The sequence below is a fragment of the Streptomyces sp. NPDC043680 genome, assembly GCF_056436685.1.
In genome coordinates this window covers 1-57,671 of record NZ_JBWKCE010000020.1, presented here as the reverse complement: position 1 = coordinate 57,671, position 57,671 = coordinate 1, and the positions used below count along the sequence as shown (strand labels likewise).

At 71.0% G+C, this 57,671-nt stretch carries 47 protein-coding genes and 2 pseudogenes (1 of these 49 running past the window's edge); 32 read left to right on the top strand and 17 right to left on the bottom strand.

What is annotated here, in order from left to right; all coding sequences use genetic code 11:
• The 3 genes in view from egtC to AC0666_RS28805 are tightly spaced (each overlapping or abutting the next) and all read right to left on the bottom strand, a layout consistent with a single transcriptional unit that may run on beyond the window.
• Positions 1 to 500, bottom strand: partial view of an ergothioneine biosynthesis protein EgtC gene (gene egtC, locus AC0666_RS28815; protein WP_478708631.1) — the 5' portion only. It extends 259 nt beyond the left edge of the window; the window shows 500 of its 759 coding nt (coding positions 1-500); the start codon lies at positions 498 to 500; its stop codon lies off the left edge, out of view.
• Complete coding sequence (gene egtB / locus AC0666_RS28810; RefSeq protein WP_468969462.1) at positions 500 to 1,822, bottom strand: ergothioneine biosynthesis protein EgtB; 1,323 nt, start codon at positions 1,820 to 1,822, stop codon at positions 500 to 502. The genes egtC and egtB overlap by 1 nt, the downstream gene beginning before the upstream one ends.
• Complete coding sequence (locus tag AC0666_RS28805) at positions 1,819 to 3,219, bottom strand: glutamate-cysteine ligase family protein (RefSeq protein ID WP_468969465.1); 1,401 nt, start codon at positions 3,217 to 3,219, stop codon at positions 1,819 to 1,821. Before AC0666_RS28805 ends, egtB begins: the two co-directional genes overlap by 4 nt.
• 131 nt (positions 3,220 to 3,350) lie before the next feature.
• On the opposite strand from AC0666_RS28805, the gene AC0666_RS28800 reads away from it, so the two are divergent.
• Entirely contained in the window at positions 3,351 to 4,181 is an 831-nt protein-coding gene (locus AC0666_RS28800; RefSeq protein WP_478708630.1) for a TIGR02452 family protein, read from the top strand.
• A 21-nt stretch (positions 4,182 to 4,202) separates the two neighbouring features.
• Here AC0666_RS28800 and AC0666_RS28795 read toward each other — a convergent pair whose 3' ends face one another.
• Positions 4,203 to 4,667, bottom strand: a complete 465-nt coding sequence (locus AC0666_RS28795) for a type II toxin-antitoxin system PemK/MazF family toxin (RefSeq protein ID WP_478708629.1) — start codon at positions 4,665 to 4,667, stop codon at positions 4,203 to 4,205.
• A gap of 118 nt (positions 4,668 to 4,785) precedes the next feature.
• Here AC0666_RS28795 and AC0666_RS28790 point away from each other — a divergent pair, with 118 nt between their 5' ends.
• Positions 4,786 to 6,558: a hypothetical protein gene (locus tag AC0666_RS28790; RefSeq protein WP_478708628.1), complete on the top strand. Its 1,773-nt coding sequence runs from the start codon at positions 4,786 to 4,788 to the stop codon at positions 6,556 to 6,558.
• 729 nt (positions 6,559 to 7,287) lie between these two features.
• On the top strand, positions 7,288 to 8,457 hold the full coding sequence (locus tag AC0666_RS28785; protein WP_468969474.1) for an acyltransferase family protein: 1,170 nt from the start codon (positions 7,288 to 7,290) through the stop codon (positions 8,455 to 8,457).
• A 658-nt stretch (positions 8,458 to 9,115) separates the two neighbouring features.
• Here AC0666_RS28785 and AC0666_RS28780 read toward each other — a convergent pair.
• The gene (locus AC0666_RS28780) at positions 9,116 to 10,612 is read right to left on the bottom strand and encodes an amidase (RefSeq protein ID WP_468969476.1); all 1,497 of its coding nucleotides are present in this window, start codon (positions 10,610 to 10,612) and stop codon (positions 9,116 to 9,118) included.
• A gap of 1,228 nt (positions 10,613 to 11,840) precedes the next feature.
• On the opposite strand from AC0666_RS28780, the gene AC0666_RS28775 reads away from it, so the two are divergent.
• The 6 genes from AC0666_RS28775 (at position 11,841) to AC0666_RS28750 (ending at position 19,061) form a co-directional block, all read left to right on the top strand.
• Positions 11,841 to 12,899: a LacI family DNA-binding transcriptional regulator gene (locus AC0666_RS28775; RefSeq protein ID WP_478708627.1), complete on the top strand. Its 1,059-nt coding sequence runs from the start codon at positions 11,841 to 11,843 to the stop codon at positions 12,897 to 12,899.
• A 257-nt stretch (positions 12,900 to 13,156) separates the two neighbouring features.
• Positions 13,157 to 14,356, top strand: coding sequence for a thiolase family protein (locus AC0666_RS28770; protein ID WP_478708626.1), 1,200 nt, complete (start codon positions 13,157 to 13,159; stop codon positions 14,354 to 14,356).
• Between the two features lie 233 nt (positions 14,357 to 14,589).
• Positions 14,590 to 16,029: an aldehyde dehydrogenase family protein gene (locus AC0666_RS28765; RefSeq protein ID WP_478708625.1), complete on the top strand. Its 1,440-nt coding sequence runs from the start codon at positions 14,590 to 14,592 to the stop codon at positions 16,027 to 16,029.
• A gap of 227 nt (positions 16,030 to 16,256) precedes the next feature.
• Positions 16,257 to 16,661, top strand: a complete 405-nt coding sequence (locus AC0666_RS28760; protein WP_468969487.1) for a thioredoxin family protein — start codon at positions 16,257 to 16,259, stop codon at positions 16,659 to 16,661.
• Positions 16,662 to 16,742: 81 nt separating this feature from the next.
• A complete protein-coding gene (locus AC0666_RS28755; protein WP_468969490.1) occupies positions 16,743 to 18,173 on the top strand; it encodes a dihydrolipoyl dehydrogenase family protein in 1,431 nt (476 codons plus the stop codon).
• 120 nt (positions 18,174 to 18,293) lie between these two features.
• Positions 18,294 to 19,061: a metallophosphoesterase gene (locus AC0666_RS28750; RefSeq protein WP_468969493.1), complete on the top strand. Its 768-nt coding sequence runs from the start codon at positions 18,294 to 18,296 to the stop codon at positions 19,059 to 19,061.
• Here AC0666_RS28750 and AC0666_RS28745 read toward each other — a convergent pair.
• From AC0666_RS28745 to AC0666_RS28715, 7 genes are all read right to left on the bottom strand, one after another.
• Positions 19,031 to 19,330, bottom strand: coding sequence for a DUF2087 domain-containing protein (locus AC0666_RS28745; protein WP_468580592.1), 300 nt, complete (start codon positions 19,328 to 19,330; stop codon positions 19,031 to 19,033). The two genes, AC0666_RS28750 and AC0666_RS28745, sit on opposite strands and share 31 nt — an antisense overlap.
• Positions 19,331 to 19,538: 208 nt before the next feature.
• Positions 19,539 to 20,198: a hypothetical protein gene (locus tag AC0666_RS28740; RefSeq protein WP_468580590.1), complete on the bottom strand. Its 660-nt coding sequence runs from the start codon at positions 20,196 to 20,198 to the stop codon at positions 19,539 to 19,541.
• Positions 20,195 to 20,710, bottom strand: a complete 516-nt coding sequence (locus AC0666_RS28735; RefSeq protein WP_468969497.1) for a DUF6114 domain-containing protein — start codon at positions 20,708 to 20,710, stop codon at positions 20,195 to 20,197. The genes AC0666_RS28740 and AC0666_RS28735 overlap by 4 nt, the downstream gene beginning before the upstream one ends.
• Positions 20,701 to 21,258, bottom strand: a complete 558-nt coding sequence (locus tag AC0666_RS28730; protein WP_468969621.1) for a DUF6230 family protein — start codon at positions 21,256 to 21,258, stop codon at positions 20,701 to 20,703. Before AC0666_RS28730 ends, AC0666_RS28735 begins: the two co-directional genes overlap by 10 nt.
• 226 nt (positions 21,259 to 21,484) lie before the next feature.
• Complete coding sequence (locus AC0666_RS28725) at positions 21,485 to 22,252, bottom strand: MerR family transcriptional regulator (RefSeq protein ID WP_468580587.1); 768 nt, start codon at positions 22,250 to 22,252, stop codon at positions 21,485 to 21,487.
• Positions 22,253 to 22,280: 28 nt separating this feature from the next.
• Positions 22,281 to 23,531: a methyltransferase gene (locus AC0666_RS28720; RefSeq protein WP_478708654.1), complete on the bottom strand. Its 1,251-nt coding sequence runs from the start codon at positions 23,529 to 23,531 to the stop codon at positions 22,281 to 22,283.
• 58 nt (positions 23,532 to 23,589) lie between these two features.
• Positions 23,590 to 23,940, bottom strand: a complete 351-nt coding sequence (locus AC0666_RS28715) for a tetratricopeptide repeat protein (RefSeq protein ID WP_478708624.1) — start codon at positions 23,938 to 23,940, stop codon at positions 23,590 to 23,592.
• A gap of 106 nt (positions 23,941 to 24,046) precedes the next feature.
• Here AC0666_RS28715 and AC0666_RS28710 point away from each other — a divergent pair, with 106 nt between their 5' ends.
• The 3 genes and pseudogenes from AC0666_RS28710 to AC0666_RS28700 all read left to right on the top strand — a co-directional run.
• Entirely contained in the window at positions 24,047 to 25,012 is a 966-nt protein-coding gene (locus tag AC0666_RS28710) for a pirin family protein (RefSeq protein ID WP_468969505.1), read from the top strand.
• Between the two features lie 1,822 nt (positions 25,013 to 26,834).
• A complete protein-coding gene (locus AC0666_RS28705; RefSeq protein ID WP_478708623.1) occupies positions 26,835 to 29,573 on the top strand; it encodes a WD40 repeat domain-containing protein in 2,739 nt (912 codons plus the stop codon).
• Positions 29,574 to 29,719: 146 nt separating this feature from the next.
• A pseudogene (locus tag AC0666_RS28700) lies at positions 29,720 to 29,857 on the top strand (IS5/IS1182 family transposase); the annotation flags it as partial.
• Positions 29,858 to 30,198: 341 nt separating this feature from the next.
• On the opposite strand, the gene AC0666_RS28695 reads toward AC0666_RS28700, so the two are convergent.
• Positions 30,199 to 31,161, bottom strand: a complete 963-nt coding sequence (locus AC0666_RS28695) for a WD40 repeat domain-containing protein (protein WP_478708622.1) — start codon at positions 31,159 to 31,161, stop codon at positions 30,199 to 30,201.
• A 1,034-nt stretch (positions 31,162 to 32,195) separates the two neighbouring features.
• On the opposite strand from AC0666_RS28695, the gene AC0666_RS28690 reads away from it, so the two are divergent.
• Complete coding sequence (locus tag AC0666_RS28690; protein ID WP_478708621.1) at positions 32,196 to 33,983, top strand: WD40 repeat domain-containing protein; 1,788 nt, start codon at positions 32,196 to 32,198, stop codon at positions 33,981 to 33,983.
• 516 nt (positions 33,984 to 34,499) lie between these two features.
• On the opposite strand, the pseudogene AC0666_RS28685 reads toward AC0666_RS28690, so the two are convergent.
• A pseudogene (locus tag AC0666_RS28685) lies at positions 34,500 to 34,972 on the bottom strand (transposase); the annotation flags it as partial.
• A 364-nt stretch (positions 34,973 to 35,336) separates the two neighbouring features.
• On the opposite strand from AC0666_RS28685, the gene AC0666_RS28680 reads away from it, so the two are divergent.
• The 3 genes from AC0666_RS28680 (at position 35,337) to AC0666_RS28670 (ending at position 37,123) form a co-directional block, all read left to right on the top strand.
• Positions 35,337 to 36,167, top strand: a complete 831-nt coding sequence (locus AC0666_RS28680) for a hypothetical protein (protein WP_468969516.1) — start codon at positions 35,337 to 35,339, stop codon at positions 36,165 to 36,167.
• A gap of 213 nt (positions 36,168 to 36,380) precedes the next feature.
• Positions 36,381 to 36,653: a LysR substrate-binding domain-containing protein gene (locus AC0666_RS28675; protein ID WP_478708620.1), complete on the top strand. Its 273-nt coding sequence runs from the start codon at positions 36,381 to 36,383 to the stop codon at positions 36,651 to 36,653.
• Positions 36,623 to 37,123 carry a LysR substrate-binding domain-containing protein gene (locus AC0666_RS28670; protein WP_478708653.1) on the top strand — a complete coding sequence of 167 codons (501 nt, stop codon included), beginning with the start codon at positions 36,623 to 36,625 and terminating at the stop codon, positions 37,121 to 37,123. Before AC0666_RS28675 ends, AC0666_RS28670 begins: the two co-directional genes overlap by 31 nt.
• A 314-nt stretch (positions 37,124 to 37,437) precedes the next feature.
• Here the strand turns inward: AC0666_RS28670 and AC0666_RS28665 are convergent, their stop codons facing one another.
• Together AC0666_RS28665 and AC0666_RS28660 are read right to left on the bottom strand one after the other, a co-directional pair.
• A complete protein-coding gene (locus AC0666_RS28665; RefSeq protein ID WP_478708619.1) occupies positions 37,438 to 37,893 on the bottom strand; it encodes a hypothetical protein in 456 nt (151 codons plus the stop codon).
• A 65-nt stretch (positions 37,894 to 37,958) separates the two neighbouring features.
• Positions 37,959 to 38,471, bottom strand: a complete 513-nt coding sequence (locus AC0666_RS28660; protein WP_478708618.1) for a winged helix-turn-helix transcriptional regulator — start codon at positions 38,469 to 38,471, stop codon at positions 37,959 to 37,961.
• A gap of 452 nt (positions 38,472 to 38,923) precedes the next feature.
• On the opposite strand from AC0666_RS28660, the gene AC0666_RS28655 reads away from it, so the two are divergent.
• From AC0666_RS28655 to AC0666_RS28645, 3 genes are all read left to right on the top strand, one after another.
• Positions 38,924 to 39,334 carry an acyl-CoA thioesterase gene (locus AC0666_RS28655; RefSeq protein WP_030302928.1) on the top strand — a complete coding sequence of 137 codons (411 nt, stop codon included), beginning with the start codon at positions 38,924 to 38,926 and terminating at the stop codon, positions 39,332 to 39,334.
• 1,572 nt (positions 39,335 to 40,906) lie between these two features.
• Positions 40,907 to 41,953, top strand: a complete 1,047-nt coding sequence (locus tag AC0666_RS28650; RefSeq protein WP_468969527.1) for a histidinol-phosphate transaminase — start codon at positions 40,907 to 40,909, stop codon at positions 41,951 to 41,953.
• Positions 41,941 to 43,725, top strand: a complete 1,785-nt coding sequence (locus AC0666_RS28645) for an aldehyde dehydrogenase family protein (RefSeq protein ID WP_468969626.1) — start codon at positions 41,941 to 41,943, stop codon at positions 43,723 to 43,725. The genes AC0666_RS28650 and AC0666_RS28645 overlap by 13 nt, the downstream gene beginning before the upstream one ends.
• Before the next feature lie 12 nt (positions 43,726 to 43,737).
• Here the strand turns inward: AC0666_RS28645 and AC0666_RS28640 are convergent, their stop codons facing one another.
• Positions 43,738 to 44,208 carry an Lrp/AsnC family transcriptional regulator gene (locus AC0666_RS28640; protein ID WP_468969530.1) on the bottom strand — a complete coding sequence of 157 codons (471 nt, stop codon included), beginning with the start codon at positions 44,206 to 44,208 and terminating at the stop codon, positions 43,738 to 43,740.
• Positions 44,209 to 44,358: 150 nt separating this feature from the next.
• On the opposite strand from AC0666_RS28640, the gene pdhA reads away from it, so the two are divergent.
• The 13 genes from pdhA to paaE all read left to right on the top strand — a co-directional run bounded on the left by pdhA (position 44,359) and on the right by paaE (position 57,249).
• Positions 44,359 to 45,495 carry a pyruvate dehydrogenase (acetyl-transferring) E1 component subunit alpha gene (pdhA, locus tag AC0666_RS28635; protein WP_468969533.1) on the top strand — a complete coding sequence of 379 codons (1,137 nt, stop codon included), beginning with the start codon at positions 44,359 to 44,361 and terminating at the stop codon, positions 45,493 to 45,495.
• Between the two features lie 5 nt (positions 45,496 to 45,500).
• Positions 45,501 to 46,520 carry an alpha-ketoacid dehydrogenase subunit beta gene (locus tag AC0666_RS28630; protein WP_468969536.1) on the top strand — a complete coding sequence of 340 codons (1,020 nt, stop codon included), beginning with the start codon at positions 45,501 to 45,503 and terminating at the stop codon, positions 46,518 to 46,520.
• Positions 46,517 to 47,938, top strand: coding sequence for a dihydrolipoamide acetyltransferase family protein (locus AC0666_RS28625; RefSeq protein WP_478708617.1), 1,422 nt, complete (start codon positions 46,517 to 46,519; stop codon positions 47,936 to 47,938). Before AC0666_RS28630 ends, AC0666_RS28625 begins: the two co-directional genes overlap by 4 nt.
• An 86-nt stretch (positions 47,939 to 48,024) precedes the next feature.
• Positions 48,025 to 49,731, top strand: coding sequence for a phenylacetic acid degradation protein PaaN (gene paaN / locus AC0666_RS28620; RefSeq protein WP_468969542.1), 1,707 nt, complete (start codon positions 48,025 to 48,027; stop codon positions 49,729 to 49,731).
• Positions 49,724 to 50,905 (top strand): thiolase family protein, encoded by a 1,182-nt coding sequence (locus AC0666_RS28615; protein ID WP_478708616.1) that lies wholly within the window; start codon positions 49,724 to 49,726, stop codon positions 50,903 to 50,905. The genes paaN and AC0666_RS28615 overlap by 8 nt, the downstream gene beginning before the upstream one ends.
• Positions 50,902 to 51,672, top strand: a complete 771-nt coding sequence (locus AC0666_RS28610; RefSeq protein WP_478708615.1) for an enoyl-CoA hydratase/isomerase family protein — start codon at positions 50,902 to 50,904, stop codon at positions 51,670 to 51,672. Before AC0666_RS28615 ends, AC0666_RS28610 begins: the two co-directional genes overlap by 4 nt.
• Positions 51,669 to 52,535 carry a 3-hydroxyacyl-CoA dehydrogenase family protein gene (locus AC0666_RS28605; protein ID WP_468969551.1) on the top strand — a complete coding sequence of 289 codons (867 nt, stop codon included), beginning with the start codon at positions 51,669 to 51,671 and terminating at the stop codon, positions 52,533 to 52,535. The genes AC0666_RS28610 and AC0666_RS28605 overlap by 4 nt, the downstream gene beginning before the upstream one ends.
• On the top strand, positions 52,526 to 53,371 hold the full coding sequence (locus tag AC0666_RS28600) for an enoyl-CoA hydratase/isomerase family protein (RefSeq protein ID WP_478708614.1): 846 nt from the start codon (positions 52,526 to 52,528) through the stop codon (positions 53,369 to 53,371). The genes AC0666_RS28605 and AC0666_RS28600 overlap by 10 nt, the downstream gene beginning before the upstream one ends.
• Positions 53,372 to 53,406: 35 nt before the next feature.
• A complete protein-coding gene (gene paaA / locus AC0666_RS28595; RefSeq protein WP_478708613.1) occupies positions 53,407 to 54,381 on the top strand; it encodes a 1,2-phenylacetyl-CoA epoxidase subunit PaaA in 975 nt (324 codons plus the stop codon).
• Complete coding sequence (paaB, locus tag AC0666_RS28590) at positions 54,378 to 54,704, top strand: 1,2-phenylacetyl-CoA epoxidase subunit PaaB (RefSeq protein WP_468969560.1); 327 nt, start codon at positions 54,378 to 54,380, stop codon at positions 54,702 to 54,704. The genes paaA and paaB overlap by 4 nt, the downstream gene beginning before the upstream one ends.
• A gap of 12 nt (positions 54,705 to 54,716) precedes the next feature.
• A complete protein-coding gene (paaC, locus tag AC0666_RS28585) occupies positions 54,717 to 55,583 on the top strand; it encodes a 1,2-phenylacetyl-CoA epoxidase subunit PaaC (protein WP_478708612.1) in 867 nt (288 codons plus the stop codon).
• Positions 55,577 to 56,113 (top strand): 1,2-phenylacetyl-CoA epoxidase subunit PaaD, encoded by a 537-nt coding sequence (gene paaD / locus AC0666_RS28580; RefSeq protein ID WP_478708611.1) that lies wholly within the window; start codon positions 55,577 to 55,579, stop codon positions 56,111 to 56,113. The genes paaC and paaD overlap by 7 nt, the downstream gene beginning before the upstream one ends.
• A complete protein-coding gene (gene paaE, locus AC0666_RS28575; protein WP_478708610.1) occupies positions 56,113 to 57,249 on the top strand; it encodes a 1,2-phenylacetyl-CoA epoxidase subunit PaaE in 1,137 nt (378 codons plus the stop codon). The genes paaD and paaE overlap by 1 nt, the downstream gene beginning before the upstream one ends.
• Positions 57,250 to 57,671: the final 422 nt, after the last annotated feature.

Below are 57,671 nucleotides of genomic sequence, written 5' to 3'. Positions count from 1 at the left end.
AGCGCCGTGCCGAGATCGTCCCCCCGGCGCAGCCGGTGCAGCACCAGTGCCCAGATCAGCGCCGAGTCCGTGGTCGCCGTCAGGGACAGCAGCTCTTCGGGCGGCAGCGCCGCAGCCAGCGGAGCCACCGCCTGCGGCCAGTCCCGCACCGCTCCGTTGTGGCTGAACAGCCACGGCCCGGCCGCGAACGGCGCCGCCGCGGCCTCCCCGTCCGCCGTGAACAGCGTGGCGTCGCGTACGGCGGCCAGGGCGGCCGAACTGCGCACCACACGGACGAGATCGGCGAAGTTCAGGTCCCCCCAGACCGGCCCCGGCCGCCGGTAGCGGGCAGGGACCGGATCGCCCTCGGCGTACCAGCCGATACCGAAGCCGTCCGCGTTGACCGTTCCGTGCCGCTGCCGGCGCGGCTCCCAAGCCTGCCGGACGATCGAGTGCTCCGGCTCGATCAGCAGCCTCCCCAGCGGTACCTCCGGCCCCACGAAGGCCAGGTGACGGCACATCAGAGGTCCCTCGCGGTCCGGAAGCCGGAGAAGATCTGCCGGCGCACCGGCAGGTCCCAGTTGCGGAAGGTGCCCCGGCAGGCCACCGGATCCACCGCGAAGGAACCGCCGCGCAGCACCTTGTGCTCCGGACCGAAGAACACCTCCGAGTACTCGCGGTACGGGAAGGCCCGGAACCCGGGGTACGGCAGGAAATCGGAGGCCGTCCACTCCCACACGTCGCCGATCAGCTGCCGCACCCCCAGCGGCGAGGCGCCGGCCGGATAGCTGCCGGCCGCAGCCGGGCGCAGATGGCGCTGGCCCAGGTTGGCGTGGACCGGGGTCGGGTCCGCATCACCCCACGGGTAGCGGGTCGAGCGGCCGGTGGCGGGATCGAAGCGGGCGGCCTTCTCCCACTCCGCCTCCGTGGGCAGCCTGCGCCCGGCCCAGCGGGCGTAGGCGTCGGCCTCGTACCAGCTGACGTGCAGAACCGGTTCCTCATCGGGCACCGGCTCGGTCACCCCGAAGCGGCGGCGCAGCCACTGGCCGGCCTCCCGGCGCCAGAACAGCGGCGCCTCGATCCCGTGCCGGTGGATCTGCTCCCAGCCCTCGGGCGCCCACCAGCGCTCGTCGCGGTAGCCGCCGTCCGCGATGAACGCCTGGTACGCGGCGTTGGTCACCGGCACCGTGTCGATCCAGAACGCAGCGGTCTCCCGGCTGTGCGCGGGCCGCTCGTTGTCCAGCGACCACGGCTCGGCGGACGTGCCCATCGTGAACGGGCCGCCCGGCACCAGCACTTCGGGCACCGCAGGGGCCGGACCGGCCGGCGGATCCGGGTCGGGGGCGGTCAGCACCGGCGCACCGCGCCTCAGCTGATGGGTGATCAGCATCGTCTCGTCGTGCTGCTGCTCGTGCTGCGCGATCATCCCGAAGGCGAACGCCGAGTCGAGCAGCGCCGTGCCCTCCAGCGGAGTGCGCTCCAGCAGGTCGAAGACCCGCCCGCGCACCTCGGCGGTGTACCGGCGGGCCTCCGCGGGGCCCAGCAGCGGCAGCTTCGGCCGTTCGGAGCGGGGATGTTCGAACGCATCGTAGAGCGGGTCGATCTCGGGGCGCATGGACGCGCGGCCGGCGACCTTCCGCAGCAGCCAGAGCTCCTCCATGTTCCCGATGTGGGCGAGGTCCCACACCAGCGGGGACATCAGCGGGGAGTGCTGGGCGGTCAGATCCTCGTCGGTCACCGCGTCGGTGAGCGCCGCGGTCCGGGCGCGGGCCGCGGTCAGCGCCGCGACGGCCCGCTCCCGCGGGTCCTGCGGCGGCCGGTCGGGACGAAGGGCGGTGGTCACGGGCGTGCCCCCGTTCCGGTCAGCTGCCGATCAAGGTCATCGGCCGGGGAGCGGCCGCGCAGGACGAACCTCTCGTTGAACACCCCGACCACGTCCTGGACGTGCCGGCTCGCACCCAGCCGGGGCAGCGCCGCGGCGGCGGCCCGGAAACAGGCGCCGGCGGCCGAACGCAGCGCCGGATCGGCCAGGCCGTGACGGGCGGCCGACAGCCAGAGCGGATTCCGCGGCGCAGGGCGGGAACCGTACGTGTCGGACAGCGACTTGGCCACCCGGTAGGCCGTCTCGGCGGCCTCCGGATCGTCGAACAGCGCGTGCACCACGGCCACCGGGACGATCCAGCCGTCGTCGCCGGGCTGCGCGTCGATCATCCGCAGCTCCAGATGGCCCCGCGGGCGCACCGGCGGGAAGAGGGTGGTCAGGTGGTACTCCAGGTCCTCGACGGTGGGCGGCTGCAGGGCGCCGCCGCCCGCATGCCCTCGTACGAGACCCGGCGCGGACGAGAACGCCCCGTCGGCGCTGTCGCCGCTGTCGCCGCCGAGGCGCAGCCAGTCGCGGAAGGTCAGCCCCCGGGGAACGCGCCACGGTCCACCGTCGGGCGACCGTACGCACATCACGTCCGTGTCCAGCGCCTGCCGGACCCACCCGGACCGCGGCACCGCCTCCAGCGGAGGGGCCAGCGCGCGCATGCGGTCGAGGTCGCCCCAGATGCCCTGCCGGGCGCACCGCCATCCGGCGTACGGACCCCCGTGGGCCGGGGAGTTGGCGAATGCGGCGACGAGGACGGCTCCCAGCAGATGCGCGAGCCGCCAGCGCCGGCCGTACCCGAGCGGGCCCGGCTCCTCGTACCCGGCGTCCACACAGACCTGCACGGAGGCGGAGGAGCACATCATGGCGCGCCCGGCGGGGCCGATGCGGTCGAAGTAGGTCTCCATCGCGTCGTAACGCGGGCTGTTCAGCAGCCGGCGCAGCGGCCGGCGCGGGTCTTGGCCGAGCCCCCGCAGGACCAGCCCCTGCGCGCGCAGGGCGGCCCGTACGGCGGTGAGGTCGGCCTGCAGTCCGTCCACGCAGCCGGAGAGCGAGGCGGCGGGCGCCGAGCTGAGCTCCAACTGCCCGCCCGGCTCGATGCTGAGCCGGGAGCGCAGGGGCAGGGCGGCGGCCGCGTCGTGCGCGGCGGTCAACCGCTCGGCAGCCAGGGGTGCACCGGGCCGCTCGGCGTCCAGGACGAACCATTCGAGCTCGGCACCCAGGACGCGGGGCGGGCCGGTCTTGAAACAGATGCCGTGGATCAGGTCCTCTGCGGCCGCCTCGGTGATCCTGCGCGAGGCATCCGGGGCGGGTGGGGTTGGTGGTGCCTGCGGGGCCGGTGGGGCCTGGGGAGCGGATGAGTCCTGTGGCATGGCCGGGTCTCCTGCCGTTGGTGATGACTTGACCATGCCTACCCGTCCTCGCCGGGGCTCAACGACCGGGATCGAGCCCCTGTGCGGAAAATGTCTGGCAGCCACCGATCCGGGGTGCCGATGATGGTCACGTGAGCAGCAGATTGCGCGACATCGCGCGGGAGAACGCGACGATCATGGCGGCCGGCGGATACCGGACGCGGTCGGGACGGCGGATCTCCCTCGCCGCCGCCCTGGCGGAAGCCAAGGCCGGAACCAGGATATATGGGCCAAAGCAGGTCATTCCAGACGAAAGCACCCCTGTCGGCGCGGGGCAGACGACCATCGAGGTCACCGGCGAGAGCAGCACGGTCGCAGCGCGCAGGCTCACCGCCGACGGCCCGGAGCCACCGACGGTGGCGGTGCTGAACTTCGCCTCGGCCAGGAATCCCGGGGGCGGCTACGTCCGCGGGGCCAAGGCCCAGGAAGAGGCGCTGTGCCGCGCCTCGGCGCTGTACGAGACCCTGCTCCAGGCCCCCGAGTACTACGAGGTCCACCGCGCAGGACGCAGCACCTTCTACACCGACCGGGTGATTCACTCGCCCGGCGTGCCCGTCTTCCGCGACGACCGGGGCGAACTACTGGAGATTCCGTTCCGCGTCGGCTTCCTCACCTCCCCGGCCCCGAACGCGGGCACCATCCGCCGCCAGGAACCGGAGCGCGCCGCCGAGATCCCGGCGGCCCTCGCCCGCCGCGCGGAACGCGTCCTGGAGACGGCCGCCCTGCACGGCTACCCCCGACTGGTGCTCGGGGCCTGGGGCTGCGGGGTGTTCCGCAACGACCCCGCGGAGGTCGCGGAGGCCTTCCGGGCCTTGCTGTCCGGGCGCTTCGGCGGTGCCTTCGCGCACGTGGTGTTCGCGGTGCTCGACCGCAACCCGGCGACCCGGAAGACCTTCGAGGCGGTGTTCGCCCCCAGGGGGTGAGCGCCCGCCGTATCCGGCCGGCTACTGCCAGCCGTAGCGCTCCCGCAGCCGGGCCACCACCACCTGGAAGCGCACCCGGTCCAGCGCGCACGCCTCGCGGCGCATGCCCGCCTCGTGCACGCGCAGCACCCGGTCCACGTCCACCCAGGACTCCCGCCCGGCGCTGTCCCAGGGGCCGGTCCCGATCGGCACCCACTCGCGGTCGTTGTCGTGCCGCTTGCTGGACAGCTGCACGGCCAGCAGCGTGCGCCCGCCCGGCTCCCGCGCGACGACCAGCACCGGCCGGTCCTTGCCGCGGCCGTCGTTCTCCTCGAAGGGGACCCAGGTCCACACGATCTCGCCCGGATCGGGGTCACCGTCGGGATCGGGCGCGTACTCGGTGCGTACCGGCCCGATGGCATGCGGATCGGCCTGGGTGGTGGCGGTGACCCCGTGCCGGCCGGGCTGCTCGATGCGGTCGTTGCCGTGGTGCGAAAGTGCCGTCATCCGGGGGAGATTACCGGGGGCCGTGAGCCTTCGGGCGCGGCCCTGCCCGCATGTAATCTGATCATGACTTTTGTGAACAGGTTCAGGAATTGGGGGGCCGGTGTACCGTCACCGCGTCATGATCTCCGCCGCGGTCGTCGCGGCAGCCGTCGGATTCGTACCCGCCACGGCGCAGGCAGCAGGCCCGACCGCCGACCCCGGCCGGGCCGCGACCGCCACCTTCCCGGCCCACGAGGCGGGCTCCGCGACGTATGCGTCCGGGCGGGGTGCTGCCGGGCAGGGTGCTTCGGCGACGTACGCGTCCGCGAAGGACGCGTCCGCGCAGGATGCTTCCGCCCGGAAGGCGGCGGAGGAGGCCGCCGCGAAGGACGTGGCCGCGAAGGTCGCCGCGACCAAGGCCGAGCTGGGGGCGCCGAGTGCGACGGCCGAAGCCGGCGCGTCGGCCCGCGCGCAGCAGAGTGAGTACTTCGAGGTGGGGATGGGCACGACCACCTCCTACGCGCACAGCATCGGACTGGCGACCTCCGTCAGCACCGACCTGACCAACAGCTACGTCCGGTTCGACGTCGACTGGGGTGACGGCATCACCGGCGAGGACTTCGGCAAGGCCGGAGAGTTCGTGTACTTCAAGCACAAGTACGCGGAGGTCGGCGCCCACAAGATCACGATCACGGCGACCGACCTGCTCACCAAGGTGACCTCCACCATCACCAAGGACGTCGTCGTGGACGGCTCCGAGTTCACTCCGCACGCGCCGACCCGGCTGCTGGACACCCGCGACGGCACCGGCACAGGCACCGTCACTTCGGCCGGCCGCCCCGTCGCCCCGTACGGCACGGCCCGGGTGAAGGTCGTCGGCAACGCCGGCATCCCGGCCGGGGTGACCGCCGTGGTCCTGAACCTCACCGCCACCAACACCTCGGCGGGCGGGCACATCATCGCGTACGCCTCCGGCAAGGAGCAGCCGACCACGTCGAACGTCAACTTCGCGGCGGGACAGACCGTGCCGAACCTGGCGATCGTGCCGGTCGGTGAGGACGGATACGTCGAGTTGGCCAACCGCAGCATGGGCTCGGTGGACCTGATCGCCGATGTGACGGGCTACTTCACCCGCTCAGCCGCCGGCGGATACACCTCCGTCAAGCCGTCCCGGCTCGTCGACACCCGGGAGGGACTGGGTACGGCCAAGGGCCAGGCCGCCGCGCAGAGCACCTTCGGCGTCCAGATCGCCGGTCAGGGCGGACTGCCGGCCACGGGCGTCACCGCCGTGGCCCTCAACGTCACGGTGACCGATCCGAAGGGCTCCGGTCACCTGACCGTCTTCCCGAGCGGTCAGCAGGCGCCGTCCACGTCGAGCGTGAACTTCACCGCTGGGCAGACGGTCGCCAACGCGGTGATCGTGCCGGTCGGACCGGACGGCAGGATCAACGTCCGCAACGGCGCCTGGAGTCCGGCCGACGTGATCGTGGACGTCACCGGCTACTACAGCGCCGACGGCAAGGCCGCCTACCTGCCGGTGGAGCCGAGGCGCATGTTCGACTCGCGGACCTCCGCCTGGCCGCTCGCCGGCCAGGAGTACCACCACGAGACCCTGTGGACGTCCGGCATGGCGCTGGAGGCCCTCGTCCTGAACACGACGGTGACCAACCCGCAGGGCAGTGGGCACCTCTCGGTCGCTCCGGACCCGAACACGCTGGACGACTACATCGCCGGCAAGGCGGTCCGGCCGACCCCGCCCGACTCGTCCGTCCTGAACTGGACGAAGGACGCCACCGTCGCGAACCTGGTCCAAGCGAGCACAGGCACCACCAACGTCGTGGACTTCTGGAACCGGGGCTGGCAGCCGACCGACCTGATCGTCGACCTTTACGGGACGTACGACAGGAACTGACGCTTTGTAGGTGAGGCGGGGCGGTGGCTCGCCGGCGGGGTCGGGAGGCGGGGCGGAGGCTTCGGGGTGCGGGATTCCCGCACGCGGGGTCGGCGGGGGTCCGGGGGCGTCCCGTCAGTCGACTGTCTTTCCGTGTCGGTCCGGCCCGTCAAGGGCGCTCCTCCTCGTTCCTCGTCGTCGCGTCGCTTCGCGATGGCCTTCGGCCACCCTTGACTGCCCGGCCCGCCCCGGAAAGACAACAGACTGCCGGGAAGCCCCCGGGGAATGGCCGGGGAGTCAACGTCCAGGAGCGGGCCCGTCAGCGATGCCCGGGCTGGTTCCCGTCACCGTGTCCCCATTCGGGGCCGATAGATCCCCCTTCCCGGGCCCAGGTCGGGTCAAGCCGCAGCTGACGCCAATCAGATGCCCATCCGGGCCCCGTAGGGACCACCATCGCGTCAGATCGCTACACAGTCGGTCTCGGCTTGGCGTCTGCGGCCCGTCTGGGGCCGGGAATAGGCCGCCACAGATCGCTACACAGGTGATCTTGGTTTGGCGGCCTGCGGACCGGCCTGGGCTGGGCATAGGCCGCGTACAGATCGCTACACAGCCGTCTCGGTTCGGCGGCCGGCCGCCGTCTGGGGCCAGGTGGGGGTTGGGTGCGGCTCTTGAGTGCGCCACGAGCATGCGTCGGTACAAAGAGCGGTGTAAATCCCGACCCAGGCCTCGGCCCCCGAGAACGGAAACCCCATGGCCACTGACCAAGTACTGGCCGGCTCCGCTCCGGCCGTCGAAAGCGGCGAAGCCCTTCAGCCGAAGCGGCCGCGAGTATCCCGGTTGCCCTCGCTCACCGGGTTGCGATTCCCCGCCGCGCTGGCCGTGTTCGCCCATCATGCGTTCCTTCCCATACCCCCGCTGCGGCTGCTGGCCGACGACGACACCGAGTACCGCCTGGCCGGCTGGTTCGCTCAGGCAGGCGGGCTGGGGGTGTCGTTCTTCTTCGTGCTCAGCGGGTTCGTACTGGCCTGGTCGGCGAGGGACGGTGACACGACGACGGGGTTCTGGCGACGCAGATTCGTCAAGATCTACCCGAACTACGTGGTCACCTGGGCGCTCACCATGGTGCTGTTCGCGGCCTTCTACACCCCCGCGCGCGTGGCCATCGCCAACCTGTTCATGGTTCAGGTGTGGTGGCCCGCCTACTTCACCAACTTCAGTGTCGACGCCCCGAGTTGGTCGCTGGCGGTCGAAGCCGTCTTCTACCTGTGCTTCCCGCTGCTGCTGCGGGTCTTCAAGCGCGTCGATCCCCGCAACCTGAAGTACTGGATCGCCGGGGCGATCGCAGCTGTGGTGGCGACCCCTGCGCTGGCGTACGCCCTGTTCCCGAGTACTCCGCGGGTGCCGAGCGGTCATGACACCTCGGTCTCGCAGTACTGGTTCAGCTACGTGCTGCCGCCGGTCCGGCTGGTCGACTTCGCGCTCGGCATCCTCGTGGCGCTCGCGGTGAAGCACGGCCGCTGGCGCAACATCGGCATGGTCTGGTCGACCCTGCTGCTCGTCGGTGGTTACGCACTGACCTTCCACGTGCCCTACCTCTACGGTCAGCGCGCCACGATGATCCTGCCGATCGTGCTGCTGATCGCAGCCACGGCGATCGCGGACGTCGAGGACCGCTTCACGTGGTTCCGGAGTCGCACGATGGTCTGGCTGGGTGAGATCTCCTTCGCCTTCTACCTCCTGCACTACACCGTGATGTGCTCACTGCGCTGGGCACTCGGTACCGAGATGTACTCCAATGCCGTCGGCATCTCCCTGCTGATAGGCACAGCGGTCGTCACGGTGCTGCTCTCCTGGGCGCTCTACGCCCTGGTGGAAACCCCCCTCGTACGCCGATACAGCCGCCCGCGGAGCCGCGCCTGACCCCGCAAGTCGGCCCGGGTGGCATCCCCGCCACCCGGGCCCTCCCATGCCGAGCTTCTCGTCATCCCGCTCAGTCAACCGCCCCCTGGCGAGGGAAACGTGGTAGTAGGCGCCTCCTACCAGCCCAAGACGGCCACCGGACGCACGCCGGTATCAGCTGTGTAGCGATCTGTGGCGGCTATGAGCGACCCCAGACGGCCCGCGGACGCTAAGCCGAGACCGGTTGTGTAGCGAGGCGGCCTATGGGTGACCCAGACGGCCCGCGGACGCTATGCCGAGATCGGCTGTGTAGCGATCTGACGCGATGGTGGCCCCTGCGGGTCCCCGACGCCCATCTGATTGGCGTCGTCTATGGCTTGACCCGACCTGGACTCGGCGAGGGGGATCTATCGGCCCCGAATGGTGGAACTGGCGGCGGGAGCCGGCCCGTGGATCGCTGATGGGCCCGTATGTCTGTCTGTTCCCCCGGCCATTCCTCGGGGGCTTCCCGGCAGTCTGTTGTCTTTTCGGGGCGGGCCGGGCAGTCAAGGGTGGCCGAAGGCCATCGCGAAGCGACGCGACGACGAGGAACGAGGAGGAGCGCCCTTGAAGGGCCGGACCGACACGGAAGGACAGTGGACTGACGGGACGCCCCCGAACCCCTCCGACGCCGGTCCGCTCAGACCCTGCCGCCCGAAGCCTCCGGCCCCTTCGGCTCCTCCGGCCCCCAGCCCGCCGGCCACTGCTGCTCCCACGCACCCGATGCCTCCAGTTGCGCAGCCAGGCTCAGCAGCAGGGGCTCCGAGGATTCCGGGCCCAGGAGTTGGGCGCCCAGGGGGAGGCCGGTGCGGGTGAAGCCCGTCGGGACGTTCACCCCCGGCCAGCCCAGGACGTTCCACGTCCAGGTGTACGGGCAGGCGGCGATCATCGCGCGGTCCGTGGCCATCGCCCCCAGCCCCGCCAGGGCTCCGATCCGCAGGGGTCCCGTGGCCGTCGTCGGGGTCAGCACCACATCGAAGCGGGCGAAGACCTCCCCGACCCGCCGTTGCAGGCCGGCCTCCGCGCGCCGGGACGCCTGCAGCGGCCGGCCGCTCAGTACGCGGCCCAGCCGCACCGCCTCATGCGTGCGGGGGTCCAGCATCTCGGGGTCCGCCACCCGGGACGCCCACTCCAGTACGCCCGCCGTCGCGCGGGGGACGAACGTGAGGCCCATCTGACCGTAGCGCGGATCCTCCGGCACCACCTCGTGCCCCAGCGACTCCAAGTGCCCGGCCAGTCGCTCCACTGCGGAACGCACCTCAGGATCAAGCGACTTGGGCGTCGCCGTGAACGCCATGCCGAAGGAGAGGGCGATACGCAGCCGACGCGGGGTACGGCGGGTCGCCTCAAGCGCCGAGATGGGGGCCGGGCGGTGCAGGTCGCCGGGATCCGAGCCGCTCGACGCGTCCAGCAGCAGCGCCGCGTCGGCGACCGTACGGGCCAGCACACCGTTGACCGTGAGCCCGTGGAAGGCCTCGGGCTCCGGCCAGGTGGAGATGCGCCCGCGCTGCGGTTTCACGCCGATCAGGTGCGTCCAGGCCGCCGGGATCCGTACGGAACCCGCCCCGTCCGAACCGAGCGCCGCCGGGACCAGCCCCGCGGCCACCGCGACCGCCGAACCGCCCGAGGAACCGCCGGGGGTGTAGGTCGGATTCCACGGATTGCGGGTCGCGCCGAAGGCCGTCCCCTCCGTGCACGGCCACTGCCCCAGCTCGGGCGTCTGGGTCTTGCCGACGATGACCGCGCCGGCCGCACGCAGCCTTCGTACCGCCTCGCTGTCGGCGGTCTTCGGCGGGAACGATCCCGCGCAGCCGAACGCGGTCGGTTCGCCCGCGACGTCCATGTCGTCCTTGACGGCGAGCGGGACGCCGAGCAGCGGCAGCCGCTCACCGGCGGCGAGCCGCCGGTCCGCAGCGTCGGCCTCGGCGAGCGCCGCCTCGGCCCGTACGATGCGGAAGGCGTTCAGCCGGGGCTGCGCGGCTGCGATCCGCTCCAGGGTGCGCTCCGTCAACTGACGTGCGGAGACGCTCCCCTCGGCGAGTGCGTTCACCATGCCCTGCAAGTCCCCGCACGCGTGCGAAGAAGCAGAGGAAGCCGGAGAAGCAGAAGACACAGCGGAACCTGTCGTGACCGACATCGACCCTCCCCATTACCGCTCGGTAGACCGACGGTAACGGGGCGCGCTCGTGCGCAGCTAGATCCAGCCCTGCAGAGAAGACATGCATCCGTCGAAGTCGTCCCGGTGGATGGTGTGTCCGGCGCCCGCAACCGACGCACCTCGAAGCCGCGCCCCTTGAGGACGGCCGCCCGCTCTGGGGAGATCAGGAAACCCGGGTCCGCCAGCTGCACCAGCGAGGGCACCACCGGCTCCACCGGCAGCAGGTCCGAGCCGAACAGTGGAGCGAGGCTCAAGGTGGTCGCCGCGTCCCACAAGGCACTCGCGTACGCGCGCAGCCGACGGCCGATGGGCCGGCCGACAACCGCCGGCCCACAACCGACGGCCCCCGCCCCCTCAGCGCACGCCGCGGATCGGCGCCCGGGCCGGGAGCCGCTCCTCGCGGGTGCAGCCGGTGAACAGGATCGCGGCACCCGCCACGATCGCGCCGAAAACGAGGTACCCGGTGCGCTAGCCGTCCGAGAAGGCCGCGCCGACAGTGCTCCGACGGCGGACCCGTACGGCAGGCCGAGGCCCACGGCCGTGGATGCCTTGCCGCGGGCGGAGACCGGTACCCGGTCGGGGACCACGGAGGTGATGGCGGCTTGGTAGACGTGCATGACGGCCTGGCCGAGACGCCAGGATGCACCTGGAGACCGGCCCTGGCGGCAGCCGGATGGGTCAACGTGGCCGGCCTGTCTCCGCCGGATGCACGTGCTCGACCTGGAGGGCGGGCAGGACGCCGGCGACGCGCCGATGTAGAGCGCGTACATGGCGCTGTTGCCGACGAGCAGCAGCGGCAGCAGGCGCGACAGAGGCGGACGAGGCGGCGGAGCCGCAGCCGGGGGAGGAAGGGCCACGGTGCCCTCCTGGGCGGGTTCGGGCGGACGAGGGGGTCGGGTCGGTGCGGTGCGGTGCAGGGTGGGACGGGCCGTGGGCGGTACGCGGGGGTGGTGCGCGCCGCCCGGTCGCGGCGGCGGGGTACGAGTGAACGCGACCGGGCGGCGGCACGTCCGAGCCCCGCGCGGCCGGGAATGCGAGGCATGCGGCGGCATGCGTGACGCGCCCGGCCGAACGGGTGCGACGCGCACGAGAGCCGCCATGGAAAGCGCGCGTTACTCGTGTCAATGAATCGGGTAACCGCTGTCTGACTCGATTCCGGCCATCCGCCAGACCTGGGCGGTGATCGGTCTGGAAAGATGCCTCGGCAATGTCTCAGTCATCGAAATCGCCCTCGCCGAAGCAGTCGGCCCCGGCGCCCGTCTCGGCCCCCGCCCCGGCGGCACCCCCCGTGCCGACCAGCGCCGACGTGGCCCGGCTCGCAGGCGTGTCGCGCGCGACGGTCTCGTACGTCCTGAACAACGCCGAAGCCGTACGCATCAGCGAGCCGACCCGCCGCAAGGTCCGCGAAGCCGCCGAGGAACTCGGCTACGTCCCGCATGCGGCGGCCCGCAGCCTGCGCGCGGGCCATACCCGGATCGTGCTGCTGCCCACCTCGCACGTGCCCGCGGGCCCGCTCCACAGCGCCTTCCTCAACGAGCTCCAGTGGGCGCTGCGCCGCCTCGACTACACGGTGGTCCAGTACGGCAGCCTGGGGCTCACCGGTGACGAGGCGGCCCGCGCGTGGGCCGAGCTGCGGCCCGTGGCGGTGATCTCGCTCGGCGAGACCACCCTGTCCGCGCAGAACGTGGCCACCCTCAAGCGGGCGGGGGCCCGCGCGGTGATAACGCTGGGTCCCGTCGGCGTTCCCGGAGCCCACGCCCTCGTCATGGACCAGGCCGAGGTCGGGGCCAAGGCCGCGGCGCACCTCCTCGAACGGGGTCGTCGGCGGATCGGGGTGGTGGTCCCGGAGGAGGAGGGCCTGGAGCTGTTCTCCGGACCCCGGCTGGCGGGCGCCCGCTCGGTCGCGGGCGCAGCCGTCGAGCCGCTCCCGCTCGCCTACTCGGAGGAGTCCGCCGCCGCCCTGGCCGCACGCTGGCGTTCCTCGGGGCTCGACGCGGTGTTCGCGTACAACGACGAGTACGCGATGCTGCTGATGCGAGCGCTCCTGGACGAGGGGCTGCGGGTTCCCGAGGACGTCGCCGTCATGGGCGCCGACGATCTGCTGATCGGGCGGCTGCTGCGGCCCAGGCTGAGCACCGTGCAGCTGGAGCTGCCCACCGGGGACCATCTCGCGTCGCTCGTGGACCGGGCGGTGCGCGAGCCGTCCGAGATCACCCGGCGGCACGACCTGATGGCGGCCTCGGCCGTCCGGCGCGAGTCCACATGATCGCCGCCGCTGAGGACGACGGCGGCTGGCTGTGCGCCCTCACCTGCCCCCGGCCCCGGCCTCGGCCCCGGCCTCCCTTCCTCGCCGGGATCCCTCGCCGGGACCTCCCAGGGATCCCCCCAGGAGATCGTTGACAGCCGGCGACCGCCGGACGGAGACTGCGGGCGCGCCCCATCGGGCGCGCCCGGCCTCGTACCCGGCGCCCACCACGGCACCGGCCCGTCGCCGCCCGTACGGATCCGCCCAGGAGAGCCCCCATGAGCATCCGCACCGTCCGCGACGTGTACGTCGTCGACGCCGTCCGCACCCCGATCGGCAAGTTCGGCGGCGCCCTCGCCGGAGTGCGCCCCGACGACCTTGCCGCGCATGTCGTCCGCGCGCTGGTGGACCGTACGCCCGACCTCGACCCCGCCCGCATCGACGACGTCGTCTTCGGCGATGCCAACGGCGCGGGCGAGGACAACCGGGACGTCGCCCGCATGGCCGTGCTGCTCGCCGGCCTCCCCGTGACCGTCCCCGGGGTCACCGTCAACCGGCTCTGCGGATCGGGTCTCGAAGCCGTGATCCAGGCCGCCCGGGCCATCGCCCTGGGGGACGCCTCCGTCGCCATCGCGGGCGGGGTCGAGTCGATGACGCGCGCCCCCTGGGTGGTCCAGAAGCCCGAGCGGCCCTTCCCCGCCGCCCACCAGCAGATGTGGTCGACCACGCTGGGCTGGCGGATGACCAACCCGCGCATGCCCGCCGAGTGGACCGTCTCGCTCGGTGAGGGCGCCGAGCTCATCGCCGAGAAGTACGGGATCACCCGCGAGGCGCAGGACCTGTTCGCCCTGGAGAGCCACCGCAAGGCGGCCGAGGCCTGGGCGGCCGGGCTGTACGACGACGAGGTCGTCCCGTACCCCGGGGTGGAACTCGTCCGCGACGAGTGCATCCGGGAGGGTTCCACGCCGGAGGCGCTGGCCCGCCTCAAGCCCGCCTTCCGTACGGACGGCACGGGCACGGTCACCGCCGCCAACGCCTCGCCCCTCAACGACGGTGCCGCGGCACTGCTGTTGACCGACGAGGCGGGGCTGGCGGCCACCGGCCGTGAGCCGCTCGCCCGGATCAGCGCCTCCGCGGTGACGGGCATCGAGCCGCAGCTGTTCGGGCTGGGCCCGGTCGACGCCGTGGAGGGGGCGCTCGCCAAGGCGGGCCGCAGCTTCGGCGACCTGGGCGTGCTGGAGCTCAACGAGGCCTTCGCGGCGCAGGCTTTGGGCTGCCTCGCGGCCTGGCCGGAGCTGGACCAGGCGGTGGTCAACCCGCGCGGCGGTGCCATCGCGATCGGGCACCCGCTCGGCGCCTCCGGGGCGAGGCTGGCCGGCTCGGTGGCGCACCAGCTCGCCGCGGCCGGCTCGGGCACCGGTATGGCGGCGCTGTGCATCGGTGTGGGGCAGGGCATCGCACTGGTCCTGGAGCGCTGAGCGGGCCCGGCCCCGGCCAGCACGGCAACGCGGCAGCGTAACGCGGCATCGGCGGCGCAGTACCGGCAGGGGGGTAGCGGCAGGGCGGTACCGACCGAGCGGTGTCGTCGATCGTTTCCGGTCACGACGGCCCCGTCAACTGCCCAATAACTGAACAGATGTGGTGCCTCCGGTCTGGCACGATGGCGCGTGCTGTCGCCCCCCGCCGCCCCTTCCCCCGGAGGCCCCGCGCCATGCCGCTCCTCGAACCGACGCTCTGGCAGGACGGACCCGCCCTGACCGGCGGTCCGGCCCCCGTCGTCGAACCCGCCACCGGCCGTACCCTCGCCACGCTCGACCTGGCCGCCCCCGTCGACGTGGCGGCGGCCGCCGAACGGGCCGAGGCCGCCCGGCACGACTGGGCCCGAGCCACCCACCAGGAGCGGGCCGCCGTGCTGCGCCGCGCCGGGGACCTGTTCACCGCCCACGCCGACGAGCTGCGGGAATGGCTCGTACGGGAGTCGGGGTCGATACCCGGCAAGGCCGACTTCGAGCTGCACGTCGCCGCGCAGGAGTGCTACGAGGCCGCGGCGCTGGCCTCGCGCCCGGCCGGGCAGGTGCTGGCGAGCGAGGCGCCCAGGCTGTCGTTCACGCGGCGGGTCCCGGCGGGGGTGGTGGGGGTGGTGGCCCCGTTCAACGCCCCGCTGATCCTGTCCGTCCGCTCCGTCGCCCCGGCGCTGGCCCTGGGCAACGCGGTGCTGCTCAAGCCGGATCCCCGGACCGCCGTGTGCGGCGGGCTGGCGCTCGCCGCCGTCTTCGCCGCCGCGGGCCTGCCGGGCGGGCTGCTCCAGGTGCTGCCGGGGGGCGCCGGGACGGGGGCCGCGGTGGTCGCCGATCCGCTGGTGCGGGTCGTGTCGTTCACCGGGTCCACGGCGAGCGGCCGCGCGGTCGGCGAACTGGCGGGCCGTCACCTCAAGCGCTCCCATCTGGAGTTGGGTGGGAACTCGGCCCTGGTCGTGCTCGCCGACGCCGATGTCGAGGCGGCCGTCGCACAGGCCTCCTGGGGCTCCTTCTTCCACCAGGGCCAGATCTGCATGACCGCGGGCCGGCACCTGGTGCACGCCTCCCTGTACGGGGAGTACGTGGAGCGCCTCGCCGCGCGGGCCGAGGCGCTGGTGGTGGGGGACCCGTACCGGGACCGGGTGCACCTGGGCCCGCTGATCGACCGCGGGCAGCTGGAGCGGGTCCACGCGCTGGTGGAGGCCGCCGCCGAGCAGGGCGCGAAGCTGGTCACCGGAGGCACGCACGAGGGCCTGTTCTACCGGCCGACGGTGCTGGCGGGCGTCGCCGAGGACTCGCCCGCCTACGCGGAGGAGGTCTTCGGGCCGGTGGCGCCGGTGCGGTCTTTCACGACGGAGGAGGAGGCGGTGGCGCTGGCCTCGGCGGGCCCGTACGGCCTGTCCCTCGGCATCGTGACCCGGGACGCGGCGCGCGGGCTGGACCTGGCGGGGCGGATCCCGACCGGGATCGCGCACATCAACGACCAGACGGTGAACGACGAGGCGGTGGCCCCCTTCGGCGGCGTCGGCGCCTCCGGCACCGGGGCCCGCTTCGGTGGGGAGGCGAACCTGGAGGCCTTCACGGAGCTCCGCTGGACCACGCTGCGCGCCACGCCGCCGGGACACCCGTTCTAGCTGCCGGCCGCCGCTGCCGTACGGCGGTTTCCCGCTGTGCAGAGGGGGTGGCCGGGGGCGCCGGGCCTGGTCCGCGGGGGCGCCGGGCCCGGTCCGCGGGGGCGCCGGGCCTGGTCCGCGGGGGCGCCGGGCCCGGTCCGCGGGGGCGCCGGGCGGGGGCGAACCGGAATGCCGGGGACGCCTCGGTCGTTCATGCAGCATACGAGGCAATCAGGAGGTCTGGAACCGTGGCTACAGTCGAGCTCACCAAGGAGAACTTCGACCGGACGGTCAGCGAGAACCCGTTCGTGCTGATCGATTTCTGGGCGGGCTGGTGCCGGCCCTGCCTGCAGTTCGCCCCGGTCTTCGAGAGGGCCGCGGAGGCCAATCCCGACCTGGTCTTCGGCAAGGTGGACACGGAGGCGCAGCAGGAGCTGGCGGCGGCCTTCCAGATCACCTCGATCCCGACGCTGATGATCGTCCGGGACCAGGTCGCCGTTTTCGCGCAGCCCGGCGCCCTGCCGGAGGCGGCTCTGACCGACCTCATCGGGCAGGCCCGCGCGCTCGACATGGACGAGGTGCGCGCGCAGATCGCGGCTTCGCAGAAGCCGTCGGCGGAGGGCGCGGCGGGGTCCGGCACGTCCGAGGCCTGAGCCCCGCGTCTCACGCGCGTCTCCCTGACCCCACGTAAAGTGGCGGGACATCAGCCCGCTGCCCGGTGGAAGGTGCGTCGCATGTCGGAAGCGGTGGAGTACGACGTGGTGGTCCTCGGCGGAGGACCCGCCGGCGAGAACGTCGTGGACCGTACGCGCGCCGCCGGGCTCAGTACCGCCCTGGTGGAGAGTGAGCTCATCGGCGGGGAGTGCTCGTACTGGGCCTGCGTGCCCAGCAAGGCCCTGCTGCGCCCGGTGCTGGCCCGTGCCGACGCGCGCCGGGTGCCGGGCCTGGCGGGGGCGGTGGGTGGCCCGCTCGACACGACCGCGGCGTTCGAGCACCGCGACTACTGGACCGGCAACTGGAAGGACGGCGGCCAGGTCGACTGGCTGGAGTCCATCGGAGCCCATGTCTACCGGGGCCACGGCCGCCTCTACGGAATCCGGAAGGTTGCCGTGACCAGCCCCGAGGGGGAGCACCACGTGCTCTCCGCCCGGCACGCCGTCGTCGTCGCCACCGGCAGCCGCGCCGTGGTCCCGGACCTGCCGGGGATCGCCGGGGCGCGGCCGTGGACCAGCCGCGAGGCCACCTCCGCCCGGCAGGTGCCCGGGCGGCTGCTGATCGTGGGCGGCTCGGTGGTGGCATCCGAGATGGCGAGCGCCTGGCAGGGCCTCGGTTCCCAGGTCACGGTGCTGGTGCGGGGCGGTCGGCTGCTGCCGCGGATGGAGCCCTTCGCGGGGGAGCTGGTCGCGGAGGCGCTGCGCGAGGCCGGCGCGGTGGTCCGTACGGGGGTGGCGGTCGAGGCGGTCGTACGGGACGGGTCGACCGGACCGGTGCAGGTGGTGCTGGAGGGCGGGGAGATCCTGGAAGGCGACGAGCTGCTGATGGCGACCGGGCGCTCACCGCGGACCGAGGACATCGGGCTGGACACCGTCGGACTGACGCCCGGCGACTGGATCCCGGTCGACGACGGCTGCCGGGTGGGCGGGTACGACTGGCTGTACGCGGTGGGTGACGTCAACCACCGTGCGCTGCTGACCCACCAGGGCAAGTACCAGGCCCGGATCGCGGGCGCGGCCATCGCCGCCCGCGCGGCCGGCGCCCCCTCGCTCGACGCCGGCCCCTGGGGCGCGCACGCGGCGACCGCGGACACGCGGGCCCTGCCGCAGGCGGTGTTCACGGACCCGGAGGCGGCCGCGGTGGGGCTCACCCTCGCCGAGGCGGAACGGGCCGGACACCGGGTCCGCGCCGTCGACTACGACCTGGGCAAGGTCACGGGCGCCGGCCTGTACGCCGACGGGTACCGCGGGCGGGCCCGGATGGTCGTCGACCTGGACCGCGACGTCCTCCTCGGCGCCACCTTCGTCGGGCCGGGCGCGGCCGAACTCCTGCACGCCGCCACGATCGCGGTCGCCGGTGAGGTCCCGATCGACCGGCTGTGGCATGCCGTCCCGGCCTTCCCGACGGTCAGCGAGATCTGGCTCAGGCTGCTGGAGGCGTACCGCGGTTGAGGGCGGTCGGCCCGGCGGCGCGGAGCTGCCGGCGCGGGCCACTTGTGGCGAATTGGCTCTGGCAGAGCGGCCGTAGCAGCTGCTGAATGGCGGCACCGCAGAGCAGAGGAGCCACCGACCGTGATCGTGATCGCCCATTTCACCGACACCCACTTCGACGGCGACCCGCGGGCTGCCGACCGCACCCGGGCCGTGCTGGACTACCTGGAGGGGCTGCCCTACGACCTCGATGCGGTGCTGGTGAGCGGTGACATCACCGACCACGGGAGCCCCGCCGAGTACGAGGAGGCCCGCAAGGTGCTCGTCTCCCGGCACCCGATGCTGCTGTGCCCCGGAAACCACGACGAGCGGGTGGCGTTCCGGCAGGGGTTGCTCGGGGAGGAGCGGCCTTCGGCGGCGCCGGTCGACCAGGTACTGCGCGGCGGCGGGTTCGTGCTCGCCGTGTGCGATTCGTCGGTCCCCGGCGAGCACCAGGGTCTGCTGGAGGATTCCACGCTGGCCTGGCTGGACGGCGTACTGGCGGACACCCCGCACGAGGTGCCGGTGCTGGTGGCCTTCCACCACCCGCCGGTCACGCTGCACATTCCGTATGTCGACGGGATCCGGCAGTTCGGCGAGGAGCGGCTGGCCGCGCTCGCGCAGCGCCACCCCCACCTCACCGCGTTCCTGTGCGGCCATGCGCACACCGCGGCCGCGACCACCTTCGCCGGCCGTCCGCTGCTGGTGGCCCCGGGTGTGGTCTCCACGACGCGGCTCCCCTGGGAGGCGGCGACCGGGCCCAACCCGTACGTCCACTTCGACGAGCCGCCCGTCGTCGCCTTCCATGTGCTGGGCGAGGACGGCCGGTTGACGACCCACTACCGGGTGGTGCCGACCGCCGCCCGGTAGCTGCTGCCGTCGCGCGTGCGGCTGAGGAGCCCCGAGGTGACCAGGTACCGCCGCAGGGCCGAGGTGTCCTCGTGCACCGTGCGCAGGGCGTCGTTGACCTCGGGCTCCGTGTAGCTGCGGTCCGCCTCGAAGAGCGTCCGGGCGAGGTGGGCCAGCAGTTGCTCCCGTCGGGCCGCCTTGCGCGGGATCGCGACGAGGCGGCCGCCGGAGAAGAGGTCGGCGACGCTCCGTGGGCCGCGGGGCGAGGTCTCAGCAGTCTGTGCGTCCATGCCGTGGAGCCTTCCGCACCCTCCTGCCGCGGGCAACGGGATTTTCCGGCCCGGCGCCTGGACGGTCCCGCGCCCGGCGCCGTCGGCGGCCTGGCCCGCGGCGCTGTCGGCGCCTTGTCTCACGGCGTCGGTCACGGCGCAGGCCCGCCGGTCCCGGAGTCGCTCCGGGGCCGGCGGGCCGCTTGGCAGGGCGTGGTGCGGGCCGGGGTCAGGGACCGACGGTGATCTGCTGCGCCGGGTCGGTGGTGTCCGTGACCTTGTACACGGCGTTGAAGGTCGAGGACGTCGCGCTGGTCGGGCAGCCGAAGCCGCCGGTCACGGTGACGGGTACGGAGGCGTTCGTGAAGGTCAGGCTCGGCGGGGCGCCGTTGGCCCAGCTTCCGCCGACGCTCGCCGGGCCCGAGGGCGCCGCGGTGACCGTACAGGTGGCCAGGCCGGTCGTGTGCACGACGAGCCCGCCGGTCGGGACGGTCATGGTGGCGGTGATCGGGGAGCCGTTCTGCATCGACACCGACCAGGAACCGCTGGTGGTGACGGTCGGGGTGACCCCCCAGACACTGGAGGTGCACGAGCTGTACGTCGGCGGCGAGATCGGCGAGGAGACCGGTCCCGCGGCGTTCTGGTTGCCGGGGGCGGCCGGCACGGTGCCGGTGGAGACGGAGACCGAACAGGTCACCGTGACCGAACCGGCCTTGAGCGTGGCCTTCCCGCTGAGGGTGGCCTGGAAGGCGTGCCCGGCCGGGGTGACCGTGGTCGACCCGGCCAGCGGTGAGGGCGTGGCGGTGGCGGGGGCGGTGGCCGAGGCCACCGACAGCGCTGCTGCTGCGGCTGTCCCGAGGGCGAGCGCGGTGCGTCGTGTGCGGCTCATGGCTGTGCTCCTTGGGGATCGGGGGACGAAGTGGAGCGGGTGGGGGCGGGGCTCGGCGCGGGGGGTTCGGATGCGGAGCTCGTGGGGGTATCGGACGCGGGGGTCCCGGGCTCGGGTGTTTCGGACGCGGGGGTCTTGGCCGCGGGGGAGCGGCGCGGGGCGGCGTACGGCTGCCAGGCGAAGATCAGTCCGCCGCCGAGGATCCCGAGCAGGGTGCCGATCAGGAAGCCGCCGAGGTTCGAAAGCACCAGGGCGGCGGTGGCGATGAGCGTGGTGAGGACGCCGGCGAGACCGCGCTGTGCGGGCGAGAACCAGGCCGTGAGCCCGAGCACGATCAGCACGATGCCCATCAGGACGGACGGGATGCCCGCCACTCCCTGCTGGAGCATCACTTTCAGCGGTGCGAGCGGCAGGGCGCAGATCTCGGCGCCGGCGAGGATCGCGAGGAGACCGCCCCAGAACGGCCTGCCCCGCCTCCACCGCCGCCAGCGCCGCCAAGCGCTCAGAAGCATTCCTTCTTGCCCTTGCTGATGCCCATGCTGAGGCCGGAGAGCTTGAAGGTGCCCGCGTTGGTCGCCCAGGCCGTCTGCCGGAGGTCGGTGATGCTGACGGTGTCGGCCTGCTGGGCGAACAGGTCCTGCATGCCCTGTGCTTCCGCCGGCCCCTTGTCGAGGGTGGAGGCGTCCCGGCCGATCTCGATGTTGGTGAAGACCGCGTTGCCGGAGAGCTGGGTGGCGTCCACGAACAGGTTGTTGGCCTCGACCGGGGTGTTCTTGCCCGCGGTGAGGTTGAGCGAGATGTCGCCGACGACGGGGAGAGTCGTCACCACCGACTGGCAGAGGCTGTGGAGCTTGGCCTCCTTGATCGCGGTGACCGCGACGGGGATCAGCTCCTCGCGGGCGTTGACGTCGATGCTGCCGTACTGGGCGAAGCCCTCTCCCTCCAGGCTGGCCGCGGACACCTTGAACTGCTGGCCCGAGACGGCGAAGGAGGCGGCGAGGGCGCCCTGCGCGAGGGCGATGCCGAGGCCTGCGGTGACGGCGACGGCGGGAAGGGTCAGGAGGGCGAAACGACGCCAGCGGACACGCCCGCCGCCGGTGTCCTCGTCTGCGCCGGCGGCTGTGCCGGCCGAGCTGGAAACGTCCGATAAGTGCGGGGAATCTGCCATGAGATCGTCCCTTATTCCGGCTGTGAACCGTTGTTACCGACGAGTTGAATGTAAGAGTGCCAATGGGGGTTGGCAAGGTTGTTCGAGCGCACCTTTTCGGCCGACTCCTACTGGTCGGTCACTGCTCCCGGTGCAGCAGGGCGGTGACTTCGGCCTCCACTCGCCGGGCCATCGCCCGCGCGAACTCGGCGGTCACGACCTCGCCCGCGACCGGTCGCAGCGCTGCCACCGCGCCCGTGATGTGATCCAGTTGGGTGGCCGAAAGCACCTCCAAGCCGCCCGCACCGATCACATGCCGCCGGAACAGTCCGACGAACCGGTCGGCCACCGCCGCCGCCTGCGTCTGGACGAAGTCCCCCGCGTCCAGGATCTCCGTCAGCGGTACGCCCTGCCGCACGAGGGCGAGCGTCGCCTCCAGCAGCCGCCGGCTGCGGTGCGTGACCCGGTCGCCGTCGATGCGTACGTAGCCCAACTCGGCCGCTCGCCGGGTGTGTTCGGCCGTCGCACCCGGACCGAACAGCTCGCGCAGCTCGGCCAGGGTCATGGTGACCGGCTCCTCCTGCACCCAGTCGCGGGTCATCGCCCGTTCCAGGCCCAGCAGTTGGGACAGCCCGCCGCCCGCCTCCCAGGCGTGCAGCAGCTCGGAGATGCCGTTGACGGAGTAACCGCGTCCGAGCAGGTCGCTGATCAACCGCAACCGGGTCAGGTGGTCCTCGGAGTACCAGGCGATCCGGCCCTCCCGGCGCGGCGCGGGCAGCAGCCCGCGCTCCTGGTAGTAGCGCAGGTTGCGCACCTTGACACCGGCCGCACGGGCCAGCTCCTCGCGGCGGTAGCGGACGACTCCGCTGCCGCCGCCGTCCGCGTCCTTGTCCACCTGGCTGCTCACGCGGCCGAGTTTAGGACGTACCGGCAGGTCACATGGGGCGCGGCCGCTCGTTCCGCTTGATCGCCCGCAGGACCACGAACTTCGGCTCGCTCGCCACGACTTCGCTGTTGCCGAAGAGACGGCGCAGGTGCGTGTGGTAGCCCATGTGCCGGTTGGCGATCACCCACAGCTCGCCGCCCGGACGCAGTACCTTCCGCGACTGCGCGAACATGCGCAGGGCCGTCGCGTCCGTCGTCGCCTGGTGGGAGTGGAAGGGCGGATTGCACAGCACCAGGTCCACCGAGCCGCGCGGCAACATGGCCACCCCGTCGCCGACGATGAACTCCGCCCGCTCGCGGCGCCCGGCGCGGACGCCCGCCCCTCCGCGGGCATCGGCCCCGCCACGAGCCTCGGCCCCGCCCGGGACATTGGCCTCGTACGTCGCGCGGGCCGAGGCGACCGCCTGGTACGACTCGTCCGTGAACACGATCTCGGCGTCCGGATCGGCGACGGCGACCGCCGTGCCCACGATGCCGTTGCCGCAGCCCAGGTCCACGACCCGGGCGCCGGCCGTGTTGTTGGGGATGTTCTGCAGGAAGAACCGGGTCCCGACGTCCAGCCGGTCCGCGCAGAAGATCCCGGCGTGGTTGACGGCGGTCAGGCCGGCGCCCGAGCCCGCGTCCTGGTCGAGGGTGTAGGTGAGCGGCCAGGGGCCCGCGGCCGCGGCGGGCGCGCCCTTGCCCGCGAGCTCGGGGGTGCAGAAGATCAGCCGGGCCTTCTTCTCGGCGAGCGAGGTCCGCGTCGGGCCGAGGATCCGCTCGAAGAGGTTCAGCGTGGAGGTGTGGATCTCCTTGACCATGCCCGTGCCCACCACGACGGTGCCCTCGTGGACGTGCGGGGCCAGTCGCAGCAGCTGGTCCTCCAGCAGCGCCAGGCTCTTGGGCACCCGTACGAGAAGTACGTCGATCCGCTCCGGCGGGGCGTCCTGCGTGGTCAGCAGCCGCACCGCGTCCTTGTCCGCCCCCGCCCGCTCCAGGTTCGCCTCGGTGGCGGCCCGGGTGAGGAAGGAGTCGGTGATCTGCGCCGGGCGGTACGCCGCCAGCGCCGTCGCCAGCGCCCCCCAGCGGTCCCCGAGCACGGTGATCTGCGGGGCGCCGGACAGGTCCACCGGGCCGCGGTCGCCCGTACCGGCGTCGAGGTGGCGCAGCAGGTACTCGTCGGCGGCGTCCCAGGCGCGGAGCCGGTCGCGCGGGTCCTCGGGGAAGCGGGTGAGCTCGTAGGAGCCGAAAGGCGTGGTCAGACGGTTCATCGTGGTCCCAGGCTATCCGAGGCGGCCGCCCGGCCCCGCACGCCTGCCGCTACTCGGGGAACTCGCCCGCCATGGCGGCGGCCAGCCGCAGGCACGGCGCGGCCTCCGCGGCCCGGCCCTGGCGCTCCAGCGTGCGACCGAGCATCAGCTGCGCGTAGTCCTCCACCGGCCAGCGCTCCAGGATGTCGCGGAGCTCGCGCTCGGCGCGCGCGAGCTGCGCGGAGTGGTAGTAGGCGCGGGCCAGCAGCAGGCGGGGCGCCAGCTGCTCGGGGGCCTCGGCGGCCAGGGTGTCCAGGATGCGTGCGGCCGTCGCGTACTCCTTCGCGTCGAAGAAGAGCCGGGCCCGCACCCAGCGCTCGGCCGCCGTCCCGTGCCCGAAGTAGGTCGTCGGCGCGTTCATCGGGTCCCTTCCGCCGTTCAGGTGGTGTGTACGGGCGCTCCAACACGTGACGGCGGCTGAACATTCCACGGAACGCGGGGGTGGCCGCGGTACTAAGTTGGTGGGCATGAGCAATCTCGATCGTCAGCCCGCTCTCTCCGTCTGCGGCGGCCGGGGCTTCGTCGTGGCCGAACCCGTACGCGAGCTCCTCAGCCCGCGCACCGTCAAGCTCGGCGAGTCCACCGAGGTCCGCCGACTCCTGCCGAACCTGGGCCGCCGGATGGTGGGCGCCTGGTGCTTCGTGGACCACTACGGGCCGGACGACATCGCCGGCGAACCCGGAATGCAGGTCGCCCCCCATCCGCACACCGGTCTCCAGACGGTGAGCTGGCTGCACGAGGGCGAGGTGCTGCACCGCGACAGTGTCGGCAGCCTGGAGACGATCCGCCCGCGCGAGCTCGGCCTGATGACCTCCGGCCGCGGGATCAGCCACTCCGAGGAGAGCCCCCGCTCCCACGGCCGGCTACTGCACGGCGCCCAGCTGTGGGTGGCCCTCCCGGACGCCCACCGCAACGTGGAACCGCACTTCCAGCACCATGCGGAGCTCCCGCACGTGACGGCCCCGGGCCTGACGGCCACGGTCATCCTGGGCACCCTGGACACGGCGACCTCGCCGGGCACGGCGTACACCCCGATCGTCGGCGCCGACCTGGCCTTGGCCGCGGGCACCGAGACCCGGCTCCCGCTGGACCCGGACTTCGAGTACGCGGTCCTGTCCATGTCGGGCGAGGCCCACGTGGACGGCGTCCCGGTCCTCCCCGGCTCGATGCTCTACCTCGGCTGCGGCCGCACGGAACTCCCGCTGCGCGCGTCGTCGGACGCGGGGCTGATGCTGCTGGGCGGGGAGCCGTTCGAGGAGGAGATCGTGATGTTCTGGAACTGGATCGGACGGTCACACGAGGACATCGCGCAGGCGCGAGAAGACTGGATGAACGGGACGAGGTTCGGTGAGGTGAAGGGCTATGACGGCCCTCCACTTCCGGCTCCTGACCTGCCCCCGGCCCACCTCAAACCACGCGGCAGAGTGCGCTGACCTGCGATAACCGGAGCGAGGCGGTCCCGCAGGGCGCAGGCCGCACTCCCTCCGGTTGCTGAAGCCTCGGCGCTTCCGATCACGCCCCGCGCTTGCCCTTCGACGGTGCGGGGTCTTCCCCTTCTGTGGGCGTCCGTGGGTGGGCGTGTGTCTACGAATGCTGACCCGATGCTGACTTTTCTGACGCCGCATCAGGTGAGGCTTCGGGCAGGTGCAGACGTCGAATCGACTTCGTCGGCGATCGGCGCTTGTCTGGAAGTTGTTCCCGCTACGTGCCGGCCGGACTGCCCACTGCGCTTCGCAAGGGTCGGACCGAGAGTCTGATCGCCTGGGTGCTACCGCTTGTAGGAAGCCGACAAACCCTGCAGCGGTTGTCGCAGCGGCGTCCGCCGTGCAGCCTTGGCGAGGTGGGCTCCTGGGAGGCAGCGCGATCACCGTTGTTGTCGGTGGTGCCTGATGATCACTTTGCGGCGTCGTGATTGGGCGCGTAGGGCGGGATCGTCCAGCGCATCGTTGTCTGACCTGTAGGGCCAGGCTGAAGAGTCACGGGATAGACCTGTCCGAAGCGGCGTTCGCCGGGGGACCACAGGCGCTGAACTCTCCCATCCTGGACACCTTCTTCTCGTGCGCTGCGTGCGCGGCAGGCGAGCGGCAGCGTCCCGCGCGATTTGCTTGCCCTTGCGGGTGCGCAGGGTCTTCTTGAGTCGGGCGGCATGGGCAGGCTCGCGAGGTACGACGCGTACTAGGCCTCGGCGCTGGGCCGCAGGCGGGGATCCGTGCCGGTGCCACCGAACAGATATCCGGCCTTCCGGAGAAGAGTTATCCGCGAGGCACTCGCGATCCGGCCTGGGACACCATGGCGGTTGATCAGGCGTACGCCGCTCTGGCCGTCTCGGACATGGCCTTCGGCCTTTACAAGATCCTCGGTTTCCGCTTCGCCCCTGCTTTCGGGACCTGACCGACCAGCGGTTCTGGCGTGTGGACGTGCCCGCGGGCGACGGCGAGGAGCTGGCCGGCGGCTACGGGCCTCTGGAGGCCATCGCCCGCAACAAGGGGTCGGGTGAGGCGGACCAGGGCGCGGTAGAGGGCCTTGTGCGCGGGGACGTCGGGCATCGGGGGCAGGGGGCTCCGGGGTCGGCGTAGGAGCGGAGCATGTGGGCGACGAGGCGTTGCCAGGCGTCGGGGGCGGCGTCGCCGGCGGCGTTGACGACACGGGCGGGGAGCCGTCCGCAGGCCGGAGTACCGGCCGCAGCGGTGGCAGCGGGGTGGGCTTCAAGGGGCGGGCCGGTCGGGTGCCGGCTTCGTGGCGCCACCGCTCGGCCTGTTCCTGCTGCACAGGGCGTGGTCGGTGTTGCCGTCCGCGTTCGCGGGCGGCCAATCCCGGACTGTCGCCCGGCATCGCTGGCCGCCGCCGGTTCTGGCTGGGGTGTTGACCACGTCTCACATGCAGATGTCGTGGGTTGACCGTGCTCGGTACCATGCCCGCAAATTCAAGTCCAGGATGCTCCATGAAGAACGTTGTCACGGCCGCGCGATCCTCGACGGCCACGTCCGCGTGATCCATCCGTTGCGTCGTCAATTGCATGATGGTAGGCCCCAGGCCATCGGGCTTTTCCGATGCGTGCCGAAAGGGTCTTGCCGAAGCGGCCCCAAGCCTCCGAGCGGCCTGGCCGGCGAGCGGTCAACGCCTCCACACCGCATCCGCGTCCGCCTTGCGAGCAGGCGATGGGCGACGCTGTAGGGCTGGCGCCTGGCGCGGAGACTGCTGGCTCACCATCCACACTACGGCCCCGATGTCAGTGCCGGATCGTAGTCTCTGGCCATGAGCGAAGGACCGGCGGAAGAGCCGCATGACATGCATTCCTTGTTGTCGAATCCCAGTCTCCTTCTCACGACGGAACCGGCGCGTGTCATCGAGCTGTTGGGCCATGCAGACGACTCTCGGAGTCGGGCCATAGCAGCGGTGTACCGGGCTTCGGAGGAAGTGCACCGGACGCTGGTGCCGGTTCAGAGACGCCAGGTGCTGACGCTGGACGCGGCACGGCTGGGTGAGACGGAACTCGCCGCATGGTTCGGGAGCGCGGATGTGCCGGGGCAGCCCGGTCCACAGTGGGTTCCGGAGTGGGCGAGCGGCTCTGCATCCGACCCTCGGTTCCTGCGCGCTTTCACAGGCCACGACGCTCCTGTGACGGCCGTGGCGACGGCGGTTGTCGACCATCGGCCGGTCGCCGTTGCGGGAAGCAAGGACGGGGCTGTGCGGGTGTGGGACTTGACGACCGGGAGGCTGCGGCATGAGCTGACGACGGGCCATACCGACCCGGTGTCGTCGGTGACGGCCGAGTTGCTGGCCGTGGCCACGGCTCTGGTGGACGAGCGTGCCTTGGCGTTCACACTGCACGCCTTTGGGCCGGTGGGCGTGTGGGATCTGGAGACAGGCCGTTCTGCAGGCGAACTCGTCGACATGGTGGAGTGCGCGACCCCGGACGGGCGCCGTGTGGCTCTGACCATGGGGAAGGACCGGACACTGCAGGCATGGGACCTGCTCACCGGGGCCCAGATCAGCGCGTTCCCCTGGGTCACGGACATAGGTGTGCTGGGCGGGCGCCTCGTCGCCGTCGCCGCCGCCGTGAACCAACCGGTCCAGGTGTGGGATCTGATGGCTGACCGTCAAGTCGCCGAGCGTCTGGCGGTCGTGGACGCCTTCCTGGCCGAAGGACAGCGGCCGTTCGCTGTGACTGAGGAGGAAGGACAGCCGCCGCGCGTGTGGGACCTCATCACCGGTCACCCGATCGAAGGAGCCGAGCGGGCAGAGCTCGGGTTGTTGGAGGCGGAGGACTTGTCAGGCGTGTCAGCTCTGACGGCGGTCAACAACCGAGTGGTCGCCGTCACCCTCGACTATCAGGCCGAACCGGAACTGGTCGGGAACTGGACCGCCGACTACCGCGACAAAGACGCGTCCATCCGAAGACGTGAGACCGCGGTCCTGGGCGCGAGCAGGGTCGTGCTCTGTGCGGGAGCCGATCAGGCACTGCACGTCTGGGACCTGACCACGAGCACTCAACGCACCGACGACATCCGAGCCATCAGGAGTGCCCCTCCCGGGGACGGACTGCTGGCCCTGTCCCCCGACCCGGGTGAGCGAACAGACCTGTGGGACCTGATAGCGGGCCGCAGAGGCGGCCGGATCAGTACCGGGAACGCGGTAGGAGTCGGACCTCGGGCCACTTCCCGGTCCCTGGTGCTGCAGGGGCGAATGGTTTCGCTCGCCGCCGAACCGGACGGCACGGTCACTGTGCTGGACGCGGTGGAAGGGTGGCCCTCGGGGCGGCCGCTGACCGGCCACACGGAGCGGGTGTGCGCCATGGACACCGTGCCCGCCGGGCAAGCGACGCTGGCGGTGACCGCCGGCCTGGACCAGACCGTGCGGGTGTGGAATCTGGAGACCCGGATGCAGCAGGGCGAGCCCCTTACCGGGCACACCGGCCAGGTGTGGGACCTCGACACCACCCTCGTGGAGGGACGTCCGGTAACCCTGACCGCGGGCGAAGACGGCACGGTGCGCATGTGGGATCTCACCCAGGTACACGGTGGGGGCCAGCACCGCTCCGGACATACCGGCGCCGTCGTCGCCCTCACCACGACGATTCTCGACGGGAAGCCCGTGGCCATCACCGCGGGCTCCGACAAGACCGTACGGACCTGGGACGTGGCCACCGGTCAGCAGGTCACCGATGCCTCGCAAACCGTGGCAGCCGTCATGGCGACAGCGGACCTGGACGGGCGCCCGGTAGTCGTGACCGCCGGCCCAGACGCGACCTTGCACATTCTCGATCCCCTCACCGGCCGAGAGGTTCGCTCAGCGACGCCCAGCCACCACGGCAGAGTCCTCGCCATGGCCACTGCGAACCTGGACGGAGTGCCCGTAGCGGTCACCGCGGGCAGCGACCGCACCGTGGGGGTCTGGGATCTCAACACCGGCAAGGCGTTGTGCGAGCCTCTCACCGGTCACTCCAGCCGGGTCACAGCCGTTGCCACCACTGTTCTGGACGGACGGCCCGTCGCGGTGACGGGCGGCTGGGACAAGTCGGTGCGGCTGTGGGACCTCACCACCGGCCGCCAGGTCGACGGGCCATTGACCGGCCACACGGACTGGGTGACCTCGGTGGCCACCGCGACGCTGCCCAGCGGTCCTGCCGCGATGACAAAGGGGCGGGACGGAACGGTCTGCCTGTGGGACCTCAGCTCCATGGCCCAGGTCGGCAGCCACGAGCTCACCGAGTCAGGTCCGAGCGGGGCGATGGCCGTCAGCAGCACCGATGACGGGCGACTCGTGGCGGCCATCAGCCATGACAACACCGTGCGGTTCCTCGACCTGGCCACAGGGCACAGGGCCACCACCGACTATCTGCTCCCTCTGCCCGTGCACGCGCTCACAGTCGCACCGAATGGTGATCTCGTGGTCGCGTTCGGCCCCGAGGTGGCAGTGCTGCGGCTCCAGGCGTCCGGCGCTGTCGAAGTCACGCAGGGTGCTGCCGCCACGAGCGGAGCCGTACACCCATGAGAATCCGGGTTGTCTCACTCAACGTGCAGCGGGCTTCCGTCCCCGCACCCCCCGGTGAAGGAGCGCGCGGTCGAATCTTGCCCAGCCATCGACTGTCTGCCGCTTGCCGACCGGGCACTTGTGGTGGCATCGGTCTGGCGCCAACGGTGATCGCGAACCGGGCGTACTCCTCACGCATGATCCGGTCCCACCTGCGCGAACGGGACATCCGGGCGGTGATCCCGCAGCCAGTGGACCAGGTCCGCAACCGGCTACGACGTGGTCGAGGAGATACTGGGCGCCCCGCTGGTGGTTCGACCGGTCGGGCATCGAGTGGTGCTGGCCACCTACTTGGCCGTATCCGGCTGCTGTCGAATCACGTGAACGTCCGCGCCACCTGACACGGATCCGCTGCCCCCCGAATCGCTGCTCATCCTCACGAACAGAGCCAGAAAGGCCGTTTGTTCGGCGAACACTCCCACTCGCTGGAGCGACCCCGTGCCGACGGCGCTGGAAAACCCCGTCGGCGCGGCGTCTCGGTGGTCCGCTTCGGAGCGGGCCGCCGGTCTGGTCAGGCCAGGACGTCAGTCACAGCCGGGGGGAAGCCTCGGCGCCACGAGCGGCAACGGCGACCGGTCAGGCGCTGTCACAGCCCCTGCGCCGTATCGCCGTAGTACAGCAACGCCACCTCCTGGCCGGCGCAGGCGACCAGGCCGCCGTCCGGACCGATGGCCAGCCTCACGCGACGACGCTTTGCCCCAAGTGACCGCTGGCGTGCGGAGGCGCCCTCACAGATGGGGAGTTGGAGCGTCGGTCCGGTCTGTTCGTCGGTTGCCACGTCCCAGATCCGCAGGGTGCCGTCGTCGTGGCCGGCCAGCACGACGGTGCGGCCACGCAGCACCATGGTCTGCAGTGCACTGACTCCGGCGGGCCGGTAGAGGAGGTCGGTGAGGCTTTCGGCCTGCCATGCCCTGAGAGCCTGTCCCGTAGTCATGTCCCACAGTTTCAACCGCCCGTCCCAGTAACCGGCCACTACGACGGGACGGCCGCCGAGTGTCATCATGGCGATCGCGGAGACTGGGCCGTCTGCGGTGGGGAATGATGTGAGCTGCCTGCCTTCCGTGAGGTCCCAGATTCGTATCTTCTCATCCCAGTCGTGGTCTAGGTCCATGCCACCGCCGGTGATGGCGACGGCACGGCCGTCGACCATCGCAGTGGCCACGTGGGCCACCCAGGTTGTGTGACCAACAAGGGGGGAGCCGATCTGCCGGCAAGTCGTCAGGTCCCACAGCCGTACCGTGCAGTCCTCGTGGCCGGTGACGACGACCGGGCAGGCATCGATCATGACTACGGCCACGGCTTGGGTATCCTCGGCAGGCAGGTCCGACACATGGTGTCCAGCGGCCAGGTCCCACAGTCCGACCCTGCGCGAATCGTGGCCGAGGACGGCGACCGCCGGATGATTTCCGAACGGGACGATCGCCATGTCCTCCACCGCACCGGCCGATATCTCACCGGAGCAGCTGCCGTCGGTCAGGTCCCACACGCACACGGTGTCCTTGCCGGCGGTGACGGCGACGCGGTGTCCGTCGAGCACCGTGGTCACCACAGTGCTGACCGGAGACAACGATGTGCCTCCGCATTCCGAGCGGGTCCACCGGGGAACCCAGATGTCGGACAACGCACCGTCCGCCGGATTGCGCATTCTTCCACCCCGCACGGTGACATGAGCCAGACGACCGTCTCCGGCTGCTTCAGAACGGTCGCCGACTGCTCGGTGGGCACGGCCGAGCAGCTTAACTCATGCGGCTCAGCCGGTCGTTTGGGAGCCGCTTTCCGGTACGCCGAGCAGCTGGGGCCGGGCGGTGTCGTGGCTGACTTCACAGCAGCAAGTGGATGTTTGCGTCATTCGTCTGCAGGATGCGCCTCCCTCATCCCAGGGCGCAAACACCCTTGTGCCGTGCGTCCGGCGTGGCGGTGGCCGACATGGAGGCGTGCCAGCCTCACCTGACACATGGCAGTAGTCGCTCGGTGTCCGGTTCCGACCGGTGGACCGTCGGCCCTTGGAAGATCACGACATGTATCATTGCCTGCCGCTGTGGAGGTGGGGCACCGTCCAGGTTGCCCTGCTGTGACGGGGGTGGACGCGTGGGCCACAACGATGTCTTGCCTGGTACGCCGTCGGAACCTTTGGGGGGATGGTCCGAAGCTGGGTGGGCTGAGCAGAAGACGGCGATAGCACAAGCGTTGTCCGGCGGGTCCGTGGACTCCCTGCTCGTGGATCCTGTATTCCTCGTTCATGCCGATCCGGAGTTCGTAGTGCCGCTGCTCGACAGCGCCGCAGGTCACCGGGCACGGGAGTCGGCCGCGGTGTACCGAGCGTCCCTGCATTACAGGGGCCGCGACGCGGGTGTCCGGCGCTGGCTGCTGGGAATGCATGCCCTACGCACCGACCACCCACAGCTGGCCGCAGTGGTGCGTGCCGTGCACGTGGCCGACGGAGAGGGCCCTGCTGGAGTCTGGTGGCCGTCCTGGTCGAACGGGGGCCACGTGGAGGACTTCTGGGCGGGGCGGCCTGCGGCGAGCGGGGCGACGCCTGTTCCAGGGGCCGGGCCGTCCGGCAGGGACGTGCGGGAGGTCGTCTTGACGACTCCGGAGGGCCGCCAGGCCGTGGCCTCTGCCGGCCTCGCCTCGTGGGTGTGGTCCCTGATCACCGACAAGAACCGGACCAGGCCTTCCGACGGCGTCAGGCCCTTCGCGGTGACGGCCCTCGGGACGCGGCTGGTTGTCGTTCGTCACACCCGCGAGGGGACAGTGCGGGTGTGGGACGTCGAAACCGACCGCCCAGTGGGGCCGCCGATCACCGGGCACATCGCCTCGATCGCTGTGGGCGTCCTCGACGGACGCCCGGTGGCGGTCACCGGTGGCTACGACAAGACGGTGCGGGCGTGGGATGTGGCGGAGGGCCGCCCTCTCGGCCAACCCCTCACCGGGCATACCGACTGGGTGCGGGCGGTGGCGGTGGCCTCGCTGGAGGGGCGGCTGGTTGCTGTCACGGGCAGTGATGACAAGACGGTGCGGGTGTGGGATGTGGCGGAGGGCCGCCCCCTGGGTCAGCCCCTGACCGGGCATACCCGTTCGGTGCGGGCGGTGGCGGTGGCCTCGTTGGAGGGGCGGCTGGTTGCTGTCACGGGCAGTGATGACAAGACGGTGCGGGTGTGGGATGTGGCGGAGGGCCGCCCCCTGGGTCAGCCCCTCACCGGACAATCGGGCGTGGTGAGCGGCGTCTTCACGGCCTGCGTGGACGGCCGCCCTGTCGCCGTCGCCCACTGCAGTGAGAAGGAGCGGGTCCAGATCTGGGACCTTCTGGCGGATCCACACCGCACCGGTCACACCGCTGCCGTGTGCGCTGTGGCGGTCGCCGACCTCGACGAGGGTCCCGTCGCCGTGACGAGCGGCGAGGACGGGACCGTACGGGTATGGGACCTGGGCGATGGCCGATCAGTCGGCCAGGCGTGGGCCGGCGACGGCGTGGCCAGGTCCCTGGCCGCAGCCACGATCGAAGGTCGGCCGGTGGTCGTAACGGGCGGCGGCCACGTGGGCTTGTGGGACCTGACGACCGGCCGGTCAGTCCGCTGGCTCGGAAGCCACCGCGGTGGCGGTGTGAACGCGGTTGCCGTGGCCACCGTCGACGGCCTTACGTACGCCATCACCGGCGGCAACGACCGGCTCGACCTGGACGGCGACGAGGACGACGGAAGCGTACGGTTCTGGGGCCTGCCCGAGGGGCCGCCACACGGTAAAAGCGAGGGCGCTCTGCTGTGGGCTGAACTGCGGCTGGGCACCGACGAGGGTCAAGGACACTTGTGGCTGGAAGAACTGTCCCGGGAAATTCCCCGGCGTGAGTTCCACCGGCTGGATGCCCACTGGGTGCGGGCGTTGGCCGTGGCCACCGTTGCGGACCGTCCCATTGCCGTCATCGCCTGCGGCAGCTACGGCGAACTACGTGCAGTGGACCTCACAACCTGGCAAAGCCTACGGTTCGGGCACCATGAGAGCTGGGTCAACGCGGTGGCGACGGCGACCGTTGAGGGCCGTCCCGTGGCTGCCACCGCTGGCGAGGACGCGACAGGGCGTGTTTGGGACCTGACCACCGGCAAGGCTCTCGGCCAACCCCTGATCGGTCACACCGCTCCCATACGAACCGTGTCGGTCACCACTCTCAACAGCCGACCGGTCGTCATCACGGGAGGAGACGACTGCACCATCCGCGCCTGGGACCTGAACACTGGCCGGCAGGTCGGGCCGGAGTTGTGCTTCCCCAACCCCATCAGGGCCGCGGCGACCACCACCGGGGGTGAGCTGATCGTCTGTCACGGCACCGAGATCACCCTCTTTGTCCACGACAGGCCTGATCGGACAGCCAGGTGATGCTGGGAGGGATGGCGGGTTGCTGTGCGGGCGGGTCGCTGGCCTGGTGTGTCGGTACGCGGCGCAGCCCACCGCGGACCGGCCCGACGGCGCGATTGTGGCCACCACCGTGCCAAGCGCCGGGAGGGGTAGCCGGTCGAGGTCCTGGACCTCACACCGTGAGCCGGCCTGGTGTATGCCTATGCCGTTGACCCTGCCGAGAGGTCGTTCGTGTTGCCGGATGACTGGCCGGGGCCGGTCGCCGGTCTTCATCTCCCATGACGGCGCTCGCGATACCCGGCCCGGCGACGACTGCGGCCCCGTTACCGCAGGTAGCCCTGGTCCACCCGGACACCCCGCACACGCCTCACGACCGCCGCTACAACACCGGTGTAGGTGCTTAATCTCCGCGGCCTATGCCGAGGCTGTGAGCTGGGGGTTCACGCGCTGTCTCACGCCGTGTCATGCGGCTTGAGTCTCAGATCCGTGGCATTTGTTCGACAAACCGGCAACCGATGGGCTCATGGTCTGTGCCGCTCAGTTGTCGAACCAGACCACGGGTCGGACATTGTCGTCTGCGAGGTCCTGACAAAGGCGTTGGACGTGTCGGGGGGTGATGAGGCAGGTGGCGAGGCCGAGGAACGCTTCGTGGATCTCGTCTCGTCGTTCCCATCGAATGCGTAGGCGGCGGAAGCCGTGGAGCCAGGCGATCGTCCGCTCGACAACCCACCGGTGGATTACAAGGCCGGATCCGTGCGGGACTCCGCGTCGTGCGATCCCCGGTTTCACACCCGTCGCCCAGACCAGACGGCGGTACTTGTCGTGGTCGTAGCCACGGTCGCCGAGTAGGCTGTCAGGCCGTTTCCCTGGCCGTCCGCCCAGGCCGGAGACCGATGGGATCTTCTTCAGTAGCGGTATCACCTGGGTGACGTCGTTACAGTTGCCGCCGGTCAGTGCGAGGGCGAGTGGGATGCCCTGGCCGTCAGGTGGTGCTTGCTGCGCGGTCGACCGGGCTGGGCCCGCGTTTCGCTCTTTCGGGAGGGGCAAGCGGGCTGGCCACGGCGTCACCGGGCGGGCTACGGCCGCGGCTGGGTGAACAAGCCTTGCTCGGTCTCGACCACGACTGATCCGCAGATTCCACGACCACCTCCGAGATCAGTCGCGGCGTACAGCAGCGCTGCCGCTTCGATTGCGCACGGGAAGATCGCGCGCCAACGGGAGGCCTGCCGCATGTCCCTCCGACATCGGTCGCAGCCAGCAGCAGTTCAAGTACGTTCACGCCGACGGTTCCCCTTCCGGTCGGCAAAGCAGTTTGCTCTCTTGGCGTCCGATGCTTTCTCATGATCTCGGAAGCCGTACAGGGAGAGCGGGCTCATGAAATGGCGATGGGGCAGGCAGCACCGAACGCAGAAGGGGTTCGGCGGAGCGGAGGCCCCGGAGAGCCGGGTGCTGCGGCACTGGGGCCTTCAGGGCGTGGAGTGGTGGCCGTGGCTGCGCCGCTCGCCGGTGGCCGTCGACCTGCTCGCGTGGTGGGGACACGCGGAGGCCTACCGGGCCCTGGTCGGGGAGGATGCGTACCGGGAGCGGGGGCGCGAGCTGTTGTCCCGGGCGTCCCCCCGTGACTGCGCGGCGGCGGGCATGGGGTGCGAACGGCGCATCGACCGGGCGTGTCGCACTCCGGAGATCTGTGCTCTGGAGCCGGCCGCGCCGGGCCGTCGCGAGGGCCCGGCGCCGGGAGCGTGCAGCGGTTTCTACGGGGGCACCTGGCTGAGGGTGAGGTTCAGCCCTGACGACCGGCATCGTGCGGTGTCCTGTCGTGAGGACGAGAAGTGGGCATCTCGCCTGTGGGTGGACGGCGTCCAGGTGGAAGCGGACGTGGCCCTGGACTTCGGGGGCCACTGGCAGGGGAACCGGTTCTACGTGGTGCAGGCCATGGGCCCGGACGACCATCCGATGCAGAGATGGGGCCCGGGAGGGGGCTGGATCGCCTCGTTGCTGATCCACGATATCGAGCGGGGCGCCTCGCGCCTGCTCGTGCCGGAAGACACCGAGGCGTGGACCGATCCCCTCGTCGTCCTGACCGGGGACGAATTGAAGGTCTACGCGGACCGGGCGGCCCACGACGCCGACGAACCCGACCGTGTGCTCCGCCTCGGCGAGGCCGTCGCCGACGACGGCACCGAGTCCGGGACCGACGGCTACTGAAGGACAGCAGCCGGAATACGGGGAAAGGTGCCGTAGGGAAGCCGAACCGGGTGGCCCCGGAATTGTTCCGCACCCGCTTCATGTCGTCTTCCAGCAGCGTCCCCTCTCCACCAGGTTCAGCCACGACGCGCTGGTGGGTGTGAAGTGCAGGTGGAACCGCGGGTGCGCCAGCAGCCATGCCGCGCAGGCCTTCGAGTCTTGGAGCGCCGTCCCGTGCGTCCCACGCCCGCCGGCCAGGTCCTCCTCGATGCCGAACAAGGGGTACGCTCCGCGCTGGCCGCAGCTGCCCTGGAACTCGACGCACTGCGTGCCGGCACGTCCGGGCGGATCCGGCTCGGCGCTTTCGCCTCGACCGCCACGAGCATCATCCCGAAGGCTCTCGTGCAGTTGCAAACGTCGTACCCCGAAGTCCGGGTCAGCCTCTCGCAGCTGGAGCCCGAGGCCGGCTTCGCCGGATCAAACGGGGAGACGCCGACCTCGCCCTGACTTATGACTACGACTTCATTCCCCAGCCGCCGCCGCGCAGACTGCGCCGGACCCTGGTTGCACGGGACCCCGTCGTGGCGGTGCTTCCCGCGGGCCACGAGCTGGCCAGCGGGGAGGTCATCGACCTGGCGAGCCTGGCCGGCGAGACGTGGGTCGCCGCGCCCGAGGCCGCGCTGCGGCTGGAGCTGCTTGCCCAGATGGCCAAGACATCAGGCTTCGAGGCCCGACTGGAGTACGAGGGCGACGACTTCAACACCATCCTGGGCTTCGTTGCCGCGGGCCTGTGTGTCGCGGTACTGCCCCGCTTGGCCCTGCCCCGCGGTGTGGCCAATGCTGTCGCGAGACCGCTGGCCAACCCGGAGCTGACACGGTTCATCTACACCGAACGCCTCGACACCCGCCACGCCCCCGAAGCGCTGCTGGCGCTCGAGCGAATGCTGACAACACAGGTCCGGGCAGTCATTGCCTGAGCCCCCGACCAGCCGTTCGGCGGTGCACTGACGCATTCGATCATTTGTGAATACATACATCGTGGCACCCGTCCCAGGTCGGGTGCTGCCAAACAATCGCCCTCGGGAGGCTCCTGGGGAGCTGACCGCTGTCGTGTAGTGACGTGACGCGGAAACCTCTTTCCGCATGAGCGCTGCCGTGATTCGACGCGGCGACGTCGTGGCGCTGACTGATCACCGGTCTCGTGGCCGCGAACATGGCAGCCCGGCATGGGCATGAGCGTCGCCCCCCGACATGGACGCCTCGGCGGTGGAGGAACACCGCCGACAGCCGATCACGCCGGTGGGCGGTCGACCTGGACTGGACGACGTGACCGATCAGGACTGGCCATGGGCATGAAGACCCGATCTCCGCCGGCCACGACCGAGTCGAGCCATGCGCCCGCCACGATGAGTACTCCCGCCGTGCCCGGCCGTCCCTGCCGGCTCGCAACCCGAGGCCCAAGCACGCGCAGGAAACGGGTGGCGGCTGTGAGCGGGCGCATCATGAGGGTGAGGCGTCGAATACGGCCCTCAGCGTCGAGATCGAGATACTGGGTCTCCTCCAACCGCAGGCGACCGACATGACCCGCGGCGCGCAGGACCGCGTGCTGTCCTTCCTGGAACTGTGCCTCGTAGTGGATGCCGGTGAACACTTCGAACACGCTCGTCAGGAGTTCCTCGAGTTCACGGTGCCCCCGAAACGTGAACCGGTCCGTCAGTGGCGAAACGAGCTCAACGTCCTCGGACATAGCGGCTACTGCCGCTCTCGCATCCCCCGCCTCGCCGGCCATTCGCCAAGCTGCGACGTGATCAGTCATGCCATCCCCGCAAGGCGCTCGGCAATGACGAGAGTGCCGGGCGCTGCGCGCCCGCCCGGGCCCGGCTGGACCGAGACGCCCTCCGGATGAACCGCTCCACTGCAGGTACGACACGTGACGAACACGTCTAGGACCTCTCCGCAGTGGTGCCGAAACACGATCGGCGGACCATCCGGCGCGTGCCAGCGGTCGCCCCACTGGGTGAGCGCCAAAAGCACCGTCACGAGCTCCCGTCCTGATGTGGTGAGCACGTAACGGAACCGCTGGGGACGCGTGGAGTACTCGACCCGTTCCAGCACATCGCCGTCCAGGAGTCTGTCGAGCCGATTCTTCAGCAGTGCGCGGGACACGCCAAGGTCGCGGACCAGCTCCTCAAAAGTGTCAATGCCTAGAGAGATGTCGCGCAAGACCAGCGGTGACCAGCAGTCACCCATCACATCCAGGGAACGCGACAGCGAACAGTGGAACGCTGCGAATGAGGCACGAGGCATGGCCAAAACCTGGTGCATTCATATTCTGAACGCACTCACGAACCCGTTCGGCGGCTGCTGCGCTGGGGCAGTTCCTGGAATTGCCATCACTCACGGGCGCGAGATCCCGCACTTCGCGTGCGACCGATGGTTTGCCCTGCGTCAAGTGGGAGTTTCCGAGTAATACCGTTGGAAAAAAATGACTGCTTATGACCGTGTTATGGTTACCGGGCTTTGGCGGCTGTGGGCCGGGGGTGGGCACCAGGGGATCGCCCTTGACGGAGCTGCAGCGGGTGGGTGAGAACGGTGCGCGCCTCACTCCACCGCACTGCTGTGGACCGGGACGAAGCAGGCTCCGTGGGGCTTTATCCGTGTCACGGAAGCCAGCGAGCGGCACGACCGCCGACCGCGCCCGAGTAGACCGCTGAGGCGATGCCCGTCGCCCTGCCCCGATTCCGGGCGGGTGATAATGACGAAATGAAATGAGTGGAATGACTCGCCATCAATACCGCTGCTCAGTCCGTTGGTCCGACATGGACGTCTACGGGCACGTCAACAACGCCGTCTTCCTCACCTATCTGGAGGAAGCGCGCAGTGACATACTCGGTGGCCAGGCCGCAATAGCCGGCGTGGACACCTTCACAGCGGGCTGCGTGAGCGCGAAGCACGAGATCGAGTACAAGGCGCCCTTGGAGTGGCGCGAAACGCCAGTCACCGTCGAGGTCTGGGTTACCGGCCTCAGGGCGGTGTCATTCAGCCTCGCCTACGAGGTGAAGGACGAAGGGACTCTGTACGCGAGGGCAGCCTCCACGATGGTTCCCTACGACCTGGAGGGCAAGCGCCCGCGGCGCCTCACCGAAGCGGAACGCGCCTACCTCACAGGATTTCTGACGCAGCAGTGACCGCTTGGCCGAGCCGGCCCGAGTCGCCCCCACATGGGCGACGACCGCTGACATGGGCGACGACCGCCTACCACGCCCGAATGGACCCGCTGAACAAGTGCCATCGCCATACCGTGATGCGGGCAGGAAACAACGACGAAATGAAATGACTCGAATGACATCCCTGCTGCTCGGCCTGGGGGGCGCGGCCCCGCCGTCTCAATCCGTCTCCGCCCGCGGCTCATCCGTCGTGCTGCGGGATGAGTAGGTCACAACCTCCGATGAGGCAGGAAGTCTGACCCGCCTCACTCGCACAAGAAGGAAACAAGTGAAGAATCGCTTTGCCCCCTTCTGTGTTGTGTGCCTGTTGAGTCTGAGTGTGTGTTCCGCAAATGGTCAGGGAATGCAACCCACCGAGACGTCGTCGAGCACAACTCAGGCGACACTGTACCCGAACACGGATGCAGGTTTCCGAAAGCTGATCTTGGCTGTACGTTTTGACGAGGATGTGGTGGCTTCACTGGAGCCGAATTCCGCTGACTATGCAGCGGTCATCGAGCCGGAGTTCGCGGCCAAAGCCGAGAAGATGTACGAAGAGTGGATCTGGTCCAATCCCCCCGCCACGTTTGACGTCGCCCCTGAAAAGACCGAAATCAAGGTGGCGAAGGCCACCAGCTGGTCAGTGGTTGCGCCTGGTGGCCGCCCGGTGCCGCGGGTGTCTGCGATCGCCCGGGGCGGCTCAGGGCGCCCGATGTCGCCCGCGCCGGTGCCGAGCTGGTTGAGCTTGTTTTGTCAGGCCGGCTCCGCTCTGGTCGTCGACTGCAGCGCCGTTCCGAGGCCCGTTGAAGAGACGGGAAACGGGGGGTCTACCGCCGCGCGCAGTAAGCACGGCTTATCCAACACAAAGGTGTCTCTACTTGCGCTTACTTCTGTGCGATTGCAGGATTCTGCCGCGAGCAGGAGCGGAGTCGCACGTGCCACCTGCCGCAAACCTCTTCGTCGAGCAGCGCACGTGGTACCCGTGTGTGATGCCTGCTCCGAGTCCGGATATGTCACCTCCTCAGAGGCCGAGGTGCGACCGACATCCCGGGCGGGGGACGGAGCAGACAGAGAGCACCGGCGGGCGCTCTGCGTGCAAGAAGGGACAACGAGTGCACCCACCACTACGGTCGGCCGTTCCCGTACGGTCGGCCGTCAGCCCGCGAGGGAGTCGCGGCCAGTGACGGCAACTACCTTGGGGAGTGGCGACTTGGGCTTGGTCCTCTTCATCGGAGCGCACCGGGGCAGGCATCTCGTGAGTGCGTGGGGAGCAGGTCTCACGGACAGTGTCGGCGGCGGGCGTCGGGGCCAGCGAGTCCTGCCCGTAGCCGAGAGTAGTCATCGACGCCTGGTGAGCTGCGCTCCGTCCGTCTCGTGACGAGGGGCCGAACCAGCAGGCGAGGAGACGGCTTGCCGTGCCGGCTGCCGGATTGATGCGATCTGTCGCCGAATTCTCCAAACAGTTGAGCGTTTGACTTCTGCTGTTCACGCTTTACCTGTCAAGTGCCCGGAGGCACGGTCCTCGGGCCCCACCGATTCAGAAACGAGTCGAGCATGGTGCGTGTCCGTTCATCGTTGGCCCAGTTGCCTGCCTATGTGCCGGGCCGCAAGGTGCCCGGCGCGGTAGTGCTGGCCAGCAACGAATCCCCGTACGGGCTGTTGCCCGGGGTCGCCGAAGCGCTGACGGAGCTGGCCGGCGGTATGTCGCGGTACCCCGACCTGAGCGCCACCTCACTCGTGCAGGCGATAGCCGGGCACCACGAGGTCGAGCCGGAGCGGATCGCGGTGGGGGCCGGATCCTCGGAGGTCTGCGGACAGCTGCTGCACTCGGTCGTGGGTTTCGGCGACGAGGTCGTCTTCGGCTGGCGGTCCTTCGAGGCGTACCCGATTCTCACGGCGGTCGCAGGCGGTACGGCGGTACGGGTCCCATTGCTCGACCATGCGCTGGACCTCGACGCCATGGCTGCGGCGATCACCGACCGGACCCGGCTGGTCTTCGTCTGCAACCCCAACAACCCCACCTCCACCGCGGTCGGCGAGCGGGCGCTGCTCGACTTCGCGGACCGCGTCCCGGAAGACGTGCTGATCGTCGTCGACGAGGCCTACCGGGAGTACGCCGATCCGGCGTTGGTCCCCGATGCCCTGGCCGTGCTCGGCGACCGCCCGAACGTGGTGGTTCTGCGGACCTTCTCCAAGGCCTACGGACTGGCGGGACTGCGCGTGGGCTACTGCGTGGCGCCACCGTGGATCGCTGCTCATGTGCGCAAGACCCAGGTACCGTTCAGCGTCAGCGCACTCGCCCAGGAGGCCGCCGTCGTCGCCCTCCGGGAGCGCGCGGAGGTCGCGCGGCGGGCCACCCTCACGGTCGCCGAACGGAACCGCGTAACCCTGATGTTGCGCGCGCTGGGCTTCGAAGTCCCGCACTCGCAGGCGAACTTCGTCTGGCTGCCGCTTGCGGACGAGAGCGCCGACTTCGCCGTCCACTGCCTTGGCGGGCACGTCGTGGTCCGCCCGTTCCTCGGGGAAGGCGTCCGGGTGACGATCGGACTGCCGCAGGAGAACGAGGCTTTCCTCGATCTCGCGGCGAGCTGGCGAGGCTGAAGGCCGTGCGCCCCAGTCTCTACGAGCGGCATCGCGAACTGCTTCAGGGGGCCGTACGGGCCCTCGCCGCCGGTGAATGCCGGCGGCCCTTCACGGAGGCGAGCGGACAGGATGCTGCCGACGCGGGCATGAGATCGGTCCGAACAGCGGTGAAGGTCTTCGGTTCCCTGCTGGGACGGCCCTTCGATCTGGACCAGCCCGGCGAGCTGGGCCGGGTGTGCACCGAGTCCTCGCCGTACGGCATCGGCATGGGCATCGGATACCCGCGGTGCGACCCCGCAGCTCTGGTGGCGGCTGCCGCCCAGGCGACGGCCGGGTGGCGCGCAGCCGGGCTCCACCGACGGGCCGGGCTGGCCGTGGAGATACTGCGCCGGCTGAACACCCGCAGTCATGAGCTGGCCCTTGCGGTGCATCACACCACGGGGCAGCCGCTGCAGGCGGCGTTCCGGTCCGCCGGACCGCCCACCCAGGACCGTGCGCTGGAGGCCGTGGCCCTTGCCTTCGCGGAGTCGGAGCGCATTCCGGCGGACCTGAGCTGGGAGAGCGGTCAAGGGACCCAAGGGAGCGGGCAACCGTCGCCGATGCGGGGCACCAGCACCCTCGTGCCCCGCGGAGTGTCGCTGCTCATCGGCTGCCCCGACTATCCGCTCTGGAACGGCTACCCGGGCCTGTTCGCCAGCCTGGTGACCGGCAATCCGGTGATCGTCGCCCCCCATCCGCGTTCCGTGCTGCCGCTGGCCATCACCGTGCGCGTCGCCCGGCAGGTGCTGGCGGAGGCCGGTCACACACCGGACATCGTGACCTTGGCGGTGGCGGAACCAGCGGAACGGCTGCACGAGAGACTGGCCACGGACCCGGCCGTGCGCATCGTCGACTTCACCGGCTCGGCGCAGTTCGCCGGCTGGCTGAAGGAACACGCCCGCCAGGCCGCCACGTTCGTCGACCGGACCGGCCTCAACACGGTGATCGTCGACTCCACCGGTGACTACCGGGATCTCGTGCGGGGCCTCGCCCACTCCCTGTGCCGGTGCAGCGGCACGGTCCGCACCACGCCGCAGAACATCCTGGTGTCGACGACGGGCATCGCGACCGACGAGGGGCGCAAGAGCCTGGAAGACTTCGGCGCCGACCTCGGCGAGGCCGTGGACCGGCTACTCGGGCATCCCGTACGTGTGGCCAGGCTGCTGGGCGCGATCGCCAGCGACACGGTGAGGGCGGCACTGGCGGAGGCCACGCGGTACGGCACCGTGCTCCATGCCTCCGGAGCGCTGCGCCATCCGCACCATCCCGGCGCCGATGTCCGCAGCCCCCTGCTCGTCCGACTGGCGGCGCGAGACGAACGGATCTACGCCAGGGAGTGGCCGGGGCCCGTCTCATTCCTTGTCGGTACCGACTCGACGTCGCACAGTCTGGCTCTCTTCCGCCGCGCGGTGGGCCGCCACGGGGCGTCGTACGCCGCGGTGCACTCGACCGACCCGCTGGTGCTGGCGGTCGCCGAGACGGCAGCACTGGACGCCGGGGTGCACCTGGTGCAGAACCTCGCGGACGACTTCCCCGCCGACCCCTCCTCAGCAGGCGCGGACCTGCCCTCCGAGGGCGCTTACTTCGTCACCGGGCGGTTCCGGGTGGTGCGGTCTCGGCAGCATGCGGCCGGGACGGCCCCGGCTCCTGTCGTGGAGGCGGCCCCGAGACCGACCCCCATCGGGGCTGCGGGGTCGCCTCGGGCTCCGGCGCCGGACGCGGGTTCCGCTGCCGCGCTGGTCGACGTCTGAGTGACCGAGCAGTCAGGCAGTCCAGTGCGTCCCGCGTCCCCGCACCTCGTCGAAGACCAGCCAGGTGCGGGTCGAGCGCACCCCCGGTACCGCCTGGATGCGCTCCAGCACGACCTGGCGCAGTACCGAGTTGTCCGGAGTGCGGACCAGCACCAGGACGTCGAAGTCGCCCGCAACGAGGGTGACGTGCTCGACGTAGGGGATCTCGCGCAGTTCCCGGGAGGTGTCCCGCCACGCATTCTGGTCGATCGTCAGCGTCACGTATGCGCTCGTGCCGAGGCCGGCCCGCTGCGGATTCAGCTGCGTGCTGAAGCCCGTGATGACCTCCTCGGCCATGAGCCGGTTGATGCGCGTGTACGCGTTGGCACGCGAGATGTGCAGCTTGTCCGCGAGTGCCTTGATCGACACCCGGCCGTCGTCGATGAGCCCCGCCAGGATGTGCCGGTCGGTGTCGTCGAGTCGAACGGCAGTTCGTCCGGTCATCGACTCCGAGGGTGAGTTTTGCTCGGACACTTTGCCCTCCCAGAGCGTATAGGTCGACAGTCCGTCGCCGGTTTGCCGGAAACCTTGAACACATATTCAGCATTGGTGACGATACTCGCGTCAAGTGTCCAGAGAAAGTGAGTGCCCTCCATGTCCGTGAAGAGCCTCCGCCAGACGGTCCAGGGCCTCCTGCCGTCCCTCGTGCCGGTGCGGTTCGTGGCCGAGGACGGCACGCCGGTGGCCAAGCCCACCGCCGACTACACCGAGCCTCCGCCCGAGGCGCTGCGCGAGGCGTACCGGCGGATGGTCCTGGGGCGCCGGTTCGACACCCAGGCCACCGCGCTCACCAAGCAGGGGCGGCTCGCGGTCTACCCGTCCAGCCGGGGCCAGGAGGCCTGCCAGATCGGAGCCGTACTCGCGCTGCGGCCGGACGACTGGCTGTTCCCGACCTACCGCGACTCCGTGGCCCTGGTCGCCCGGGGCATCGACCCGCTCCAGGTGCTGACGCTGCTGCGCGGCGACTGGCACTGCGGATACGACCCGGTCGCCACCCGCGTCGCCCCCCAGTGCACCCCGCTGGCCACCCAGGTGCTGCACGCGACCGGCATGGCGGAGTCGTTGCGCCGCACAGGCGGAGACGGTGTGGCGATGGCCCTCGTCGGGGACGGGGCGACCAGTGAGGGGGACTTCCACGAGGCGCTGAACTTCGCTGCCGTCTTCCGCGCGCCGGTCGTCTTCTTCGTCCAGAACAACAAGTACGCGATCTCCGTGCCGCTGGCCCGGCAGTCCGCGGCGCCCGCCCTCGCGTACAAGGGCATCGGACACGGGATGCGTTCCGAACAGGTCGACGGCAATGATCTGGTCGCCGTGCTGGCGGTGCTGACCGCGGCGGTCGAGCACGCCCGTGCCGGGCACGGACCGGTCCTGGTCGAGGCGCACACCTACCGCATGGACGCACACACCAACGCCGACGACGCGACCCGCTACCGGGACGAGGCGGAGGTCGAACGGTGGAGCGCCGCGGATCCGGTCAGCCGTCTTGAAACGTACCTGAGGGCCCGCGGCGTCCTCACCGACCAGGACGTAGCGGCGGTGCGGGAGGAGGCGGAGACCCTGGCCACCGAGCTGCGCGGGGGCATGAACGAGGAGTCCGTGCCCGACCTGCTGGAGCTCTTCGACCACGTCTACGCCGAGCCGACACCTCAACTGCGCGAACAACGAGCCCTGCTCGCGGCCGAGCTGGCCGAAGACGCTGCTTCCCCCGCACTTCACACCCAGGAGAACTGACGGCCATGGCCAAGGTCACGATGGCGCAGGCGCTGAACACCGCACTGCGCGACGCACTGCGCGAGGACGAGCGCGTGCTCGTTTTCGGCGAAGACGTCGGTCCGCTCGGCGGCGTCTTCCGGATCACCGACGGGCTGACCCGCGACTTCGGCGAGCAGCGATGCTTCGACACCCCGCTGGCCGAGGCCGGCATCGTAGGACTGGCCGTCGGCATGGCGATGGGCGGCTTCCGGCCCGTGGTGGAGATGCAGTTCGACGCCTTCGCCTATCCGGCGTTCGAGCAGATCGCCTCACACGTCGCCAAGCTCCGCAACCGGACCCGGGGGCGGCTCGCGCTGCCGATGGTGATCCGTATCCCCTATGCGGGCGGCATCGGGGGAGTCGAGCACCACTGCGACTCCAGCGAGGCGTACTACGCGCACACCCCGGGCCTGAAAGTCGTCACCCCGGCGACGGCCGAGGACGCGTACTGGCTGCTGCGGGACGCCGTGGCCGACCCCGACCCGGTGGTCTTCCTGGAGCCGAAGAAGCTGTACTGGTCGAAGGAGGAAACCGACCTGGAGCGCCGCGGAGCGCTGCCGTTCGGACGGGCGGCGATCCGACGGGAGGGCCGCGACGCCACGGTCGTCGCGTACGGGCCCTCGGTTCCGGTGGCCCTGGCCGCGGCCGAAGCGGCGGCGGCCGATGGCATCGAGCTGGAGGTCGTGGATCTGCGGACGGTGGTGCCCTTCGACGACGAGACGGTCACGGCATCGGTTCGCCGGACCGGGCGCTGCCTGGTCGTACAGGAGGCCCAGGGCTTCGCCGGCGTGGGGGCGGAGATCGCCGCACGGGTGCAGGAGCGCTGTTTCCACTCGCTGGCGGCGCCGGTCCTGAGGGTGGCCGGCTTCGACATCCCGTACCCGCCGCCGAAGCTGGAGCACGCGTATCTCCCGGGCGTCGACCGGATCCTCGACGCCGTCGACCGTCTCCAGTTCGGCGACGAGCCGGACACCCGGCATCTGCTGAAGGGAACGGCCGCATGAGCACCGCAGCGCTTCGGGAGCAGCTGTTCCGGCTGCCCGATCTCGGCGAGGGGCTGACCGAGGCCGAGATCGTCGAGTGGAAGGTCGCCGTCGGCGACACGGTGACGATCGACCAGATCGTCATCGAAGTCGAGACCGCCAAGGCCGCGGTCGAGGTGCCGGTCCCGTACGCGGGGACGGTGCTGCGACTGCACGCGGAGGCGGGCACGGCGCTGGAGGTGGGGAAGCCGCTGATCACGGTGGGTACGCCGACTTCCGGCCGGCCCGGTGGTGCGGGGGAGGGTCCGGGGGGCCCGCCTCCCGGCGCACCTCCCGTCGATTCGACGTCGGCCGATCCCGCGGCTGAGCGGTACCGGGAGGAGGAGCAGGCCGGGTCCGGCAACGTCCTGATCGGCTACGGCACCGGCCACGGCCCGGCACCCCGTCGCCGCCGCCGGCGCGGGGGCGCCGCGAGGGGAGGCGGCACTGCTGTCGAGGCGGCGCCATACAGCGGGCCGCACGCTCCCCGGGTCATATCGCCCCTCGTACGGCGGATGGCGCGGGAGCACGGGATCGATCTCGCCGGGTTGACGCCCTCGGGTCCCGCAGGAGTCGTGCTCAGACGAGATGTCGAGCAGGCCCTGGGGCGTTCCGGCCGGCCGGCGACGGACCCCGATGCCGCACCGCTCACCCCGGATCGCCGGCCGTCGGCGGACCCTGCACCGCACGCCCGGCCGGCGCCGGAAGGTCCCGAGCGCATCCCGCTGCGCGGCGTCCGTCGCGCGGTCGCCGACAAGCTCTCCCGCAGCCGCACCGAGATCCCCGACGCCACCACCTGGGTCGACGTGGACGCGACGGGCCTGCTCCAGGCCCGGAAGGCCATGCAGGCCGCGGACCCCGGCCGCCGCATCGGGCTGCTGGCCCTGCTGGCCCGTATCTGCGTCGCCGGACTGCAGCGCTTCCCGGAGCTGAACTCCACCGTCGACACCGAGCGGCGGGAGATCGTCCGCTTCAGCGAGGTGCACCTCGGTTTCGCCGCCCAGACCGAACGCGGTCTGGTGGTCCCCGTCGTCCGCGACGCACAGCGCATGACGACCGCACAACTGGCCGCCGAGCTCGCCCGGTTGACCGGGCTGGCCCGCGACGGGGCCCTGCCGCCCGACCGTCTGACCGGCGGGACCTTCACCCTCAACAACTACGGCGTGTTCGGCGTCGACGGATCCACGCCCATCATCAACCACCCTGAGGCCGCTCTGCTCGGCGCGGGCCGCATCGCGGACAAACCATGGGTGGTGGACGGCGAGCTGGCCGTCCGCAAGGTCATGCAGCTCTCCCTCAGCTTCGACCACCGGGTCTGCGACGGCGGTGTGGCCGGCGGGTTCCTGCGCTTCGTGGCCGACTGCGTGGAACGCCCGGCGATCCTGCTCGCCGACGTCTGATCCACCCCGCTTCCCCCGCTTCCCACCGCGTCCGCCCGGGCGCCTCGTACCCATCAACCTACCGAACGTTCGGCCAGGAGCTCTCAGTGCCCACCGACCAGCATCCCGACTTCTTCGTCCGCCACGCAGCCCTGCTCGACCAGGCGGTGGAGTGTGCCGCCGACCGCACCTACTGGACGCCGTACCCGGAAACCCCCAGCACCTCTGCGTACGGGGTCGAGGCATCCGGGCTGGGCGAGGCCGCCTTCCACGGCCTCCTCGGCCGGCCCTTCCGCATCGAAGGGCATCCGGCCACCGGCACCGTGCCCGCCACCGAGGTTTCGCCCTACGGCTTCCCGCTCGGCGTCAGTTACCCGTACCTGGCGCCCGATGTGGCCGTCGCGACGGCCAAGTCAGCCGCGGTGACATGGCGCGCCGCGAGCCCGGACACCCGGGCCGGCGTTGCCGCCGAGATCCTTGCCCGGCTGAACGAGGCGAGCTTCGAGATCGCGCACGCCGTCCAGCACACCACCGGCCAGCCCTTCATGATGGCGTTCCAGGCCGGTGGTCCGCACGCCCAGGACCGAGGCCTCGAAGCGGTCGCCCACGCATGGAACGAGCAGACCCGCCATCCGGTCGCGGCCCGCTGGAGCAAGCCGCAGCGCAAGGGCGGCCCACTCGTCATGGACAAGACCTTCACCACCGTGGGACGCGGTGTGGCAGTACTGATCGCCTGCAACACCTTCCCCACCTGGAACGGCTATCCGGGACTGTTCGCGAGTCTGGTCACCGGCAATCCGGTGGTCGTCAAGCCTCATCGACGTGCCGTGCTGCCGCTGGCGATCACGGTGCGGATCGCCCGTGAGGTGCTGGCGGAGGCCGGCTTCGATCCGGATGTGGTACTGCTCGCCGCCGCGAAGCCCGAGGAGCGCACCGCTCCCGCCCTGGCCACCCACCCCGATGTGCGCATCGTGGACTTCACCGGCTCCAGCGAGTTCGGTGACTGGCTGGAGACCCACGCCCGCCAGGCCGTCGTCCACACCGAGAAGTCCGGACTCAACACCGTCGTCGTGGACTCCACGGACGACTACGCGGGGCTGCTGCGCAACCTTGCCTTCTCCCTGTCGCTCTACAGCGGCCAGATGTGTACCACCCCACAGAACTTCCTCGTTCCCCGCGAGGGCTTCCCGACCGACCAGGGGCGGCGTACGGCCGACGAGTTCGCCGCCGACCTGGGCGCCGCCCTGGACAGGCTGCTCGGCGACCCGGCCCGTGCGGCCGCCACCCTCGGCGCGATCGTGAACGACGGTGTGCTGAAGCGCGTGGCGGAGGCGGCGGAACTCGACCGTGTCGCCCATCCGTCGAGGCGACTCACCCACCCGGACTTCCCGGACGCGGCCGTCCGTTCCCCGCTGTTGGTCCGGCTCAAGGCCGAGGCCGACGAAGAGATCTACACCAGCGAGTGGTTCGGTCCGGTCTCCTTCGTCATCGGTACCGACTCCACCGCGCACGGCCTGCGTCTCCTGCACGACACCGTACGGCGCCACGGCGCGCTGACCGCCTCCGTGTACGCCACCGACGAGGGTGTGCTGGAGGCGGCACGGGCAACCGCGCTGGAGGCGGGCGTGCACCTCTCGGAAAACCTGACCGGTGCGGTCTTCGTCAACCAGTCCGCCGCCTTCAGCGACTTCCACGGCACTGCGGCCAACCCCGCGGCCAACGCCGCCCTCACCGACCCGGCGTTCGTCACCGGACGCTTCTCGGTCGTCCAGTCCCGGCGCCACGCACCCGCAGAGGAGCACGTCGATGCGTGACGAGGTCTACCTGATCAACGGGGCCCGCACTCCGCTCGGCCGCCACCGAGGCGCCCTGGCCTCCGTACGCCCCGACGACCTGGCCGCCCTCGTGGTCGGCGAGGCGGTACGTCGCTCGGGCATCCCGGCCGACACCGTGGACGAGGTGATCCTCGGCGCCGCGAACCAGGCCGGCGAGGACAACCGGGACGTGGCCCGGATGGCCGTCCTGCTGGCCGGACTGCCGGACACCGTGCCTGGATACACCGTCAACCGGCTGTGCGCGTCCGGACTGACGGCCGTCGCCTCGGCCGCCCAGGCGATTCGTGCGGGGGAGGCCGACCTGGTCGTCGCGGGCGGAGTGGAGTCCATGACCCGTGCCCCCTGGGTGATGGCCAAGCCCGGCACGCCCTGGGCCCGGCCCGGCGAGGTCCACGACACCTCCCTCGGCTGGCGCTTCACCAACCCGCGCTTTCCCGCCGCGACCACCCTGTCCATGGGCGAGACCGCCGAGGAGGTCGCCGCCCTGGACGGCATCACCCGCCTGGAGGCGGACACCTTCGCGCTGCGCAGCCACCGCCGGGCGGAGGCCGCCCAGAGCGCGGGCCGCTTCAAGGAGGAGATCGTCCCGGTGCCGGTGGCGGACGGCGAGGTGACCCAGGACGAGGGGCCTCGGCCGTCCACCTCGCTGGAGAAGCTCGGCGGACTGCGCACGTCCTTCCGCAGCGACGGGATCGTCACCGCGGGTAACTCCTCGCCGCTGTCCGACGGGGCCGCGGCCCTGGTAGTGGCGAGTCGGGCGGCGGTCGAACGGTACGGCCTCACTCCCCGGGCCCGCGTCGTCACCGCCGCTTCGGCGGGGGTCGAGCCCCGCCTGATGGGGCTCGGGCCCGTGCCGGCGACCCTGAGGGCGCTCGACCGGGCGGGCTGGCGGTCCGACGACCTGGACGCCGTCGAGGTGAACGAAGCCTTCGCCGCCCAAGCGCTGGCGGTCGTCCGCCGCCTGCGGCTCGACGAGGACCGCGTCAACGCCGACGGCGGCGCCATCGCCCTCGGACACCCGCTCGGCTGCTCCGGCGCCCGCATCCTGCTCACCCTGCTCGGACGCATGGAACGCGAGGACGCCCGACGGGGACTGGCGACCATGTGTGTGGGGGTCGGCCAGGGCGTGGCGATGCTCGTGGAGCGCGTATGAGCACGCGGGAGGGCACGGCGTACGAGACCCTGCGGGTCGAGGAGTGCGCGGACCGGGTCGTCGTGACCCTGGACCGGCCCGAGGCGCGCAACGCCATCAGCGGCGGCATGATCGCCGAGTTGCACCGCGTGTGCGAGGACCTGGAGCGCGAGCCGAGGCTGCTGCTGCTCACCGGGCACGGCGGGGTCTTCGCCGGCGGCGCCGACATCGCCGAACTGCGGCGGCGTGGCCGGGAGGAGGCGCTGCAGGGAATCAACAGCCGTCTGTTCGAGCGGGTGCGCAGGCTGCCCATGCCCACGGTGGCCGCGGTGGACGGCTGGGCGCTGGGCGGCGGCGCCGAGCTGGCGTACGCCTGCGACATCCGGATCGCCGGGCCGAACGCGGTCTTCGGCAACCCCGAACCGCACCTGGGCATCCTCGCCGCCGCCGGGGCCTGCTGGCGGCTGCGGGGGCTGCTCGGCGAGTCGGTGGCCAAACAGGTGCTGCTCGCCGGGCGGAACCTCGACGCACCTGCCGCGCTCGCCTGTGGGCTGGTCACGGACGTCGTACCGGCCGAGCGGCTGATCGCCGAGGCGCACACCCTGCTGGACCGCATGGCCCGCTCCTCGCCGCTCGCCCTGCGGCTGACCAAGCTCGTCACCGACGCGCCGGGTGCCCATCCGGTGGCCGACGACCTCGCCCAGGCCGTGCTGTTCGAGGGCCGCGACAAGGAGGAGCGCATGACGCGGTTCCTGGAGAAGAACGAGAAGAACGGAGGCCGGGCATGACCTCGGCATCAGCACCGCCCGCCGTCGTGGGGGTGATCGGCGGCGGCCGGATGGGGACCGGTATCGCCCAGTCCTTCGCGGCCGCAGGGTCGTCCGTGGTCGTCGTGGAACACGACGAAGCGGCCGCGACCGTCGCGCTGCACCGCATCGCCGACGGGCTGCGGCGGGCCACCGAGCGCGGGGGGCCCGGCGGATCCGCCACCGGACACGTACCGGACCGGGTCACCGCCGTGACCTCGATCGCCGAACTACCCGCCGACGCCGATCTCGTCGTAGAGGCGGTACCGGAGGACGCCGCGCTCAAGGCCCGGCTGCTCGCCGCCGCCGAGCAGGCCGTGGGGGAGCAGTGCGTACTCGCCACCAACACCAGTTCCCTGCCGGTCACCGAACTCGCGGCGGCCCTGAAGCGGCCGGGACGCTTCCTGGGCATGCACTTCTTCAATCCGGTGCCCGTCTCCGCGCTCGTCGAACTGGTCCTCACTCCCGACACCACCGGTCAGACTCTGACGGCGGCGGTCGGCTGGACGCACGCCCTGGGCAAGCAGAAGGTCGTCGTCCAGGACTCGCCGGGATTCGCCAGCAGCCGTCTCGGCCTGGCCCTCGGTCTGGAGGCGGTCCGCATGGTCGAGGAGGGGGTCGCCGAGCCGGAGGCCATCGACACGGCCATGCGCCTGGGATACCGGCACCCGATGGGGCCGCTGCGCCTCACCGACGTGGTGGGTCTCGACGTACGGCTGGCCATCGCCGACCACCTGCACAGGACGCTCGGGGAGCGGTTCGCCCCGCCGGCATTGCTGCGGGAGAAGGTCGCCCGCGGCGAGCTGGGCCGCAAGACGGGTCAGGGGTTCTACTCATGGCCGTGACCGGGGGCGCGCCCACCGAGGCGCAGGAGACCGGCGGCCCCGCCCCTTACGGGGTCGCATACGACATCACCGACGCCGTGGCCGTCATCGAGCTGCGCGGTCCCGGGAGCGGCAACGCCCTCGACACCCACATGCGCAGCGCGCTCCTCATGGCGGCACGCCGCCTGACCACGGACACCGCACGCGGTGTACGGGCGGCCCTGATCACCGCCCGTGGAAAGCACTTCTGCGTCGGCCAGGACCTCAAGGAGCACGCCCGGCTGCTGGCCACCGCGCCCGAGGCGGCCTTCGCGAACCTTCCCAACGACTACAACCCGCTGCTGAAGGAGCTGCACGGGCTGCCGGTCCCGCTCGTGGCGGCCGTCGAGGGCGCGTGTGTCGGGGCCGGGCTCGGTATCGCGCTCTGCGCGGATCTGCGCGTCGCCGCCGAAGGAGCCCGCTTCGCGACCGCCTTCACCGGCCTCGGCCTGGCCTCCGACTCGGGGGTCGCCCGCGGCCTCGCCCGCCAGCTCGGCCCTTCGCGGACCGCCGGACTCATGCTCCTCGGAGACCGGTTCTCCGCACGGGACGCCGAACGCTGGGGCCTGGTCCACCGCGTCGTGGCAGACGGCTCGGCCACGGCTGAAGGGCTGGCCGTCGCCCGCTCCCTCGCAGGCGGACCCACCACCGCCCACCGAGAGATCAAGGCACTGCTGCGGTCCGCGGCCACCGCCCCCCTGCCGGCCGCTCTGGAGCGCGAAGCCGTGATCCAGCGCCGGCTCGGCGCCACCGAGGACCACCGCGAAGCCGTCACGGCCTTCCTGGAACGCCGCAGCCCCGCCTTCCGCGGCCACTGACCCACTCACCGAGTACGACGGGACACGCACACCCCATGAACACCCCCACCCTCACACCATCCGGGCCCCAGGGCCCCGAGACTACCTTCGAGGACACCATCGCCCGCGATCAGCGCATCGAGCCCCGGGACTGGATGCCCGACGGATATCGCACCACACTGATCCGGCAGATCGCCCAGCATGCCCACTCCGAGATCATCGGCATGCAGCCGGAGGGCGAGTGGATCACCCGGGCGCCCTCGCTGCGCCGCAAGGCCATCCTCTTCGCCAAGGTGCAGGACGAGGCCGGGCACGGGCTGTACCTCTACTCCGCGGCCGAGACCCTCGGGGCGGACCGCACGGACATGACGGCGCGTCTGATCGACGGCCGTCAGAAGTACTCGTCCATCTTCAACTACCCGACCCACACCTTCGCCGACGTCGGCGTGATCGGCTGGTTCGTGGACGGCGCGGCGATCTGCAACCAGGTGCCCCTGTGCCGTACGTCGTACGGCCCGTACGGGCGCGCCATGGTCCGCGTGTGCAAGGAGGAGTCCTTCCACCAGCGGCAGGGGTACGAACTCCTGCTGACGATGATGCGCGGCACCGACGAGCAGCGGGAGATGGTGCAGGACGCGGTGAACCGCTGGTGGTGGCCGTCGCTGATGATGTTCGGCCCACCGGACGCCGACTCGCCCAACTCCGCGCGGTCCATGGCCTGGAAGATCAAACGGCACTCCAACGACGAACTGCGACAGCGGTTCGTCGACATGACCGTGCCGCAGGCCCAGAAGCTCGGCGTCACCCTGCCCGACCCCGTCCTGCGGTGGAACGAGGAACGCGGGCACCACGACTTCGGCACCCCGGACTGGGACGAGCTGAAGCGCGTGGTCTCCGGCGACGGGCCCTGCAACGCCGAGCGGATCGCCCGGCGCCGGGCCGCCCACGAGGAGGGCGCCTGGGTACGGGAGGCGGCCTCGGCCCATGCCGCCAAGCAGGCGACGCGGGTGCGGGAAGGAGCGGCGGCATGAGTGGCACCGACCAGACTTCCGCGGGCGGACCCGTCCGCATACGGGACGAGTGGCCGCTGTACGAGGTGTTCGTCCGGGGCAAGCGCGGACTGAACCATGTCCACGTGGGCTCCCTGCGCGCGCCCGACGACGCGATGGCCCTTGTCCACGCCCGCGACCTGTACACCCGGCGCAACGAGGGCGTGAGCGTCTGGGCCGTGCGATCCGACTCCATCGCCGCCTCCACCCTCGCCGAGAAGGACCCCTTCTTCGCGCCCAGCGGCGACAAGGTCTACCGGCACCCGACCTTCTACGACATCCCCGACGACGTACCCCACATCTAGGAGCGGCCGCCAATGACTGACGAGGACCTGTACGTCGACCATGACAACGCGCAGTGGGCGTTCGGCACCGGTTTCACCGACCCCCTGCACGGCGTCGACCAGAGGGTGCCGGACGGCGTCGACGCCGGAGACCTGGCCGCCTGCTGTCTGGCCCTGGGCGACGACGCCCTGGTGTCCGCCCAGCGGCTCGCCGAGTGGTGCACCCGCGCCCCGGAACTGGAGGAGGAACTCGCCCTGGCCAACATCGGCCTCGACCTGCTCGGCCAGGCCCGGCTGCTGTACGCCAGGACGGGACGGGCCGACGGTACGGGCCGCGGCGAGGACGCGTACGCATATTTCCGTGATCCAGACGACTTCCGCAACCTACGGCTGACCGAACTGCCCGGCGGCGACTTCGCCTTCACGATCACACGGCTGCTCGTGTTGTCCGTCTGGCGGCTGACCGTTTTCGATGAGCTCACCAGCGCTCCTGATCCGGTGCTCGCCGCCATCGCCGCCAAGAGCGTGAAGGAGCTCTCCTACCACTGCCACTACGCCGGGGTGTGGACCGTGCGCTTCGGCGACGGGACCCCCGAGTCCCGCAACCGCCTCGGAACGGCCCTGCTCGACATCGCGCCCTGGCTGGCAGAACCGCTGACCGACCGGACCGCAGCTGGTCTGGGCGCCGAGTCCGCGGTGGTCGCCGACCGGACATTGCGGCGCCTCGCGGACGTCCTGGTGCGAGCGGGATTCGACCCCGCCGAGGTCCTGCCTCTCGGCCTGGCGTCCGCCCCCGCCATACCCGGCTCCGGCCGCGACGGTGACCGTACCGAACACCTGGCGCCGCTCCTCACCGAACTCCAGAGCATCGCCCGCGCACACCCGCAGGCGCAATGGTGACGCTCACGGAGGCCGGCGAGCGCCGCCGAAAGGCGGCGCACCGCGCCTGGAGTACCGTCTGCGAGATCCCCGATCCCGAACTGCCCATGCTGACCCTCGCCGACCTCGGAGTGCTCCGCGGCGTCGAGGTGGAGCAGGACGGTACGGTGGTCGTGCGGCTCACCCCGACCTACTCCGGCTGTCCCGCCGTGGCCGAGATGCGGGCTGAAGCCGCCAACCGGCTGCAGGCGGCCGGCTTTCCCGCCGTCCGGGTCGTCACCGTGCTCGACCCGCCCTGGACCACCGACTGGATCACATCCCAGGGCCGCCACAAGCTCGCCGAACACGGCATCGCACCACCGGGGCCTCGGCGCCGCAGCGAATCCGGGCCGGTGTGGCTGTCCCTCGGGCCGGCCCCGTCAGATGTGCCCTGCCCGCGCTGCGCCTCGGCCGATACCGAGGAGATCTCACGGTTCGCCGCAGCCGCCTGCCTGGCGCTCCGCCGCTGCGGCACCTGCCTGGAGCCCTTCGAGCACCTCAAGGACCTTTGATGACGACCCCCTCCCGTCCCCCCGGCACAGCGCGGACTCGTCCGCGTCCCGCCTTCCACGCCCTGCGCGTCGCAGCGGTCGAGGGGCTGTGCTCCGACGCCGCCGCGCTCACCCTCGCGATACCGGACCGCCTGGCCGAGGAGTTCGCGTTTCTCCCCGGCCAGTGCCTCACCGTGCGCCGGGAGATCGACGGCCGCGACGAGCGCCGCTCCTACTCCATCTGCTCCCCCGTCGGGGAGCCACTGCGCATCGGCATTCGCGTCGTACCCGGCGGCCTGTTCTCTTCCTGGCTCGTCCACGGTGTGCGCCCGGGAGACACCCTTGAGGTGATGGGGCCGGCCGGTGCTTTCACCCCCGACCTCACCGCAGCCGGACGACCCGGTGATTCCGGTCAACCCGGTGGCCTCGGCCACTACGTGCTGATCGCCGCCGGATCCGGCATAACACCGATGCTGTCGATCGCCGCCTCCGTACTCGGCGCCGACGGCTCATCCCGCATCACCCTCCTCTACGGCAACCGGCGCACCGATACGGTGATGTTCGCGGACGAACTGGCAGACCTGAAAGACCAGTACCCGGACCGCTTCCAGCTCGTTCACGTGTTGTCCCGCGAGCCGCGCGAGGCCGAAATGCTCACCGGCCGCCTCGATGCGGCGCGGCTCACCGCCCTGCTCGATGCCCTGGTCGACACCGACGGCGTCGACCAATGGTGGCTCTGCGGTCCGCACGGCATGGTCCGTGACTCCAGCGCCATCCTGGCCAGGCTCGGCGTCCCGGCCGACCGAATCCACCAGGAACTGTTCCACGCCGATGAAGAGCCGCCCGCCGCCCGCCACGAGGTCTCGGCGATCGGTCTCACCACGAGCGAAGTCACCGTCGTCCTGGATGGCAGGGCCACCACGTTCCCGGCCCCCCGGGACCGGACCGTCCTCGACGCTGCCCAACAGCTCCGCCCCGACCTGCCGTTCGCCTGCAGAGGCGGCGTCTGCGGGACGTGCCGCGCCCTGGTGACTCAGGGCCGGGGGGACATGCGCCGCAACTACGCCTTGGAGCCCGCGGAGGTGGCCGCGGGATACGTCTTGACCTGCCAGACCCGCCCCGCATCGGACGAGCTCACCGTGGACTTCGACATGTGAGCGCGGACATGTCGACATCGTTCGGTTTTCTCGACGATGGACGATCGGAAACCTGCGCTGGAAAAGGCGCATGCCGTTCGGCACAGTAAGCCCGGGTCAATCAATCGCTCTTTTCGAACAGACATTCGATAGAGCAGGGTGAAAGCCTGCTTGCCGCCTTGGTCCCCGACGCGGGAGACCGCGCAAACTCGGGCCGCCCGCAACGTTCGTTGACCGACGGCGTGCGCCTGTCGACATCTTGAGCGGACCGGCAGTAACGGACCGCACGGAATCATTTTATGGAAAGTGAGAGCAAGGCGTGAGTGAGCAGCCTCTCGTGACGCCCGGAGCGCCATCCAGACCGGCCCGGCCCGATGTCGACGCTGGAGACGCCGGTTACAGCAAGTCGTTGAAGTCCCGGCACGTCAGCATGATCGCCATCG

Bases quoted from the DNA above. Each gene is read 5' to 3' on its own strand.
- AC0666_RS28640 (WP_468969530.1), bottom strand. From the start codon at position 44,208: ATGACCGGACGAACTGCCGTTCGACTCGACGACACCGACCGGCACATC.
- AC0666_RS28655 (WP_030302928.1), top strand. From the start codon at position 38,924: ATGACTCGCCATCAATACCGCTGCTCAGTCCGTTGGTCCGACATGGAC.
- AC0666_RS28805 (WP_468969465.1), bottom strand. From the start codon at position 3,219: ATGCCACAGGACTCATCCGCTCCCCAGGCCCCACCGGCCCCGCAGGCA.
- AC0666_RS28630 (WP_468969536.1), top strand. From the start codon at position 45,501: ATGGCCAAGGTCACGATGGCGCAGGCGCTGAACACCGCACTGCGCGAC.
- AC0666_RS28765 (WP_478708625.1), top strand. From the start codon at position 14,590: ATGCCGCTCCTCGAACCGACGCTCTGGCAGGACGGACCCGCCCTGACC.
- AC0666_RS28740 (WP_468580590.1), bottom strand. From the start codon at position 20,198: ATGAGCCGCACACGACGCACCGCGCTCGCCCTCGGGACAGCCGCAGCA.
- paaB (WP_468969560.1), top strand. From the start codon at position 54,378: ATGAGTGGCACCGACCAGACTTCCGCGGGCGGACCCGTCCGCATACGG.
- AC0666_RS28660 (WP_478708618.1), bottom strand. From the start codon at position 38,471: ATGCACCAGGTTTTGGCCATGCCTCGTGCCTCATTCGCAGCGTTCCAC.
- AC0666_RS28705 (WP_478708623.1), top strand. From the start codon at position 26,835: ATGAGCGAAGGACCGGCGGAAGAGCCGCATGACATGCATTCCTTGTTG.
- AC0666_RS28745 (WP_468580592.1), bottom strand. From the start codon at position 19,330: ATGGACGCACAGACTGCTGAGACCTCGCCCCGCGGCCCACGGAGCGTC.
- AC0666_RS28610 (WP_478708615.1), top strand. From the start codon at position 50,902: ATGAGCACGCGGGAGGGCACGGCGTACGAGACCCTGCGGGTCGAGGAG.
- AC0666_RS28625 (WP_478708617.1), top strand. From the start codon at position 46,517: ATGAGCACCGCAGCGCTTCGGGAGCAGCTGTTCCGGCTGCCCGATCTC.
- AC0666_RS28755 (WP_468969490.1), top strand. From the start codon at position 16,743: ATGTCGGAAGCGGTGGAGTACGACGTGGTGGTCCTCGGCGGAGGACCC.
- paaE (WP_478708610.1), top strand. From the start codon at position 56,113: ATGACGACCCCCTCCCGTCCCCCCGGCACAGCGCGGACTCGTCCGCGT.
- AC0666_RS28615 (WP_478708616.1), top strand. From the start codon at position 49,724: ATGCGTGACGAGGTCTACCTGATCAACGGGGCCCGCACTCCGCTCGGC.
- AC0666_RS28775 (WP_478708627.1), top strand. From the start codon at position 11,841: ATGTCTCAGTCATCGAAATCGCCCTCGCCGAAGCAGTCGGCCCCGGCG.
- AC0666_RS28665 (WP_478708619.1), bottom strand. From the start codon at position 37,893: ATGTCCGAGGACGTTGAGCTCGTTTCGCCACTGACGGACCGGTTCACG.
- AC0666_RS28680 (WP_468969516.1), top strand. From the start codon at position 35,337: ATGAAATGGCGATGGGGCAGGCAGCACCGAACGCAGAAGGGGTTCGGC.
- AC0666_RS28780 (WP_468969476.1), bottom strand. From the start codon at position 10,612: ATGTCGGTCACGACAGGTTCCGCTGTGTCTTCTGCTTCTCCGGCTTCC.
- AC0666_RS28710 (WP_468969505.1), top strand. From the start codon at position 24,047: ATGAGCAATCTCGATCGTCAGCCCGCTCTCTCCGTCTGCGGCGGCCGG.
- paaA (WP_478708613.1), top strand. From the start codon at position 53,407: ATGAACACCCCCACCCTCACACCATCCGGGCCCCAGGGCCCCGAGACT.
- AC0666_RS28770 (WP_478708626.1), top strand. From the start codon at position 13,157: ATGAGCATCCGCACCGTCCGCGACGTGTACGTCGTCGACGCCGTCCGC.
- paaD (WP_478708611.1), top strand. From the start codon at position 55,577: ATGGTGACGCTCACGGAGGCCGGCGAGCGCCGCCGAAAGGCGGCGCAC.
- pdhA (WP_468969533.1), top strand. From the start codon at position 44,359: ATGTCCGTGAAGAGCCTCCGCCAGACGGTCCAGGGCCTCCTGCCGTCC.
- AC0666_RS28600 (WP_478708614.1), top strand. From the start codon at position 52,526: ATGGCCGTGACCGGGGGCGCGCCCACCGAGGCGCAGGAGACCGGCGGC.
- paaC (WP_478708612.1), top strand. From the start codon at position 54,717: ATGACTGACGAGGACCTGTACGTCGACCATGACAACGCGCAGTGGGCG.
- AC0666_RS28605 (WP_468969551.1), top strand. From the start codon at position 51,669: ATGACCTCGGCATCAGCACCGCCCGCCGTCGTGGGGGTGATCGGCGGC.
- AC0666_RS28795 (WP_478708629.1), bottom strand. From the start codon at position 4,667: ATGACGGCACTTTCGCACCACGGCAACGACCGCATCGAGCAGCCCGGC.
- AC0666_RS28735 (WP_468969497.1), bottom strand. From the start codon at position 20,710: ATGCTTCTGAGCGCTTGGCGGCGCTGGCGGCGGTGGAGGCGGGGCAGG.
- AC0666_RS28785 (WP_468969474.1), top strand. From the start codon at position 7,288: ATGGCCACTGACCAAGTACTGGCCGGCTCCGCTCCGGCCGTCGAAAGC.
- AC0666_RS28790 (WP_478708628.1), top strand. From the start codon at position 4,786: ATGATCTCCGCCGCGGTCGTCGCGGCAGCCGTCGGATTCGTACCCGCC.
- AC0666_RS28715 (WP_478708624.1), bottom strand. From the start codon at position 23,940: ATGAACGCGCCGACGACCTACTTCGGGCACGGGACGGCGGCCGAGCGC.
- AC0666_RS28650 (WP_468969527.1), top strand. From the start codon at position 40,907: ATGGTGCGTGTCCGTTCATCGTTGGCCCAGTTGCCTGCCTATGTGCCG.